Genomic DNA, 57,091 nt, shown 5'->3' with positions numbered 1-57,091 from the left:
CGCTTAACTCCTCATATTTGCTCCAGAGCTGAGAGGCAATTCTGGCCGCAAATTTCCTGAGTTCTTTGTCATTCATATCTGGTAAGCGCGCATACTGGTCGCGCTCGGACAGAAAACCAATCGAGGCGGATTCATTCATCCCGCACAGCTCATTAACACGCTCAAGACGCGGCAGCAGCTTGCGCTCAAACGTGTTTTTAAGGAAAAACAGCCCACCCAAAGGGCTCTTTTTACGGCGGATGAAGTTATAACGCGATGTAAACAGGGTTTGCAGGAAAAATGGCAGACGGTAAATACGGTTTAAAACACCTTGCACCTGACGGAGTTCGGCACGTGTAAGGGGTCTGTCGCGGCCAATAGCCTCTTTGTTGACGTTATTCCAGGGATAAGCACCAACGAATGAATCACTGGTGCCCTTCAAAAATGGTGGTGGTGGCGTGGAGGCAACACGCCCCCGAGGTTCGTTGGACATATTATTTAAAAGCGTCCAGGCATTGCTTCCCGATGCGTTCAATCCGAGCTTCCAGAGCTGAGAAGCCAGTAAGATCGCTGGTCAAAAGATCATGCAATACCAAGCCTGAGATAAGCTTAGGGATAGTTGGGTAGTAACCCACAACGTCCAACCATTCCTTACCTTCATTCTTCCCGGATGTAGCGGTCTTTTTTTCCTGCAAAATGAATTGATAGCGGTCACTGGTGATGACGTATTGGTTATTAATCTCGATGCGTATGCTCATTCTGGCTTCCTTTTAAAAGTGGTTAGCCTGCTCAATCGAAAATTGCGTTGTGCAAATTTGCCGACTCTTGACCTAATAACTCGATAATCTCGGTACGATTGAGCTCAGACTTGCTGATATGAGCGATAAGCCCGTCAAATCGAGATGAGAATCGTGTCGCTAGGTCGCGCTGTGCTTCGTTTACTGCCTGCTCCAGAAGAGCGGAAAACATGCCACCTGGAGCTGTATTTTGTTTTTGCATTTGCCTATCTCCGGACAAAAGGAGTCCCCACGCAGTAAGGCGCGTAATAAAACGAATCCAGATTAATTAATGTAAATACTGCTCAGGTTTTACCGAGGTTAAAATGGTTGGTGCGTACTCAAAAAGGCTAAACAGCTCTCGCAGCGCGCGGAAAAGTTTGTCGCGCCAATAACAGCCCTCTTCATTCAAACGCCAGTGCGGCATCATAAATTCCTGCTCTGTCAGTCCCGCATGAAGAAACAGTGATCGCCTTTGGCTAACGGTCAGGCGGCTGATGAAAGTTGCTTTCGACACGCCAAGTTTGCGGTGCCCGGCGAATGCATTTCTCAATTCATCAAGCGCGCAAACAAGACGCTCACGATCGGCTTCGGTCATTTCCTCTAAGCGCATGACAGAGTGACGCTGTTTTAATTGAGCGTGGAAACAAACCGTAAGACGCTCCCGCTCCATCATCTGATTGTAAAAATCGCAAGTGTCCTGCCAGCGAGGCTGAGCCAGATACTTGCAGACCAGACCGCGAAGCGCTGTTGGTTGTTTCTGGATCACGTCCAGTGTCATTACCGTCATAACCACAGTCCTCTCTTTTTGACCAGACGGCGAACCTTCTCGATAACGCCCGGCTTACGGGTTCGGATGATTATGCCCTTGCGGCCGCGACCGTGAGTGATGGTGAAGTTGATCGGATTAGGGCTTTCTCTTCGAAGCAACTGTGCAATACAGCGAGGCTCTTTCATAAATTCTCCTTAGGGAGTCGGGTTTTAACCATGCCCGACACATGGCCTTGTGATAGGATCGAATCGCCAAAAACAAGCCAATCACATGAGGTATTTCATGACTAATCAACAAAATGATGAATTAATTGCCACTCTAAAATCAGCCATTGCATTGGTTAATTCTTCCTCTGATGCGATCTCTAATCGTGAGAAGGCTGAGGAAATCAACAAACTGTCAATCCAGTTGAGAGAGGCAGTTCAATCTAAAATGCCTGTCACGCATAAAAGCTTTTTAGATATCAACTAAGCTCAAATACTGGTGGGGTTTGCCATAACCCCACGTTCTTTTGCTAAAAATTCTAGATACAGACCTGCAATCTCCTCATAGGCAACATCAAGTTCAAAAACTTCTCCCGACGTAAGATGCACCTCAACTTTGTCGGCTGTTTCAGTGCGCTCACGGATAGCGGCCACGCTTTTTAAGTCGATCAGCACCCGCATACCATTAGTGATATGACGAATGCAGCCATGCTTTATTGGTTTTGACATGCAATTTCTCGATTGAATTTGAATGAAATAGATGAATCTAATTACCGTGAAGGTTGCCCTAAGCCGAGCCACATCAACCAACCATCGCGAATCTCTCTAGGACGGCTTTCATATGCCATCTTCATACCGTTGTTCCATGCCGGAAGGTAGACCCAATACTCCCCAGCTCTTCCAGTAGCAGATTGTGGGTCGGTCATTTCAATGATTGGTAATTTGCCTTTCTCAATCATCCCTTTTACGGCCGCCGGGGTTTTACCTATCAGGCGTGCAAACTCCTGATATGGAACTGCGTCAGTTGCGCTCTCTAACGTCTTCTTCATCTGGTACACTTCTCCGTTAGCGTTTTAATTGCTCTTAATGGCTTATAATTGCCTTTAGTGTAACTACGAATGCAAAACAATGAATACCATGAACACAAAATTACGCAATAGGAGTAATTATGTCAATACACGTTTCAGAGAAGCTAAAACTCATGCGGGAGTCAGAGAGGCTAAACCGTAGGGAAGTCAGTGACTTGACTGGCGTTCCTTATAGTTCACTTTCGAGCTATGAAAGCCGCTCCAAAAATGCAGGTGTGGAATCCATAATGAAAATTCTCCAGCACCCTCGTTTCACGAAATACACGATGTGGTTTATGACTGATCAAATAGCACCTGAAGCTGGGCAAATTGCACCGGCTCTCGCGCACTTTGGGCAGCAGACAACAACGTCACCCCACTCAGACCAGAAAACTGGCTAACCATTTACGGCGCTTTTTTGTGCAGCAAATGCACAGTGAGTTTTTGCTATTTAAATCAGGAAATTGAAGTACGCAGTAACATCATCGGGAGGCTTTATGTCTGTTAAAAAGCTCGATGATGGTCGATATGAAGTGGACATTAGACCGAGCGGGCGTAACGGAAAACGCATCCGTCGGAAGTTCGACAAGAAAAGCGAGGCGATGGCTTTTGAAAAGCACATTCAATATAACCATCACTCAAAGGAATGGCTTTCAAAACCAACGGACAAACGCCAATTGTCAGAACTGAAAGAGTTGTGGTGGAAGCTGAAAGGTAAACATGAGGAGCACGGTCAATCGTATCTCAGGAAAATTGAGCGTTTCGAAACGATGACCGGTGACCCATGCGCTTTCCAGATCACCAAGAGCCTGATAACGCAATATTGTGCTCAACGTAGGGGTGAAGGTATTAAGCCAACTACCATCAATCGCGACCTGATTACGCTAGGAGGGATGTTCACTACCCTGATTGAGTCAGAACTGTATAACGGTGAACATCCATTCAGGGGATTTAAAAAACTGAAAGAGCAGGCAGCCGAAACGGGCTATCTCACTCTTGAGGAAATCGACGCCTTACTTGCTGCGCTCTCAGGTGATAATCGTAAAATCGCGGTTTTGTGTTTGAGTACCGGGGCAAGATGGGGAGAAGCCGCGCGATTGAAGGCGGAGAATGTGATTCATAACCGGGTGTCTTTCGTTAAGACGAAAACCAACACGCCGCGCACGGTCCCGATCTCTGATGACGTTGCGGCTTACGTAGTCGGCAAAGCACGAGGCTTTCTGTTTCCTGAGGCCAGTTATGCTGATTTCAGGCGAATCCTCAAAGAAGTTAAGCCCGACTTACCGGCGGGGCAAGCAACACATGCGCTACGACACTCTTTCGCCACGCACTTTATGATTAACGGGGGCAATATCATCACACTGCAGAGAATCTTAGGTCATACGAAAATTGCGCAGACAATGGTCTATGCGCACTTCGCTCCTCAGTACCTGCAGGACGCGATTTCGCTTAACCCGCTGAAGGGTGCTAATGGTGGTAAGAGTGTCCACAATGTGTCCACACCCTAGCCGCTTTTTATGGCTTTTGGCTGCTAGTAGTAAAACGTGAAGCCTTGTCTGGCGCGGTTTTCCAGCTACGCCAGACATTAAAAAGGCTCCCGCAGGAGCCTTTCATTTAATGCAGCGACGCGAGCCGCGCCGCAAATCCTACAAACAGCAGTCCTATCAGGCCATTTCCGAGCTTTGCCAGTTTCTTCCTGGTATTAAGATACCGGGTAACGAACGCACCGGAGAAAATCAGGAAGCTCATGTACATAAAGCTTATTAGCTCAAGCGTCGTCGCCAGTATCAGGAAGGAGGTGCCGGTGTTTTTGGCGTTCACGTCAATAAACTGGACGAAGAAGGACACATAAAACAGGATAGCTTTTGGGTTGGTCAGGCTTAATACCAGCGAGCGTTTCATGATTGCGCTGGCAGGCTCTGCGCCGCTTTCCTGCGTGCCTGTTTTCCTCATCAGCACTGACCAAAGCATTTTGCCACCGAGCCACAGCAGATACATCGCACCGAGATAACGCACAATATTAAACAGGACGGGAGTGGTCTGAATCATGGCAGCAACGCCTGCCCAGGCAAGAAACATAAGGACCGCGTCGCCGATAAAAACGCCTGTCGCAGCAAGATACCCCTTTTTAACGCCATGACCGATTCCCGTTTTCAACACAAATAACGTGTTCGGCCCCGGAACCAGAACAATAAAAAAAGCCCCTACAAAATAAGTCCAAAAATTAAGCACGCCAAACTCAGCAAACACCACATCCTCCTTTTTAAAAATCAATACACTCTGTCTCCGCCAGGCCTTATCACCGCAGCGTCAAATAGTGGGTCAAAGAGAGCGAAACAACATCAATCAGCTGCGGAAGTGTAGACACCCCAAATAATTCTCTTAATGCATCTACGGTAAAAATGGTGATTATCACCCAATAGAAAGGATTCATTATGTTTATTCATCATGTCGGATGTGTACATGATATCGCAGTTGTACAGGTTGATGACACGAAGAACGGGAAAGATCGCCAGTTCAGGTAGGGGTTACCCCAGAAAAAAATCAGGCACCGCTAACGGTGCCTCGACGTTTTCAGAGATCGCGGACGGCGAACACCAACGCGTTACGGTGGTGACTCAGCCCACATTTTCTGATGGCATGGATTCGCATATTGCGGCGGGATTGTGCTTCCAGCCAACGTGCTTTACGACGGCTCATTTGTCGCAACATGCGCCAGCGCCCTACTTCAGTTCTACTGCGCTTCATGTTTACAGCTCTTTCCTTAACAGAAACCCCATTATAGCCCTCTGGATGCGGCATACCAGCGCTTTATCTGTCGTTTTTATTTGCCAGATGAATCCTTACGCGTAAACTCATAACAATACGCTTTCAAAAGGATTTTTAACTATGACAACCTTCTACACCGTGGTGAGTTGGCTGGTCATTCTGGGATACTGGCTGCTCATCGCGGGGGTAACGCTCCGCATCCTGATGAAGCGCAGAGCGGTGCCGTCAGCAATGGCCTGGCTGCTCATTATCTATATTCTGCCGCTGGTAGGGATTATTGCGTATCTTTCCGTGGGTGAACTGCATCTGGGTAAACGCCGTGCAGAGCGCGCGCGCGCCATGTGGCCTTCCACCGCTAAATGGCTGAACGATCTTAAATCCTGCAAGCATATCTTCGCAGAAGAAAACAGCAGCGTGGCGACATCCCTGTTTAAACTTTGCGAGCGTCGCCAGGGGATTGGCGGAGTCAAAGGCAATCAGCTTCAGCTTCTCACCACCTCCGAAGACGTAATGCAGGCGCTTATCCGCGACATCCAGCTGGCCCGCCACAATATCGAGATGGTCTTTTATATCTGGCAGCCAGGGGGAATGGCCGATCAGGTGGCGGAGTCGCTGATGGCGGCGGCACGTCGCGGTGTCCATTGCCGTCTGATGCTGGATTCTGCCGGCAGCGTCGCCTTCTTCCGCAGCCCGTGGGCAGGCATGATGCGTAATTCAGGCATTGAGGTTGTCGAGGCCCTGAAGGTAAATCTTCTGCGTGTCTTCCTGCGCCGGATGGATTTACGTCAGCACCGTAAAATGATCATGATCGACAACTACATTGCTTATACCGGCAGTATGAACATGGTCGATCCTCGCTTCTTCAAACAGGATGCGGGCGTGGGTCAGTGGATTGATTTGATGGCGCGTATGGAAGGCCCAGTCGCCACCGCGATGGGGATTGTTTACTCCTGCGACTGGGAGATCGAAACCGGCAAGCGGATCCTGCCCCCGGCGCCGGACAATAATATTATGCCGTTTGAGGAAGCCAGCGGACATACCATTCATACCATCGCCTCCGGGCCCGGTTTCCCTGAGGATTTAATCCATCAGGCGTTACTGACCGCTGCCTATTCGGCACGCGAATATTTAATCATGACGACGCCCTATTTCGTACCGAGCGACGATCTGTTGCATGCCATCTGCACCGCCGCCCAGCGCGGTGTCGACGTCAGTATTATCTTGCCGCGCAAGAATGACTCGGTTCTTGTCGGCTGGGCTAGCCGGGCTTTCTTCGCCGAACTGCTCGCCGCAGGGGTAAAAATTTATCAGTTTGAGGGCGGGCTTTTACATACGAAAAGCGTGCTGGTCGACGGTGAACTGAGCCTGGTGGGTACGGTGAATCTGGATATGCGCAGCCTGTGGCTCAATTTCGAAATCACGCTGGTGATTGACGATGCCGGCTTCGGTGACGATCTGGCGGCCGTGCAGGATGATTATATCTCCCGCTCTCGCCTGCTGGACGCCGGGTTGTGGATGAAACGCCCTCTCTGGCAGCGAATTACCGAACGTCTGTTTTACTTCTTTAGTCCGTTGCTGTAAAACGTGCCCAACGATGTTAAACAGGGTGTCATCATGGAAATGGATCTGAACAATCGCCTGACCGAAGACGAAACGCTTGAGCAGGCTTATGACATTTTTCTTGAGCTGGCGGTCGATAATCTCGACCCCGCTGACGTTATCCTCTTCAATTTACAATTTGAAGAGCGTGGCGGCGCAGAGTTGTTCGACCCGTCTGAAGACTGGAATGAGCATGTTGATTACGATCTCAACCCGGACTTTTTCGCCGAGGTGGTGATTGGCCTGGCGGATACCGACGGCGGCGAAATTAATGATATTTTCGCCCGCGTTCTGCTCTGTCGCGAGAAAGATCATAAGCTGTGCCATATCCTCTGGCGTGAATAATATAAAAGGCTGCGATGGCAGCCTTTTTTTATTCCTGAAGTTCACTGCCACAGCGGTGACAGTAGCGGGCATCCTGTTCGTGAATGGCCTGCTGGCACTGTGAACATCTGCGCTGCGACTCACGGCTCTGGAAAGCGGCGCTCATATGGGAGGTTATTAGTCCTGTGGGGATCGCAATCACCGAATAGCCAATCAGGATCAGCACCGAAGCCACTATCCTGCCCAGGGGCGTGTGCGGCGTAATGTCCCCATACCCTACCGTTGTGACGGTCACGATAGCCCAGTAAACCGACGCGTTTAAGGTAGTAAAACCGTACTTCGGCCCTTCTATCAGATACATCATCGATCCAAACACAATCATCACAATCGCAATAAACGAATAGAATAAAATGAGCTGATGACGCGCGCTTTTAATTGCCGTCCAGAACACCTGTAAAGACGGCATAAAACGCAGCAATTTTAAGACGCGGAGTACGCGAATAACGCGCATCGCTCGCCAGGCGAAGACATAATTAATACTGATTTCCGGCCACAGCCACATGACAAATAACGGCAGGATGGTGGCTAAATCAATAAAACCCCAAAAGCTAAAAACGTATCGGGCAGGATCCGGCCAGCTGAACACCCGTAGAAGATATTCCAGCGTAAAAACCAGGGTCACGAAAAGTTCAAGCCAGACAAAGAGATGCCACTCATTGACGGTGAGGTGGTATTGCGTGCCTAACCCCGATTCAATAAAGATGATGAGCACGCTCAGGAGTGCAAATAGTCCGCACAGACCTTCGACACGCCTTCCGGTGCGCGTATTCTGATCGAACAAGAATCCATACATCCGGCGGCGAATTAATGAGACGGATAGCGACACAGTAACCTCGCAAAAAAAAGGGCTGACATCATGTCAGCCCTGGCGATTATAGCGGGTCTACTTTCAGGCAGGAAACGGCATGTTTGAAACTGCCTTCCAGCAGTGGCCGGGTTTGCGCGCATTCCGGGCCTGCAATGGGGCAGCGCGTCCTGAATACGCAGCCCGATGGCGGGTTAATCGGTGACGGCAGTTCACCTTCGAGCAACTGTATCTGTTTGTTTTTTTCCAGATCCGGATCGGGTACCGGTACTGCCGACATCAACGCTTTGGTATAAGGATGAAGCGGATTGTGATACACCTCATCATAGGTACCCAGCTCAACGGCATGACCGAGATACATCACCAGTACGCGATCAGAGATATGCTTAACAACCGCCAGATCGTGCGCGATGAAGATCAGTGACAAGCCCATTTCCCGTTGCAGTTTCTGCAACAGGTTGACCACCTGCGCCTGAATAGACACGTCCAGTGCCGAAACAGGTTCATCACAGATAATGAGTTTCGGCTCCAGGATCAGTGCGCGGGCGATGCCGATACGCTGGCACTGACCACCCGAGAATTCATGAGGGTAGCGGTTAACCAGGTTAGGTAAGAGCCCCACTTTCATCATCATCGCTTTTACGCGGTCACGAATCTCCTGACGCGGCATTTTTGGATGATAGGTGCGAAGCGGTTCAGCGATAATTTCACCGATGGTCATACGCGGGTTCAGCGAAGCCAGTGGGTCCTGGAAAATCATCTGGATATCGCTGCGTACTTCGCGCCACTCCTCCGGCTTCATCCCCAGCAGGTCTTTACCCAGCCAGGCGACTTTACCGTCGGTGGCCTTGACCAGCCCAATGATGGCGCGGGCAAACGTTGATTTGCCACATCCGGACTCGCCCACCACGCCCAGGGTTTCGCCTTCGTAGAGACGCAGCGTAACGCCATCCACGGCCTTCAGCGTTTTAGGCGGCTGCCAGAACCATTGCTTGCCGTCTTTGATATCAAAATGGACCTTCAGATCGGCGATTTCGAGCAGGACATTTCGTTTTTCGTCAGTGGCGTTCATACCAGCTCCTCCAGCGGCTTAAAGCAGGCGCGCAGACGGCCTGGGGCAAACTCTTCTAACGGGGGAGCCGTATTGCAGATGGGCATTGCATGCTGGCAACGCGGCTGGAAAGGACACCCTTTTGGTAAACGCAGCAGGTTTGGCGGGTTGCCTGGAATAGTAAGCAGCGATTCGCCTTCTGCATCCAGTCGCGGTACCGCATTCAGCAGGCCAATTGAGTACGGATGCGCCGGATGATAGAACACCTCGCGGGCCTGGCCGTATTCCATGGTACGACCTGCATACATCACAAGCACTTTATCGCAGATCCCGGCCACGACGCCAAGGTCATGGGTAATCATAATAATGGCCGTGTTGAACTCACGCTTCAGTTCATTCAACAGGGTCATGATCTGCGCCTGAACGGTCACATCCAGCGCCGTCGTGGGCTCATCGGCAATCAGCAACTTCGGTCTGCACAGCAAAGCCATGGCGATCATCACGCGTTGACGCATGCCGCCGGAGAATTCATGCGGGAACATCCGCATACGCTTACGTGCTTCAGGCATTTTGACCGCGTCGAGCATTTTGACCGACTCTTCGAAGGCTTCCGCCTTGCCCATGCCTTTATGCAGCATCAGCACTTCCATCAACTGCTCACCTGCCCGCATATACGGGTTCAGAGAGGTCATGGGGTCCTGGAAAATCATCGAAATCTGCTCGGCGCGGAGCTTGTTCAGCTCGTGCTCAGGCAGATTCAGAATTTCTCTTCCGTTGAATTTCGCCGAGCCGCCAATGCGGCCGTTTTGCGCCAGCAACCCCATCAGGGCAAATGCAGTCTGTGATTTACCGGACCCAGACTCCCCTACAATGCCGAGCGTTTCACCGGCACGGAGGTTAAAGTTCAAATCGTTGACTGCGGTGACATCACCATCAGGTGTTTTAAACGTAACACGGAGGTCTTTTACGTCCAGCAGGATTTTATCGTGCTGTAGCGTCTGCGGCGCAGTTGCCGTTTCAATAATCGTCATGACGGCACTCCTTAACGGTCTTTCGGGTCGAGGGCATCACGCAGGCCATCGCCGATAAAGTTGAAACAAAACAGGGTGACCACCAGGAAGCCTGCCGGGAACAGAAGCAGCCACGGAGAAACTTCCATTGAGTTCGCGCCATCACTCAGTAAGGCTCCCCAGCTGCTCAGAGGCTCTTGTGTACCAAGACCCAGGAAGCTTAAGAAGGATTCAAAGAGGATCATGCTTGGCACCAGCAGCGAAGCATAGACCACCACCACGCCCAGTACGTTTGGCACAATATGACGGATGACGATGCCCCCCGTAGACACACCCCCTACCTGCGCGGCTTCAATAAATTCTTTACGCTTCAGGCTGAGCGTCTGCCCACGCACAATACGCGCCATGTCCAGCCACGAGACCATCCCGATTGCCACGAAGATCAACAGGATGTTCTGGCCAAAGAAGGTCACCAGCAGAATGACAAAGAACATGAACGGGAAGGAGTTCAGGATCTCAAGCAGACGCATCATGACCGAGTCGACTTTGCCGCCAAGATACCCCGAAAGAGAGCCATACAGCGTGCCAAGAATAACCGCGACTAAAGCCGCTGCAATCCCGACCATCAAAGAGATACGGCCACCAATGGCCACGCGCACCAGCAGGTCACGTCCCGAGGAGTCTGTGCCAAAGTAGTGGCTCGACTCCATGTCAGGCGCGCTGGACATCATGCCCCAGTCGGTATCGTAATAACTGAATTGCGATAGCATGGGGGCGAGCGTCACAAACAACGCTATCACCACTAACACCACCAGGCTGGCAACCGCCGCACGGTTATGCATAAAGCGACGCCGGGCGTCCTGCCAAAGGCTGCGGCCTTCGACTTCGAGCTTTTCACTGAAGTTTTCCAGCGCCTCGCTGTTTTTCTTACTCAACATCATGGCGTGCTCCAGTTTAGTAACGAATTTTTGGGTCGATGACGGCATACAGCACATCAACAACGGCGTTGAAGAGGATGGTCAGCGCACCCACCAGGATTGTCAGGCTCAGCACCAGCGAATAGTCACGGTTTAACGCGCCATTAACGAACAGCTGGCCAATACCCGGCAGACCGTAAATGGTTTCAATAACCATTGAACCGGTGATAATCCCCACGAAAGCAGGTCCCATATAGGAGAGAACCGGTAACAGTGCAGGCTTTAACGCGTGGCGGAAGATGATCCGGCGCATCGGCAGCCCTTTTGCGCGGGCCGTACGGATGAAGTTGGAATGCAGCACTTCAATCATGGAGCCACGGGTGATACGCGCAATGCTGGCGATATAGGCCAGAGAGAGCGCCACCATCGGCAAAATCATGAACTTCAGCGCCCCGCCGTTCCAGCCGCCTCCCGGCAGCCATTTCAGGGTTATCGCAAATATCATCACCAGAAGCGGTGCGACCACGAAACTGGGTATGACGACCCCCGTCATGGCTATCCCCATGACGGAATAGTCCCATCGGGTATTTTGCTTAAGCGCGGCGATCACACCAGCGGTGACGCCCAGTACAACCGCCAGAATAAAGGCCGCTGCACCCAATTTAGCCGAAACCGGGAAGCTTGATGTCACCAGGTCATTGACGGAATAGTCTTTATATTTGAATGACGGTCCAAAATCGCCATGCGCCAGCTGTTTCAGATAGTTGAAATACTGGGTGGAGATTGGATCGTTTAAATGATACTTCGCCTCAATGTTCGCCATGACTTCTGGCGGCAAGGTGCGTTCACCGGTGAAAGGACTTCCCGGTGCCAGACGCATCATGAAGAAGGAGATCGTAATTAGAATAAATAGCGTTGGAATCGCTTCAAGACAGCGACGTAGGATAAATTTCAACATTGCCCGTACCTTCTGGCGTGTGCCTATATAATATGACGTTGGTTAGACACCGTGGGGCGAATCAGCTCGCCCCACTCATTGCCATTAATGCTTGATAATATACAAGTTTTTAACGTAGATATTATCCAACGGGTCTTTCCCGGTATAACCACCCACCCACGGCTTAACCAGACGGGCGTTAACGTAGTAATAGACAGGAACGATCGCGGAATCTTTATCCAGCTGTTGCTCAGCTTTTGCATACAGCTCAGAACGCTGTGCATCGTCTGACGCTTGCAGGGTATCGCCGATCAGTTTGTCAAACGCAGCGCTCTTATAGTGCGCGGTGTTGTTGGAACTGTCGCTCAGCATGGTGTTCAGGAAGGAGGTCGGTTCGTTATAGTCCGCACACCAGCCCGCACGCGCAACGTCAAAGGTGCCCTGATGACGGCTGTCCAGGAAGGTTTTCCACTCCTGGTTTTCCAGCTTAACGTTCACGCCCAGGTTCTTTTTCCAGATGGACGAGACGGCGATAGCCAGTTTTTTATGCAAATCGGACGTGTTGTACAGCAGGCTGAAGGTCAGCGGCTTGTCGGCGGTATAGCCCGCTTCTGCCAGCAGTTTCTTCGCTTCTTCGTTACGTTTTTCCTGTGACCATTTGAACCACTCTGGTTCGGTCAGTTTTGCACCATCAGTATAGGGAGGCGTGTAGCTGTATGCTGGCAGGTCACCCTGATTCTTGACCTTGTTCACGATGATATCGCGATCCAGAGCCAGTTTAAGCGCGGTACGTACGCGGACATCGGTAAACGGCGCTTTCTGGTTGTTGATTTCGTAATAGTAAGTACAGAGATACGGATCGACGTGAACTTCAGCCGGGATCTCTTTTTTCAGTTTCTGGAACAATTCAATCGGCATGTTGTTATAGGTCATGTCGATTTCACCGCTGCGGTAGCGGTTTACGTCCGTCACTTCTGAGGAGATTGGCAGATAGGTGACCTGGTTAATTACGGTCTTCGCGTTGTCCCAATACTGGGTATTACGCTCCAGATCCATACGTTCGTTTACCACCCAGGCTTTCAGTTTATAAGCACCGTTGGTCACGATATTGGCCGGCTGGGTCCATTTATCGCCAAATTTCTCAACGGCCGCTTTAGGTACCGGAGAAACGGATGGGTGGACCAGCAGTTTATAGAAATACGGTACTGGCTCGCTCAGCGTCACTTCGAATGTATTATCGTCGATCGCTTTTACGCCCAGATCGGTAACGGGTTTTTTGCCAGTGATGATGTCATCGATATTGGCAATGTGACCATATTGCAGATAGCTTGCATACGGCGAAGCGGTATTAGGGTTCGCCAGACGCTGCCAGCTATAAACGAAATCTTGCGCGGTGACCGGAGAACCATCGGACCATTTCGCGTCTTTACGTAAATGGAAAGTCCAGACTTTAAAATCTTTATTTTCCCACTTCTCAGCGACACCAGGCGCTGGATGTCCGTCGACATCAGTAACCAGCAGACCTTCGAACAGATCGCGGTTAACGTTTGATTCAGGAACACCTTCAATTTTGTGCGGATCCAGAGACTGAACCTCTGCACCGTTATTACGTACCAGCGTTTGCTTCTCCGCCAGCTGAACACCCGCAGGAACGTCAGCAGCCATTGCGACGTTACCCGCGATTAGCGCAGTGAAAATTCCCGCCGCTATCAGATTTTTTTTTGTGATGATGGACATTGTGTTGGTACTCCACTCATTATAATTACTGGTTTTTACCAGCCTGTTTAATTCCCCTTTGGGGTTCCTGACAACGTAGGAGTTTATGCTGCTGTCAGGCTCTTTTACTGCTTGCTATCACCGACTTTATATTACCGGCGACTCGTTCGGTCACCTTGCGTCGATTCTTTACGCCTCCCCCTGTCAGAGGTGCGTCCTGTCCTGTATGAATGAAAATCCCAAATGAAAAGGATTCTCATCTAAATGGTTAATCCTGAAAATATAAGGCCGGAAAGTACCAAATGGCTTAATTTCGCGCCAATACATTTTGCAAATTTGTTAAGCAATTCTCTTTTACGGTGAACACCGTTTCGGTGAGGGCAGCCCTGCCAGCCATTGAACATCTGGCAAACGCTCAGTTATTCAATGTGATAGAGAGAAACATCTATGTCAGCGCGTCACTGCGCTATCATCGGTTGGTTTTTGTACAAAAAATTAACATTCGATTATTATTTAGCACATTCATCTGGGGGAATGTTGAAATTACTAATAACATTTCGGTTATCTGACGGCAAGCCCCAGAGTATCGTGTGAGTAAAATAACAGTGCGATTGCACGAAATGTGTTCAGGCGGGAATTAGCGCTCTCTTTAAACGATTGATATTCATTCAAATAATGAATTCAGCAGATTTTATTATGTCTTGTGATGTTTTCAACTTTATTTATATGATTTGCTAATAATAACGTCTTCAGGCGGAGCATTGCGCTCCGCGCTTTCAGATGAAGGCTTAACTCAGCAAGCCAGGAAAAATGCTTTTCAGCCCGGTGACAATAAATTCGATACCCAGGGCCATCAGCAACAGCCCCATAATACGGGTTATAACGTTAATGCCTGTCTGGCCTAACAGACGTACAAGCCATGGCGCGATGCGGAATAGTCCCCAACAGCACAACGCAAACAGCACGATAGCGACGGAAAAGCCGAGCAGATGCATCAGACTGTGATAACGCGTTCCCCAGACAATAGTAGAACTGATTGCGCCGGGTCCCGCCATAAGGGGTAAGGCCAGCGGTACAACACCAATGCTTTCGCGCACTGCGGTTTCTGACTTTTCCTGCTTGTTCTGTTTGTCTTCCCCGAGCTTGCCGCTGATCATCGACATAGCAATGGTCACCACCAGAATCCCGCCCGCGATGCGGAACGAATCGATGGAGATGCCAAAGATTTGCAGAATCGAATCACCCAGATAGAGCGAAGTCAGCAGAATAATTGCCATTGAAAGGTTAGCGGTCAGGTTCGTTTTATTTCGGGCCACTGCCGTCTGGTAACTGGTCATACTAATGAAAACGGGGATAATCCCGACCGGGTTAACCAGCGCGAACAAACCGATAAAGAATTTGAAATAAGTAGAAAAATCAAAGAGCAATGGGGTCACAGTTAGCTCCGAAAATTAACAAGGCCCGTTCAGCATAAAAAGGGGTAAATTCGCGCTGAAGATACGCTTTTTATCAGCATACTTCACCAGAAATCTGTGGCTCATCGCGACGAACTTAATGTGTTAATCATTTGTAGAATGATTGCATGCTAAATCACCTTAACTTGGGTAATTAATTTACACTTGCGTTTAACGGTGAAAATAACCCTGCTGAAAGGTATCAGCTTAGGGGAAAATTGACACAGATCATGTTTTCCGTACTCAGAAGTGAGTAATCTTGATGACACCGGAAGGGAGTTCAGGAGTCTAAAAGGGATGATGCTAAGGTAAGGCTCTTTTAGTAAATGAGTGTACAGCAACATACAGTAACCCTTTGTTTTAGTAGGTCTTACGCAAGGGCAGCCTGCTTGACTATACTGTGGTCGTATTGAACGCTGGTTTACTAAAAGAGTTTAAACATTATCAGGAGAGCATTATGGCTGTTACTAATATCGCTGAACTGAACGCCCTCGTCGAGCGCGTTAAAAAAGCCCAGCGTGAATACGCCAACTTCACCCAAGAACAGGTTGATAAAATCTTCCGCGCTGCCGCTCTGGCTGCCGCAGATGCTCGAATCCCTCTCGCTAAAATGGCCGTTGCCGAATCCGGCATGGGTATCATTGAAGATAAAGTGATTAAAAACCACTTCGCTTCAGAGTATATCTACAACGCCTATAAAGATGAGAAAACCTGTGGCGTGCTGTCAGAAGATCACACTTTCGGCACCATCACCATCGCTGAACCTATCGGTATTATCTGTGGTATCGTCCCAACCACTAACCCAACCTCTACCGCTATCTTCAAATCACTGATCAGCCTGAAGACCCGTAACGCAATTATTTTCTCCCCGCACCCACGTGCAAAAGATGCAACCAACAAAGCTGCTGATATCGTTCTGCAGGCTGCCATCGCTGCGGGCGCACCTAAAGATTTGATCGGCTGGATTGATCAACCCTCTGTTGAACTGTCTAACGCGCTGATGCATCACCCGGACATTAACCTTATCCTGGCGACCGGTGGTCCTGGCATGGTTAAAGCTGCATACAGCTCAGGTAAACCTGCTATCGGCGTTGGCGCAGGTAACACCCCTGTTGTCATCGACGAAACGGCGGATATCAAACGCGCTGTGGCCTCCGTACTGATGTCCAAAACCTTCGACAACGGCGTAATCTGTGCGTCGGAACAGTCCGTTGTTGTGGTTGATTCCGTTTATGATGCCGTCCGTCAGCGTTTTGAAAGCCATGGCGGCTATATGCTGCAGGGCAAAGAGTTGAAAGCTGTTCAGGACATCATCCTGAAAAATGGCGCACTGAACGCCGCAATCGTAGGTCAGCCAGCCTACAAAATTGCTGAGCTTGCTGGCTTCACGGTGCCTGCAACCACCAAGATTCTGATCGGTGAAGTCACCGTAGTGGACGAAAGCGAGCCATTCGCTCACGAAAAACTGTCCCCTACCCTTGCCATGTACCGTGCGAAAGACTTTGAAGATGCAGTGGTTAAAGCAGAAAAACTGGTTGCCATGGGCGGTATCGGTCACACCTCTTGCCTGTACACTGACCAGGACAACCAGCCAGAGCGCGTGGCGCACTTCGGTCAGATGATGAAAACCGCACGTATCCTGATTAACACCCCTGCTTCTCAGGGTGGTATCGGTGACCTGTACAACTTTAAACTCGCGCCTTCCCTTACTCTGGGTTGTGGTTCATGGGGTGGTAACTCCATCTCTGAGAACGTTGGTCCTAAGCACCTGATCAACAAGAAAACCGTTGCTAAGCGAGCTGAAAACATGTTGTGGCATAAACTTCCGAAATCTATCTACTTCCGCCGTGGCTCCCTGCCAATTGCGCTGGATGAAGTGATTACTGATGGCCACAAACGTGCGCTCATCGTGACTGACCGTTTCCTGTTCAATAACGGCTACGCAGACCAGATCACCTCTGTGCTGAAAGCGTCAGGTGTTGAAACCGAAGTTTTCTTTGAAGTTGAAGCGGATCCAACCCTGAGCGTGGTACGCAAAGGTGCCGAGCTGGCAAACTCCTTCAAACCAGATGTGATTATCGCACTGGGCGGTGGTTCCCCAATGGACGCCGCGAAAATCATGTGGGTGATGTACGAACACCCAGAAACCCACTTCGAAGAACTGGCGCTGCGCTTTATGGATATCCGTAAACGTATCTACAAGTTCCCGAAAATGGGCGTAAAAGCGAAAATGATCGCGGTGACGACTACCTCCGGTACAGGTTCTGAAGTGACCCCGTTTGCGGTTGTTACTGATGACGCTACCGGCCAGAAATACCCACTGGCTGACTATGCGCTGACCCCAGACATGGCGATTGTTGATGCCAACCTGGTGATGGATATGCCGAAATCACTCTGTGCATTCGGTGGTCTGGATGCGGTGACTCACGCCCTGGAAGCTTACGTTTCCGTACTGGCATCCGAGTTCTCCGATGGTCAGGCGCTGCAGGCTCTGAAATTGCTGAAGGAAAACCTGCCAGCCTCTTATAACGAAGGGTCTAAAAACCCGGTAGCCCGTGAGCGTGTTCACAGTGCAGCAACCATCGCCGGTATCGCGTTTGCTAACGCCTTCCTGGGTGTTTGCCACTCAATGGCTCATAAACTGGGTTCACAGTTCCACATTCCTCACGGTTTGGCGAACGCCCTGCTGATTTCAAACGTTATCCGTTACAACGCGAACGATAACCCAACCAAGCAGACCGCATTCAGCCAGTATGACCGTCCACAGGCGCGCCGTCGTTATGCCGAAATCGCCGACCATCTGGGTCTGAGCGCACCGGGTGACCGTACTGCCGCGAAGATTGAGAAACTGCTGGCATGGCTGGACAGCATCAAAGCTGAGCTGGGTATTCCTAAATCCATCCGCGAAGCGGGTGTTCAGGAAGCTGACTTCCTGGCGCACGTAGACAAACTGTCTGAAGATGCCTTCGATGACCAGTGTACCGGTGCTAACCCACGTTACCCACTGATCTCCGAGCTGAAACAGATTCTGCTGGATACGTACTACGGCCGTGAATTTACCGAAAACGACACGGTAGCGGTGAAAGCTGAATTACCTGTCAAAGCTGACAAAAAAGCGAAGAAAAACGCTTAATAGTGAGTGAATAAAAAACCCGCTTCTCGAAGCGGGTTTTTTTATGCCTGTCATAACTGGCCGTTGATGTGAGCGCGTAACGCCCTCTTATTGATTTCGCTTTTCCTGGATTGCCGGTAATGAGCCTACCGCCAGCGCTTCTTTATAGTGTTTACGGCAAACCGATACATAGCGCTCATTGCCACCAATAACGACCTGCTCCCCTTCCGCAAATGGTTTTCCTTCCTGATCGAGACGCAGCACCATGCTTGCTTTACGACCGCAGAAGCAGATTGTTTTTAATTCGACAAGCTTATCCGCCCAGGAGAGTAAATACTGGCTGCCAACAAAAAGCTCGCCCCTGAAATCAGTACGCAAGCCATAACACAACACGGGAATATCCAGCTTGTCTACCACCTCAGAAAGCGCATAGACCTGTTCACGCGTCAAAAACTGGCTTTCATCCACCAGAACGCAATGCGCGGGCCTGGAAGCGCTCTCGGCGCGAATTTCTTCAAACAGATCTGTTTGGGGATTGAAGAGTTTCGCCGGAGAGGATAACCCGATTCGGGAACTGACCTTACCTGCCCCGAATCGGTTGTCGATTTCAGCAGTGTAAACGATGGCCCGCATCCCTCTCTCCTGATAGTTATAGGAGGATTGCAGTAGCGCGGTGGACTTCCCTGCATTCATTGCAGAATAGTAGAAATAAAGTTGTGCCATTGGCCGTCAAACCCTAATCAATGAGTAATATTCCCGATGAATGATTGTACCATAAATTACCCTGCTTTCAGCGACACACAGCACGTCTGGCGGGAGCTGTGGCGTTTTCTGAAGCGCTAGTCGCAGGGAAATTCTGATTTAAAACATACGTTAAAGCTGAATAAAGTCAGCTCTATTGGAACGTTAATCGCCGCATACCCGGAAGGGTTAATAGCCTAATCACTGGGCTTTAAAAGCCAGATTTTATTAACTATTTTGTGCTACTTCGGCTTCGATTCGCAGTAATACAAAAGGTTGATATTTATCCGGGGAAACTATAATTAGCGCACAATGTGTCACAAAAAACATACCTCAGCACTTTGAGATTACCTTTGACGTGTTGATAACAGCTGTGGACGGAGAGGATGGAATTTAAGTTAGCGTAATTAATAATAGCGACATATATTAACCATTTTTTGAATTCCTTACATTCCTCCCTATTGCACATATCAATTTATCACTCTATTATTAGGACAACAAACCCAACCCAATATAAGTTTGAGATTACTACAATGAGCGAAGCACTTAAAATTCTGAACAACATCCGTACTCTTCGTGCCCAGGCAAGAGAATGTACCCTCGAAACTCTTGAGGAGATGCTGGAAAAATTAGAAGTTGTAGTGAACGAACGTCGTGAAGAAGAAAGCGCAGCTGCGGCTGAAATCGAAGAACGTACGCGTAAACTGCAGCAATATCGCGAAATGCTGATCGCAGATGGTATCGATCCTAACGAATTACTGAACAGCATGGCTGCGGCTAAAACGAGCACTAAAGCAAAACGCGCTGCTCGTCCGGCTAAATATAGCTATGTTGATGAAAATGGTGAGACCAAAACCTGGACGGGTCAGGGTCGTACTCCAGCAGTAATCAAAAAAGCAATGGATGAGCAAGGCAAACAGCTGGATGATTTCCTGATCAAGGATTAATCCCCCTGCCTTCAAAAAATCCCGCTACGGCGGGATTTTTTATGTCTGAACGTTATTCAGTGATATCTGCTTACACCTCTTCATATACCTACAAACGTCCATACCCGTTTCTTTACGTTTTATCAGCGCATCTTTTGCTAAAGGCCAGACGTAAAAAAACCGGTGATGCAATGCAGTCACCGGTTTGATATCGCTTGAAAATGAGATTAGTTTTTAATACCCATGGCCTGCTTCAGCCATGCTTTAAATTCTTCACCCAGCGTGTTGTGACGAATACCGTATTCAACGAATGCCTGCATATAGCCGAGTTTATTGCCGCAGTCATGGCTTTTACCTTTCATGTGGTAAGCCTCAACGGTTTCTTTCTCGATCAGCATATCAATACCGTCGGTAAGCTGGATTTCATCACCGGCTCCTGGAGGCGTTTTCGCCAGCAGTGGCCAAATCTCTGCGCTCAACACGTAGCGCCCTACCACGGCGAGGTTAGACGGCGCTACGTCCGCTTTAGGCTTCTCTACGACGCCTACCATCGGTACGCTCTCGCCTGGCGCCAAAGGTACGCCCTTGCAGTCTACGACGCCGTATGCCGTCACATCTTCCACTGGCTCAACCATAATCTGGCTGCTGCCGGTCTCATCGAAACGTTTAATCATCTCTGCCAGGTTATCCTGAGAAAGATCGGATTCGAATTCATCCAGAATAACGTCTGGCAGAATAACCGCGACCGGCTCATCGCCCACAACAGGATGTGCGCACAATACCGCATGCCCTAAACCTTTTGCCAGGCCCTGACGAACCTGCATGATGGTGACGTGTGGTGGGCAAATAGACTGAACTTCTTCTAACAGCTGACGCTTAACGCGTTTTTCCAGCATCGCTTCCAGTTCAAAACTGGTATCGAAATGGTTTTCGATAGAGTTTTTAGAGGAATGCGTTACCAGCACAATTTCGGTAATGCCCGCGGCAATACACTCGTTTACAACATACTGGATTAATGGCTTATCAACCAAAGGCAACATTTCTTTCGGAATTGCCTTGGTGGCCGGTAGCATCCTCGTTCCTAATCCCGCTACCGGGATAACGGCCTTTGTGACTTTCGAATTTAGGGCAGCCATTGAAATCTCCTGAACTGTTCAATTTATGAACTTTATGCAATGAATAACGCATTGAGTATATCAGCCACTTCTTGTAAACCGGGTCTGAAAAGGGTGCGTTACCGATTAATTAGGACAAATACGTATCATCTGGCACCGATAGTAGCACTGCCGATAAAACGGCGGTAAAGCTATCTGGTGAATAAAACTCAACTGCTTATTCTGTGGACAACATTAAGCGTAAACGCCCGCCTGTTCCCCAAATTTGGCATTGCCAGGAAGCGCAGCGGTGACTTATTTGATTCAGATAGGTTGTTCCTAACGTCCCCAGGGGAACGCCGTTGCTTACCTGAATATGATGCTCGCCGGTATTAAGCGTTGCGTTAAGACCCGCGGAGACCAGGATAAGATTTTTTAAGCCGCTGTGGTAATAACCAACCAGCAGCGGGAATTGCCCGGGTAAATTGGCCTGGCGGAAAAGGTGGTTCACCTGTTTGAGCAGCGCACCCAATTCCGGAAGCCGCTGGCCCTGATGTGACAGCTGTTCCTGAAGTAAACCGTTAAATAATGCGCGTAATAATAAGGCGGCCAACACGCCATTATCGCCAGCTCGGGTGACATCAAGACAATAGAAAGCGAGGTCGTTATCCGATAACGGTGCAATATCAAGCACCAGACCGTGCTGATCGGCAGCAACCAGCTGACGATAATTGACCCGACAATGTGAGATATTTTGCTGAACCGGCGGCTGGAGTTCCTGCAAGAGCTTGGAAGCTGCATTAGGATTGCTGACCAGGGCATCCCAGTCCTGGAAAAGGCGCTCTTCTTCCTCAACACGGGAATTAAACATGTTGGGATAAAGGCAGGCGAGCACCGTTTCACGCAGTCGGTTTAAATCTTTTACGGGTTTGAGCAGCACATCCTGCACCCCCAGGCGCAGGGCTTTTGCAATGTCAGCCATATTATCCGTCGCTGAGATCACCAGTATGGGCGTCTGGTTACCCTCATTGCGTAAATGCTCAACCAGCTTTAGGCCATCCATACGTGGCATCGCCAGATCGCAAATCATTAAATCCGGGGTAATGCGCGTCATTTTCTCCAGGGCATCCACGCCATCGTTAGCAAGAACGGTGGTGGCCCCTAAAGAAGATAACCACGATTCCAGCAGCGAGCGGAAAACGGGCTCGTCTTCAACGATCAGAATTTGTTTTCCGGTTAAGGGCTGCGTCATGTTCTCTCCCCTGCTGACATTAGATAAATAGTGGCATGCTAATGGCACTATCGCCTGTCAGATTTTGCTGAAGTCTTCAAAAAAAAGGGGGCTCACACTGCCGCCCGCACCAAAGGTAACAATTCGTCCATTTTTTTCTCGACGGCAAGCGCGCCGGCGGCAATCGCCGCATCTGCACGATGAAAGTCGAGGGTTGATATTTGAGGACAATACGGTTGAATCAGAATATCGGGCGGATCGCCCGCCATACGGGTACGTTTCACTCTGTTTTCGAGCACCTGAATGGAGGTGGTCATGATCTCCATGGCGGTAGGCGCAGCGAATGCTTTACGCGCCGCCGCACGGCCTAAGCGACCGCGTAGGCGCTTATGCCAGGCCAGTTTCTCGTCATCTGCCTCTTCCTGATGAAGATTCACCGGCATCAGATCTTGCTGCATCAGATGCGCGTCATGCTGTAAATCCACCGCGATGACGATATCCGCCCCCATAGCGCGGGTCAGTGAGACAGGTACAGGGTTAACCACGCCGCCGTCGACCAGCCAGTAGCCGTTATGGGGGACGGGAGCCATGAGTCCAGGTATGCTGCAGGAGGCACGCACCGCAAGGTGGAGATCACCTTCGGTGAACCAGATTTCTCTGCCCGTGCTGAGATTGGTTGCCACCGCGCCGAAAGGCATCTGACAATGCGTAAAGTCAGTCAGCGGCATGATGGTACGGAATTGGTTAAACACGCGTTCGCCGCGCAACAAGCCACCGCGCTGCCACGAAAGATCCATCAGACGCAGTACGTCCCAATAACTAAAGGATCTCACCCAGCGTTCAAGCTCTGACATCTTGCCGCAGGAGTAAGCGGCGCCAACAAGGGAACCAATTGAACAACCTGCCACAAGATCCACTTCGATACCAAGTCGCTGTAGTGCATTAATTACGCCAATATGTGACCAGCCACGCGCGGCGCCCGAACCTAGCGCCAGCCCTACTTTTACCTTTCTCATTAGTTATGATTTACTTCCCCTGGATTCCCGGCATAGCGTGTTAGCTACCGCTCAGTTAACATATGTGCCACCCTGGCGTTTAACGCCGTTAATTTTTGTCTCAGGAACCGAACTGTGTCTCAACTCTGTCCCTGTGGCAGCGCTCTGGAGTATAGCCTATGTTGCCAGCGATATCTTACTGGAGAGCAGGTTGCACCAGACCCGTCACACCTTATGCGCTCCCGATACACTGCTTTTGTGATCAAAGACGCACGATATTTAATCAATACCTGGCACCCCTCCTGTCACGCCGAGGATTTCCGTCAGGAGATTGAAGCCGGCTTTGCACACACAGAATGGCTTGGGTTAACCCTTTTTGACGCCTCTGTTGGTCAGAATGCCGCGGAAGGCTTCGTCAGTTTTGTGGCACGCTTTTCCGAGCAAGGTAAAACAGGGGCGATCATCGAAAGGTCCCGGTTCTTACTCGAAGGCGGACAGTGGTACTATATTGACGGTACTCGTCCGCAGTTTGGTCGAAACGACCCCTGCCCCTGCGGTTCAGGTAAAAAATTTAAAAAATGTTGCGGGCAATAACGCCTGACGACAGCAAGCACACACTCAACAGGATTTCCTCGCGATGCAATCACTACAACGCAAAGTACTGCGTACTATTTGCCCTGACCAGAAGGGTTTGATCGCCCGCATTACGAACATTTGTTACAAGCACGAACTGAATATTGTGCAAAATAATGAGTTCGTTGACCACCGCACCGGCCGCTTTTTTATGCGTACCGAGCTTGAAGGGATTTTCAACGACTCGACTTTACTGGCTGACCTTGATGGCGCGCTGCCGGAGGGTTCCGTACGTGAGTTGACACCGTCCGGACGCCGTCGCGTTGTGATTCTGGTCACCAAAGAGGCCCATTGCCTCGGTGATTTGTTAATGAAGGCCAACTATGGCGGCCTGGATGTCGAGATCGCCGCCGTTATTGGTAACCATGAAACGCTGCGCACGCTGGTTGAGCGCTTTGATATTCCGTTTGAGCTGGTGAGCCACGAAGGACACACCCGCGAAGAGCATGACGACCTGATGGCGCAAGCCATCGAAGCGCATAATCCGGACTATGTGGTGCTGGCAAAATATATGCGCGTTCTGACGCCGACCTTCGTTTCGCGTTTCCCGAATAAGATCATCAATATTCACCATTCGTTCCTGCCTGCCTTTATAGGGGCACGTCCTTACCACCAGGCTTACGAGCGCGGCGTGAAAATCATTGGCGCAACCGCGCACTACGTGAACGACAATCTGGATGAGGGTCCGATCATCATGCAGGACGTGATTCACGTCGATCACACCTACACCGCAGAAGATATGATGCGCGCCGGACGTGATGTGGAGAAGAACGTGTTAAGCCGGGCGTTGTATCAGGTGCTGGCTCAGCGCGTGTTCGTCTATGGCAACCGGACGATTATTCTTTAATCCTTCATAAAATGAATTGATTAGCTTTGCGTCGCAACGGGTAAAAAGCAGGCAAACGACCCGTTATAAGCAAAGGAAAGCTTTACAGGGGCGTGTCATTTGATATGATGCGCCCCGCTTCCAGCGTGAAGCAGGCCAGTATAAGCATTACCCCGTGGTGGGGTTCCCGAGCGGCCAAAGGGAGCAGACTGTAAATCTGCCGTCATCGACTTCGAAGGTTCGAATCCTTCCCCCACCACCATTATTCACCACAGCAATGTGGTTACACCGATAAGCACTGGCGAAGTGTGCGCTTATCGGGAAGGGTGAGAACCTTCGATTAAGGTTCGACTCGAGCGAAAGCGAGAGAATGTTGCCGCAGGCAACAGCCCGAAGGGTGAGGAGCGAAGCGACGAATAATCCTTCCCCCACCACCATTATTCACCACAGCAATGTGGTTGCACCGATAAGCACTGACGAAGTGTGCGCTTATCGGGAAGGGTGAGGAGCGAAGCGACGAATAATCTTTCCCCCACCACCCTCTCACAGCATTATCTCAAAATAAGTTTTACCCCTGGTGGGGTTCCCGAGCGGCCAAAGGGAGCAGACTGTAAATCTGCCGTCATCGACTTCGAAGGTTCGAATCCTTCCCCCACCACCATCTTCCATATAGCACTCATTCATTAACTACACCTTTGCTACACATGCCTCCCATACGGGAAGGATGAGAAGCTTCGACTAAGGTTCGATTCGAGCGCAGCGAGAAAGCGTTGCCAACGGCAACGACCCGAAGGGCGAAGCGCGTAGCGCTGAGTCATCCTTCCCCCACCACCATCTTCCAGATTACACTCATCATCCACCCGTCCTGTTGCTACACATGTCTCCCTTACGGGAAAGACGAGAAGCGTCGATTAAGGTTCGATTCGAGTGTAGCGAGAAAGCGTTGCCAGCGGCAACGACCCGAAGGGCGAAGGGCGAAGCGCATAGCGCTGAGTCATCCTTCTTCTATCACCCTCTTCCAGATTGCAGGTATCCATCAATCCTGTTGCGCCATACGACTCCCATGCTGGCCTGCGGCCCCTGCGCGATCGTCAGGCACAAAAAACCCCGCCGTAGCGGGGTTGCATTCATAACAGCTTATCAGCGTCGTGCACGCACAATCTGGTATCTGCGCGTCAGATACTCTACCGGCGCGCTCCAGATGTGCACCAGGCGAGAGAACGGGAATAACAAGAACATCGTCATCCCCAGCACCAGGTGGATCCGGAAGATAAAGGCCACGCCATCCAGATGCGCGGAGGCTCCGCCGTGGAAGGTCACCACGGATTGCGCCCAGCCCACGAGCTTCATCATTTCGCTGCCATCCATATGTTGGGCAGAGAACGGGATCGTCAGCAGACCCAGCGCGCACTGCACCATCAGCAGGGAGAGGATAAGGATATCTGCACCGGTCGTCGTGGCACGCACGCGCGGACTAAAGAGGCGGCGTTTCAACAGCAGCAAACCGCCAACCAGACACAATACGCCACTCGCGCCGCCCATATACATCGCCATTTTCTGCTTCACTTCAATCGGCAGGAATGACTCATACATCCAGTGTGGCGTCAGCATTCCCAGGAAATGACCGGCAAAAATACCCAGTATCCCGATATGGAAAAGGTTAGACGCCAGGTTCATCCCTTTGCGATCCAGCATCTGGCTCGAACCGGCACGCCAGGTATATTGACCGTAGTCATAACGCACCCAGCTACCAATCAAAAATACCGCCCCGGCAATGTACGGATAGATATCGAAGAAGAACATATTAAGGAAGTGCATTATTGCTGTCCTCCGTTTGAGATATTCAAATATTGCGGGGCAACCGCTCCGGCAAAACGACGCTGGTGGGTGGTAATATCCGATTCACCGCAACTCTGGTCTGCAAAGAATTTCACCTGCTCTTCTTCCCAGACTGCATCCAGCGCCTGCGGCGTATCGTCGCGCGCTTCATCGGCAATTTTTTCGGCCACTTTTTCACTGTCAATGGCCGTATTTGCCAGCTTCACCAGCAGATCAAACAGCACCGCATAACGACTTTCTCGCTGTTGCAGACGTGCGCTCAGCAGCGCCAGAATCGGTGCTATGTCGGACAGACCGCCAAGCGCCTCCTCTTTTGGCAGCTGCGCCAGGTATTCCAGGTACAGCGGCAGATGGTCCGGCAACTCCCGGCTGTCCAGCTGTAGGCCTTGCGCCTCGTACTGAGCCATCAGGTCTACCATCGCCTGACCACGGTCGCGGGACTCCCCGTGAACGTGTTCAAACAACAGCAGCGAGGTGGCACGTCCACGATCAAACAGTTGACTGTAGTCCGACTGCGCATCCAGCAGATCCCGTGCCAGCAAATCACGGAGGAACACGCCCAGTTGATGGGCATCTTCCTTGTCCAGGTTTTCTGATGACGCGAGTGCATCGAAAAGTTCCTGTTGATGCTGCGCCAGCGCAGCATCCGGGTACTCGAGCAGACGCGAAACAATGACGAGTTCAATCATTGGTGCGGCTCCGTTTTGCTGGTCACATCCATCGCATCAATGCGACGGCTGTTGAACAGGTTGAATTTAGTGTCTGAACCGTGGCAACCGTCACCGAAGGTAAAGCCGCAACCGCTTTTTTCCGGGAAGGCGTCACGCGCCTGTTCACGGTGGCTGGACGGCACCACGAAACGATCTTCGTAGTTGGCGATGGCCAGGTAACGATACATCTCCTGCGCCTGCGCTTCGCTTAAGCCCACCTCTTCCAGTGCACGCGTATCGATAACGCCGTCTACGGTTTCCGCACGTTTGAAGTGACGCATCGCCAGCATACGCTTCAGCGCCAGCAGCACCGGCTGGGTATCGCCTGCCGTCAGCAGATTAGCCAGATACTGAACCGGGATACGCAGGCTTTCCACGTCTGGCAGAATGCCGTTACCGCCCAGCTCACCCGCATCGGCTGCAGACTGAATCGGAGACAACGGTGGCACATACCAGACCATCGGTAGCGTGCGGTATTCCGGATGCAGCGGCAGCGCCAGCTTCCAGTCCATCGCCATTTTGTAGACCGGCGACTGCTGCGCCGCGTCAATCACGCTCTGCGGCACGCCGTCTTTCAGCGCCTGCTCAATCACTTTCGGGTCGTTTGGATCGAGGAACACGTCCAGCTGACGCTGATACAGATCTTTTTCGTTCTCGGTGCTCGCTGCATTTTCAATCGCATCCGCGTCGTACAGCAGTACGCCGAGGTAACGGATACGGCCCACGCAGCTTTCGGAACAGACGGTTGGCATACCGGCTTCAATACGTGGATAGCAGAAGATGCACTTCTCGGACTTACCGCTCTTCCAGTTGAAGTAGATTTTTTTGTACGGGCAACCGGTGATGCACATACGCCAGCCGCGGCATTTATCCTGATCAATCAGCACGATGCCGTCTTCTTCACGTTTGTAGATAGCCCCGCTCGGGCAGGTCGCCACACATGCCGGGTTCAGACAGTGTTCGCACAGACGTGGCAGATACATCATGAAGGTGTTTTCGAACTGGCCGTACATCGCCTTCTGCATGTTCTCGAAGTTTTTGTCTTTCGACAGCTTCTCGAACTCGCCGCCCAGATCGTCTTCCCAGTTCGGGCCTTTCTCGATCTTCGCCATGCGCTGACCGGTGATCAGCGAACGTGGACGGGCAATCGGCTGGTATTTCCCTTCCGCGGCGTTATGCAGATTTTGATAGTCGAAATCAAACGGCTCGTAGTAATCATCAATGCCCGGCAGATGCGGGTTGGCGAAGATTTTGCCGAGCAGCATCGCACGGTTACCCATACGCGGCTGAATTTTACCGTTGATTTTGCGGATCCAGCCGCCCTTGTATTTATCCTGATCTTCCCAGTTGGTCGGGAAACCGGTGCCTGGTTTGGTTTCCACGTTGTTGAACCAGGCGTACTCTGTGCCTTCACGGCTGGTCCAGACGTTTTTACAGGTGACTGAGCAGGTATGACAGCCGATGCACTTATCCAGATTCAGCACCATGCCGACTTGTGAACGAATTTTCATTTTACGCTCTCCTGTACCTGGTCATTTCCTTCACCGTCTAACCAGTCAATATTTTTCATTTTACGTACCACCACAAACTCATCGCGGTTTGACCCCACGGTACCGTAGTAGTTAAAGCCGTAGGCCAGCTGCGCATAGCCACCGATCATGTGGGTTGGCTTCGGCGTAATACGGGTGACGGAGTTATGAATACCGCCGCGCTGCTCGGTAATTTCTGAGCCAGGAATGTTCACGATACGTTCCTGCGCGTGGTACATCATGGTCATACCTGCGGGAACACGCTGGCTCACCACCGCACGGGCGGTTAATGCGCCGTTACTGTTGAAGACTTCAATCCAGTCGTTGTCCACGATGCCCAGCTCTTTTGCATCCGCTTCGCTCATCCACACGATTGGACCACCGCGGCCCAGCGTCAGCATCAGCAGGTTGTCGCTATAGGTTGAGTGGATACCCCACTTCTGGTGCGGCGTCAGGAAGTTCAGCGCCTTTTCAGGGTTGCCGTTGGACTTCTCACCCATCACCTCTTTGACCGAGCGCGTGTCGATTGGCGGACGGTAGACCAGCAGGCTTTCACCGAAGTCACGCATCCACTGATGATCCTGATACAGCGACTGACGGCCCGTGAGCGTACGCCATGGGATCAGCTCGTGAACGTTGGTATAACCCGCGTTGTAGGAAACGTGTTCATCTTCCAGACCAGACCAGGTCGGGCTTGAGATGATCTTACGCGGCTGAGCCTGAATATCGCGGAAACGAATTTTCTCGTCTTCTTTATTCAGCGCCAGATGCGTGTGGTCGCGACCGGTAAACTCGCTCAGTGCCGCCCAGGCTTTTACGGCCACCTGGCCATTGGTTTCTGGCGCCAGGGTCAGGATCATCTCTGCCGCATCAATCGCCGTGTTCAGCATCGGCTGACCTTTCGCCGGGCCGTCTGCTTTGGTGTAGTTGAGCTTACGCAGCAGATCCATTTCGCTCTGGGTGTTCCAGGCAATGCCTTTCCCGCCGTTACCGATTTTCTCCATCAACGGACCAATGGAGGTGAAGCGTTCGTAGGTTGCCGGGTAGTCACGTTCAACCGGGATAATATGCGGGGCAGTCACGCCAGGAATCAGGTCGCATTCGCCTTTTTTCCAGTCTTTCACATCCAGCGGTTGCGCCAGTTCGGCGGCAGAATCGTGCTGGATAGGCAGGGTGACCACGTCCGTTTCCACACCCAGGTGGCCGACGCAGACTTCAGAGAATTTCTTCGCGATGCCTTTGTAGATCTCCCAATCGCTTTTCGATTCCCATGCCGGATCAACCGCGGCAGAGAGCGGATGAATAAACGGATGCATATCCGAGGTATTCATGTCGTCTTTTTCATACCAGGTCGCGGTTGGCAGCACGATGTCGGAATAGAGACAGGTACTGGACAGACGGAAGTCTAATGTCACCACCAGATCGAGTTTGCCGTCGAGGCCGTTGTCCTGCCATTCGACTTCTTCAGGCTTCACACCCCCCTGCTTGCCGAGATCTTTGCCCTGAATACCGTGGTCGGTTCCCAGCAAGTATTTCAGCATGTATTCATGGCCTTTACCGGACGAGCCGAGCAGGTTAGAGCGCCAGATAAAGAGGTTACGCGGGTGGTTTTTCCCGTTTTCTGGCTGCTCTGCGGCAAAGCGAATAGAGCCTTCCTTCAGGGATTTCACCGTGTAATCCACCGGTGACATGCCTGCTTTTTTCGCCTCTTCTGCGATTCGCAGCGGGTTGGTGCCTAACTGAGGCGCTGACGGCAGCCAGCCCATACGTTCAGCACGCACGTTAAAGTCAATCAGGTGGCCGCTGTAGCGAGATTTATCCGCCATTGGCGACAACAACTCTTGCGCCGTCACGGTTTCATAACGCCACTGGCTGGAGTGGTTGTAGAAATAGGAGGTGCTGTTCATGTGACGCGCCGGGCGCTGCCAGTCCAGACCAAATGCCAGAGGCTGCCAGCCGGTCTGAGGACGCAGTTTTTCCTGGCCAACGTAGTGTGCCCAGCCGCCGCCGCTCTGACCGACACAGCCACAGAACACCAGCATATTAATAAGCCCGCGATAGTTCATATCGAGGTGATACCAGTGGTTCAGACCTGCGCCCACAATGATCATTGAACGACCGTGGGTTTTATCTGCGTTATCGGCAAACTCACGGGCGATGCGGGTGATCTGCGCGCACGGAACGCCGGTAATTTTCTCTGCCCAGGCCGGGGTATAGGCTTTGATTTCGTCGTAGCTGGAGGCACAATTTTCATCGTTCAGACCACGTTCCAGACCGTAGTTGGCCATGGTGAGATCGTAGACGGTGGTAACCAGCGCGGTCGACCCATCGGCCAGTTGCAGACGTTTTACCGGGAGTTTGTGCAGCAGGATATTCTCCAGCTCCACCTTGTCGAAATGCTCAGTCCCTTCGCCACCAAAGTACGGGAAGCCCACTTCGGCGATATCGTCCTGGCTGCCAAGCATGCTCAGACGCAGATCGGTTTCAGTCCCGGTCGTCCCGTCACGCTGCTCAAGGTTCCATTTGCCTTTTTCACCCCAGCGGAAGCCGATAGAGCCGTTAGGGGCAATCAGATCGCCATTGCTGTTACAGGCAACGGTTTTCCATTCTGGATTGTTTTCCTGGCCGAGCGCGTCGACCAGATCGGCTGCACGCAGCATACGTCCCGCGGCATAGTAGCCATCGCGCTCTTCGAGCATGACCAGCATCGGCATGTCGGTATAGCGACGAACGTAGTCGGTGAAGTACTGGCTGGGTTTATCGAGGTGGAACTCGCGCAGCATAACGTGGCCCATCGCCAGCGCCATGGCCGCATCGGTACCCTGTTTCGGTGCCAGCCACAGGTCGCACAGCTTGGCAATTTCCGCGTAATCCGGGGTGATAGCCACCGTTTTGGTGCCTTTGTAACGCACTTCGGTGAAGAAGTGTGCATCCGGCGTACGGGTTTGCGGAACGTTAGAACCCCACGCGATAATATAGCTTGAGTTGTACCAGTCGGCCGATTCAGGCACGTCGGTTTGCTCACCCCAGGTTTGTGGTGAAGCTGGCGGTAAGTCGCAGTACCAGTCGTAGAAGCTCAGACAGGTCCCGCCGATAAGAGAGAGATAACGTGCGCCAGAGGCATAAGAGACCATCGACATTGCCGGGATCGGCGAGAAACCAGCAACACGGTCAGGGCCGTAGGTCTTCACGGTGTAGACGTTAGAGGCGGCAATGAGTTCGTTGACCTCTTTCCAGGAGGAGCGGACAAAACCGCCGCGTCCACGCGCCTGCTTAAAGCTTTTTGCTTTGTCAGCATCTTCAATAATTGATGCCCATGCATCCACCGGATCGCTATGCTGCACTTTTGCTTCGCGCCACATTTTCATCAGGCGTTTGCGCATAAGCGGATATTTCAGGCGGTTAGCGCTGTAGAGGTACCAGGAGTAGCTCGCCCCACGTGGACAACCACGCGGTTCGTGGTTAGGCATATCCGGACGCGTACGCGGATAGTCTGTCTGCTGCACTTCCCAGGTCACCAGACCATTTTTGACGAAAATCTTCCAGCTACATGAGCCAGTGCAGTTTACACCGTGGGTGGAACGCACGACTTTGTCATGCTGCCAGCGTTGACGGTATCCGTCTTCCCAGTCCCGGTTGGTCTCCAGAACCTGGCCGTGCCCATCGGCAAAAGTTTCGCCCTTCTGTTTGAAGTAGCGAAACCGGTCCAAAAATTTGCTCATCGGGTATCTCCTGTGTGGAGCCTGTGGCTCTCTAAATCGACATTGCTGATTTGCAGCGAAGGTAACGCTCTGAAAGATGACGGGAATTGATAACGATCAAGGCAGACGGGGTCTTCGTGGGTTGGTATTAGATGTAATACCACCAAAGCGGTATGCGATTATTTTATCTAACACCATGATATATAAGTAATTTATATATTAATCGTACAAAAAGCAGGGCTAAATTTAACATCTTAGGTATTAAGGGGTAGACTCTTCTGCAAAGCGATGGCGATCACAGTGTTTCAAACGGGAACTCAAGAAATACCGATAAGTATGTTGTAACTATTTTCATGCAAAAAAAAGCGCGGCATGAGAGCCGCGCAAACGGATAATCAAATATTACTTATTTTTCTTAGTATTCCGGCCATATACCAGCCACGTGATAGCCACGCAGGCGATATAGAAGATCAGGAAAACTTTCATCGCGCCGGCAGGCGAGCCCGTCAGCTCAAGAGAGAGACCAAAGGCTTTCGGGATGAAGAATCCGCCAATGGCGCCAATAGCAGAGATAAAGCCGAGCGCCGCCGCCGTATCGGTTGCCGCTTCACGCATGGCCTGCTCTTCGCTGCCGCCCTGCGCTTTCACCCTGTCGGTAGTCAACTTGCGGAAGATCACCGAGATCATCTGGAAAGTAGACGCACTTCCCAGACCGGCCGTCAGGAACAGCACCATAAAGACCGCGAAGAAGGCAACAAAGTTACCGCCCTGCCCATGGGTTGGCAGCGTCAGGAACAGCAGCGCGCAGAAGATGGCCATCACGATAAAGTTTACCAGCGTGACGCGCGTGCCGCCCAGGCGGTCCGAAATCATCCCGCCCGTGGAACGTGCCAGCGCGCCAATGAACGGCCCGAAGAAGGCATAATGGAGGATTTGCACTTCCGGGAACTGGGTTTTCGACAGCATGGCGAAACCCGCCGAGAAGCCAATAAATGAACCAAAGGTTGCCAGATAAAGCAGCGCCATCACCCATAAGTGACCGCGCTTCAGCACCGGTAACTGCTCGCTCAGGGATGCTTTTGACGCCGAAAGATCGTTCATAAAGAACCACGCCAGCAGCGTCAGCACCACCAAAAATGGCACCCAAATCCAGGCCGCGTTTTCGAGATAAAGCATAGAGCCATCTGGCTGTGCCGTTCCCGTCCCGCCGAAGACGGCAAAGAGAGAGAGGGACACCACCAGCGGAGCAATCAGCTGCATAACGCTGACGCCCATATTGCCCAGACCGCCGTTAAGACCCAGCGCACCGCCCTGCTTTGCTTTCGGGAAGAAGAAGCTGATGTTCGCCATACTGGAGGCAAAGTTAGCGCCAGCAAAACCACACAGCAGAGAGATAATCACAAACACGCTAAACGGCGTAGAGGTGTCCTGCACCGCAAAACCGAGCCAGACGCATGGGACGATCATGATACCGGTACTGAACGCCGTCCAGCGACGTCCGCCGAACAACGGAACCATAAACGCGTAAGGAACACGCAGCAGTGCCCCGGACAGAGCCGGCAGCGCGGTTAACATAAACAGCTGATCGGTCGTGAAGGTGAAACCCACTTTCGGCAGGTTAACGGCTACCGCACTAAACAACATCCATACGCAAAATGCCAACAACAGACAGGGAACAGAAATCCACAGATTACGACTTGCTACACGCTGACCACGCTGTTGCCAGAACACCGGATCTTCCGGACGCCATTCTGTAATAACAGCACCGGATGCCCTTTCCGGGGCAGATGAGTGACTCATAGACACCTCTGATTATCGAAAGATGCTGCAAACATTAGGGTTTTAAGCCAGCGGTAAGTTGATATAAATCAAAGGAAAAGTCGGGAGTTTAACGCTTTAAAAAACGTCATCATCCTAAGTAGGTAGGTTTATCCGGCAAAAAAGGTGTGGTTTTTCACGGTGCTGACCGTTCCGCGCCAGGCCCTTACACCAGGCATTACCCCGCCGGCAATTTAGGGGTAATCCTTTGTTGGTATGGGTATACTCCAGGGTATGCATGAGAATAACGCCATTCCTGGAATCAAGCCCAGTCAGGAGCCAGGCCCCCCTATGTTGAAAAGATGCTTATCCCCACTGACGTTAGTCAATCAGTTGGCCTTGATCGTGTTGCTGTCCACCGCCATCGGTGTGACCGGCATGGCCATCTCTGGACGGCTGGTTCAGGGCGTTCAGGGTAGCGCACATGCAATAAACGAGGCAGGCTCGCTCCGCATGCAGAGCTATCGCCTGCTTGCCGCCGTTCCGCTGACGCCGGACGACAAACCTCTCCTCGATGAGATGGAACGTACTGCCTTCAGTCCGGAACTGCAGGTGGCTGCCCGCCACGACGGGCAACTTGAGCAGCTGAAGGCCCTGCAGGCGTACTGGCATGGTCAACTGGAGCCAGGTCTTGTGCGGGCCCAGAGTGCCGGAACGGTATCCCACGACGTTGCCGATTTTGTCTCGCGCATTGATACGCTGGTCTCCTCTTTCGATCATACCACCGAGATGCGCATCGAGCGGGTGGTCATCCTGCAGCGGGCGATGGCGATTTTCATGGGCCTGCTGCTAATCTTCACCATTATCTGGCTGCGTAAGCGGCTGCTCAACCCCTGGAAACAGCTGCTGGCTATGGCGCGCGCGGTCACCGAGCGTGATTTTACCCAGCGAACCCATATCAGCGGCCGCAACGAGATGGCCATGCTGGGCCAGGCGCTCAACGATATGTCCGGCGAGCTGGCGGAAAGCTACTCAGTGCTGGAAAAACGGGTGCAGGAAAAGACCGCCGGACTGGAGCAAAAGAACGAAATCCTCTCGTTCCTCTGGCAGGCAAACCGTCGTTTGCATATGCAGGTCCCCTTGTGCGAGCGGCTCTCACCGGTTCTGAACGGTCTGCAAAATCTCACCCAGCTTCATGACATTGAACTGCGTGTTTATGACGTCGAAGACGAAGAAAATCATCAAGAATTTACCTGTCAGTCCGATATGTCCTGTGATGATAAAGGGTGTCACCTCTGCCCGCGCGGCCTGCCGCCCCTGAATAATGGCGGCACCACGCTGAAATGGCGGCTGACGGATAATCACACTCAGTACGGAATATTGCTGGCGACGTTACCTTCTGGTCGCCATCTGAACCACGATCAGCAGCAGCTGGTGGATACGCTCGTCGAACAGTTAACCGCCACGCTTGCCCTCGATCGTCATCAGGAAAAACAGCAGCAGCTGATTGTGATGGAAGAGCGCGCCACCATCGCTCGCGAGCTTCACGACTCTATCGCACAGTCGCTCTCCTGTATGAAAATGCAGGTCAGTTGCCTGCAAATGCAGGATGATGGATTGCCTGAAGGCAGTAAGCAGCTGTTAAGTCAGATTCGTAATGAGCTGAATACATCATGGGTGCAGCTTCGTGAGCTGCTCACCACCTTCCGCTTGCAGCTGACCGAGCCAGGGTTGCGCCCTGCCCTCGAAGCCAGCTGCCAGGAATTTAGCGCCCGACTGGGATTCCCGGTGAAGCTCGATTATCAGCTGCCGCCGCGCTTTGTGCCTTCCCATCAGGCCATACATTTATTGCAGATCGCCCGCGAAGCCTTAAGCAATGCGCTTAAACACGCCGCCGCGACGGCAGTAACGGTCACCGTCAGTCAGCACAGCAATCAGGTGCGACTCTCGGTGCAGGATAACGGCTGCGGCGTGCCTGAAAACGCTGAAAGAAGTAACCACTATGGTTTAATTATTATGCGAGACCGTGCGCAAAGTTTGCGCGGAGATTGCCAGGTTCGCCGGGGGGAGTCTGGCGGCACTGAAGTAGTGGTCACCTTTATTCCCGAAAAGCCTCTTATTACTGCTCAAGGAGAAAACCATGACTAATCAGGAACCGGCAACCATTCTGTTGATCGACGATCATCCGATGCTGCGCACCGGCGTAAAACAACTTGTCAGCATGGCGGAAGATATAACCGTCGTGGGTGAAGCCAGCAACGGTGAACAGGGTATTGAACTTGCCGAGTCTCTCGATCCTGATTTGATCCTGCTCGATCTCAATATGCCCGGCATGAATGGCCTGGAAACGCTGGACAAATTGCGCGAGAAGTCGCTGTCTGGCCGTATCGTTGTTTTTAGCGTGTCAAACCATGAAGAAGACGTTGTCACCGCCCTGAAACGCGGCGCCGATGGCTATTTGCTCAAAGATATGGAGCCGGAAGATCTGCTCAAGGCACTGCAACAGGCCGCGGCGGGTGAGATGGTGTTGAGTGAAGCCTTAACGCCCGTGCTGGCGGCAAGCCTTCGCGCCAACCGCGCCACCTCCGACCGTGACGTCAGCCAGCTAACGCCTCGCGAGCGTGACATTCTTAAGCTGATCGCCCAGGGCCTGCCCAATAAAATGATTGCCCGTCGTCTGGACATCACTGAAAGCACGGTTAAAGTTCACGTAAAACATATGCTGAAAAAAATGAAGCTGAAATCGCGCGTAGAAGCGGCGGTCTGGGTTCACCAGGACCGCATTTTCTAATCACTCCTCCGGCAGCAGCTGATAGCCGCGATCGTCCTCAGGGAGTGCCACCAGCGGTGGCGATAGCGAGAGCGTGATCTCATTGGACGAGACACGCTGCCCATTTTTATCTTCCACCACCACAGACAACCGCCAGCGATTTGTTGCGCCTTCACGCGTATCCCATGCAGGCATGATAATACTCCAGCCTTCCTCACTGTTCGCCTGCGGCGGTGCAGTCAGACTCAACGCCTGCGTATCACCCTGCCAGTGAAGTTCCCGTACGCCATGCGTGCTGTGGATTTGCAGCTTCAGAACCACCGTCTCGCCCTGCTGGAGATCCCACGGAGGCGTCGCCAGATACACGGACAAGGTCTTCCGCTGGCGGAACTCCAGCACCGGTAAATTCGTGCGATCCGGAGAGTCATACCGGCTGCCGCGCAGGGAACGGGTGACCGCCACTTCATCCGACGAGAGCTGTTTTTTAAGCGGCACGCCGAAGCGATAATTCAGCTTCATGCCCAGATTGTTCTGGCTCACGCCGTTTTCACCCTGCTTATGCCCCGCCGTGAAGGTCACCAGGGGGACCGGGGTGTAATCGAGGCCCAGATTGACCGCCATGGGGTTGTGGTAACCCGTGCCGCTGCGAAACAGGTCGACGTTGTCGCCAAAATACTGCTCAAAGCGAACGCTCGTATTCAGGTGATGAAAATAGGGAAGCCAGGCTTTGGCCGTGACGTCATAGCCACGGGCCATGCGCTGCTCCTGAAGATCGGTACTGTCACGCCAGCTGGCAAAAGGCTGATAATAATTGGCAGAGAGACGCAGGTTTTCCCCCCAGACCTCAGCGCCCAGGCCGGCCCGCTGGAGGTTTTCATCCAGCAGATTATCGTAAAAGGTGTTGTATCCCACCAGCCATTTACCGGCCACCCAGCGCTGGCCAATGCCCGCGTTGCTCACCAGCCCATCGCTTTGCTGGGTCAGGCCGAGCTGCGTCCAGCTGAGATAGCGATTATTGTCCTGCCAGGGAATAAACCAGCGACCGCTGCTGCCGTTAAATTTTCCGTCATCGTCCACCAGTAAATCGACGCTGGCATTGCCCCACGGGGACAGCCACGATTCGATCTGCTCGTTCACTTCACCGCTGAGCGCGTCGCGAACCTGACCAAACGCGAACTGGCGCGCCTGCTCTCCGGTGGTGAGGCCATTATCGGTCATGCTGGCTTCACCAAAGGCTTTCGCCATTTCGGCGAGATGCTTCTCACCTTCCCCGGTGGGTTTTGCCAGTCCCAGGTCGGGCAAGCCATCGCCGTTATTATCAAACGGATTTTGCGCCTGTTGCGTGAAGGATTTGGGCGCAGAAAACGTTCCCCCAGCCACACAAAGCAGGAGGAGCGGTAAAACTCGGGTGCGGGGAAGGGACACTATCAACGTCGTCAGTCTGATCCATTACTTTTTAGAGCCAGGCGTTACCTTAGCGTGAATCAGAAATATTTTCAGTCTTAAGGGCATTTTCCGGAAAATCCTGAATCATCGCATTTAGCTCAGGCACGCAGGATCCGCAGTTGGTACCACAACGCAGCTTCGCGCCCAGCGCAGCAGCAGAATGGCAGCCTTCCATGATAGCCTGACGGATCAGGTTTTCACCCACGCCAAAGCAGCTGCATATTATCCGTCCCTCATCGCCCCTGGCTTGCACACTTTGTCCATTCAACAAAGCGTGACGTTCGGCGAGTTGTGCCGGTGGTCTGACAAACGCATCTTCAATCACGGCATGCGCCAGCGCAGGTAACCGTTCGTTCTGCCAGAAGCCCAGCATCAGCGCGCCGTCATGCCAGGCAAGCAGGCTACTGCGCCCGCCGGTCTCTGCCGTCTGCACCGTCCAGCCGTGCGAGTGACATTCGCTGATAAGCCACGCCATCAGCGGCTTATCGCCTGCAAGTGTCAGACGTGAAACGCCGCGAGCGGCTTTTCGCCACCAGTGGATGAAAACGGGTAACGCGGGCAGTTCGCGTGCGTAGAGTTCGCCCTGCCAGGCGGGTTGCCATGGCATGATCCTGACTGCCGTTTGCTTGCTTTCCGGCTGGCCGGAGTGCGGATCGCATCGGCTCTCTACCAGCGCATTCACCGCGCCTTGCCGGGCAAAGCAACGACTCCAGTGCATCGGAGCGAAAAGCTCGCCTTCCCGTTGCCCCGCATGGATATTGACCCTGCATACCATCACCCCCCGCGCCGAGCTCAGGCGGGCCAGTTGTCCCTCTTCAAGCCGGTATCGCGCAGCGTCCCTGGGCGAAACACCGACGACGGGCTCGGCAATATGTTCCATCAACCGCGGAACGTAACCGGTACGCGTCATGGTATGCCACTGGTCGCGGATTCGACCGGTATTCAGCACCAGAGGATAAAGCGGCTGGAGAGCAGCGGCGTGGGATTGAGGCTCCACGGGCACAATCCGCCGCTGCGGAAAATGACCTGTCGGCCATTGATAGGGGGTGAGCGCATCCCACTCCTCACGGCTTAACGTGACAAGGTCACGCAGGTTAAAGGCTCGCTCTCCCTGGTTCTCGAATGCCGATAATCCGGCATGTTCACAAAATATGTCGTGCGGATGTTGCCAGCGAAATGCTGCTTCAAAGCCGAGTTGTTTAGCCACCTGAGCGATGATCCACCAGTCGGGTTTTGCTTCGCCCGGCGCGGGCAAAAACGCACGCTGACGTGAGATTCGCCGTTCTGAGTTGGTGACCGTCCCGTTTTTTTCGCCCCAGGCCAGGGCCGGAAAGCGAATGTGCGCGTAACGACTGGTGTCCGTATCCTGCATCACCTCAGAAACAATCACCAACGGACAAGCGGATAACGCCTGGCACACCGCATGGCTGTCGGGCAACGACACCGCCGGATTGGTGCCCATAATCCAGACCGCTTTGATCTCACTGCGGGCAATAGCCTCAAAGAGTTCTACGGCCATCAGCCCCGGCGTCTGGGCCAGCCGTTCGGTCCCCCAGAAGCGGGCAACGCGCGCCAGGTCCGCAGGTTCAAAGTTCATGTGCGCCGCCAGCTGGTTTGCCAGCCCGCCCACCTCGCGTCCGCCCATCGCATTGGGTTGTCCGGTCAGGGAGAATGGCCCACACCCCTCGCGGGCAAATTTTTGACTGGCCAGATGAACATTGATGATGGCATTGCATTTGTCGCTGCCGCTGACGGACTGGTTGATTCCCATCGTATACAGGGTGATGGCGCGAGGCGCGGTGATAAACCAGTCGTAGAAAGTACTGATCGCCTCGACCGGCAGGCCGCAAAACGCCGCCACGCGCGTGACCGGCCAGCCCGATTCACCCTGAATCTGATTCAGCAGCCCGACAAACAGTGCGGCATCGCTGCCGGGTGACAAGGCGAGATGCAGGTCGGCAATGTCGCAGGTGGCGGTCCTGCGCGGATCGATCACCACCACTTTCAGCGCCGGGTTTTCCCGACGCGCCTGCACCAGACGCTGAAACAGCACCGGGTGCGTCCATGCGGCGTTTGACCCGACCAGCACCACCAGATCGGTGTTTTCGATATCCTCATAGCTGCAGGGCACCACATCCTCACCGAACGCGCGCTTATAGCCCGTGACCGCCGAAGACATACACAGCCGCGAGTTAGTGTCGATGTTGGCGGCCCCGATAAAGCCTTTCATGAGTTTGTTCGCCGCGTAGTAATCTTCCGTCAACAGCTGGCCGGAAGCATAAAACGCCACCGCCTGCGGCCCATAGGTGTCGATAACGGTTCGCAGACGTCTGCCCGCCTCGCTCAGCGCCTGCGACCAGTCTGCCTCAGTCTCGTCGACCACAGGATGCAGCAGGCGCCCGTGCAGCCCGGTGGTCTCCCCCAGCGCCGCCCCCTTGACGCACAGGCGACCATAGTTTGCAGGATGCGTATCATCACCGCGCACCTTAACCTCGCCCTGCTGAACGCTTGCAATCACACCGCAGCCCACGCCGCAGTACGGGCATGTGGTTTTGATTTCCGTCATGATGCCTCCGCCCGTAGCACCAGCTCTTCACTGCTGACCCACACTTTGCCGTGCTCAATTTTCACCGGCCATGCCCTGACAGCCGGCTCACCGCTTTCAAACTGACGGCCATCGCGCAGGCGGATCCGCTGTTTATACAGCGGTGAGATGACGACAGGTTCCCCGCCCGCATCCCCCAGAATCCCGCGCGACAGCACCGGAGCCTTACCGCCCGGCTCAACGTCTTCAAGGGCATAGACCGCCTTCCCGAAGCGGAACAGCGCGATTTGCTGCTTGCCCAGGTGCGCGCCGATCCCGGCCTGCTCAGGAATATCGTCGATGGCACAGATCTCCTGCCAGCGTTTTGCAGGCGCGGTTATCGGATCGTTCACGCTGGTGCGGAACAGCGCCAGACGGTTTGGATCGTTCAGCGTGGTTTGCCATTCACACTGGTAACTCTCAACAACCCGCGCCATCTCCTGTTCAAGCTCATGGGCAATGCCCAGGCTGTCATTGACGATGACGTCGCGCAGATACTCGATGCCGCCTTCCAGATTGTCCATCCAGGTGCTGGTGCGTTGCAGGCGGTCAGCGGTGCGGATATAGAACATCAGAAAGCGATCGACGGTGCGCAGCAGCGTTTCGTCATCCAGATCGCTGGCAAACAGGTCCGCATGGCGTGGCTTCATGCCACCGTTGCCACACAGGTAGAGATTCCAGCCTTTATCAGTGGCGATCACCCCCACGTCTTTGCTTTGCGCTTCGGCACATTCGCGGGTACAGCCTGAGACCGCCATCTTGATTTTATGCGGCGCACGCAGGCCCTTGTAGCGATGCTCAAGGGTCACCGCCAGCCCGGTGGAGTCCTGAACGCCATAGCGACACCAGGTCGAACCGACGCAGGACTTCACGGTTCGTAAGGATTTCCCGTAGGCATGGCCGGTCTCAAAACCAGCCTCCACCAGCTCGCGCCAGATTTCCGGCAGCTGCTCCAGCGTGGCGCCAAAAAGATCGATGCGCTGCCCGCCGGTAATTTTGCTGTAAAGCTGATAGCGTTTCGCGATGCTGCCGATGGCAATCAGACCATCGGCGCTCACTTCGCCTGCGGGCATCCTCGGTACAATGGAGTAAGTGCCATCCTTTTGAATGTTGGCGAAATAACGATCGTTGGTATCCTGCAGCGGCAGATGCGCGGGCTTAAGCAGATATTCGTTCCAGCAGGAGGCCAGCACGGAGCCGACCAGCGGTTTGCAGATTTCACAGCCGTGGCCCTGGCCATAGCGGCCGATCATCTGCTCAAACGTATGGATACGGTTGACGCGAACCAGATGGTAGATCTCCTGGCGGGAATAGGCGAAATGCTCGCAGATGTCTTTTTTGACCTCCACACCCTGCGCCGCAAGCTGGAACTCCATCACCTGTTTGACCAGCGCGGTGCACCCGCCGCACCCGGTCGCCGCTTTGGTGCACTGTTTAATCGCCCCGATGTCAGTAGCCCCGGCGAGGACGGCCTGGCAGAGATCCTGTTTAGTAACGTTGTGGCAGGAACAGATTTGGGCGCTGTCCGGCAGAGCGGCGACACCCAGCGCTTTTGGCGCGCTGCCGGCGCTGGCAGGTAAAATCAGCGTCTCGGGCTGTGCAGGCAAGGCGATCCCGTTGAGCATCATCTGCACAAGGGTGGCGTATTCCGTGGCATCGCCCACCAGCACACCGCCAAGCAGCGTGGTGCCGTCCGGGCTCACGACGATTTTTTTATAGATTTGCTGCGGACCATGCGTCCACTGGTAACACAGCGCGCCCGCCGTACGGGCCTGCGCATCGCCAAACGACGCCACGTCGACGCCAAGCAACTTTAGTTTGGTGCTCATATCTGCACCGCTAAAAGCGCTCTCTTCCCCTGCCAGCAGGGCCGCCGCCACCCGCGCCATCTGATATCCCGGGGCGACCAGCCCAAAGATACGTCCCTCCCACAACGCACATTCTCCCACGGCAAAAATATCCGGGTCCGAGGTGCGACAACCGTGGTCGATAACGATCCCGCCACGTTCACCTACGCGCAGGCCAGCGCTGCGGGCTAAGGCGTCCTGAGGGCGGATCCCGGCGGAGAAGACCACCATATCGGTTTCCAGCTCACTGCCATCGGCAAAGCGTAACACCATGCCCGTCGCCGTCTGGGCGATTTCCGTCGTCGATTTTGAGGTATGCACCCCAACGCCCAGGGCTTCAATTTTGCGGCGCAGCATGGCGGCCCCGTCATTATCCAGCTGCACTGCCATCAGATTCGGGGCAAATTCCACCACGTCGGTTTGCAACCCCAGCGACTTCAGGGCGTTTGCCGCCTCCAGGCCAAGCAAGCCTCCGCCAATTACTACCCCGCGACGGGCGTGAGCGGCATGGGCCGCAATGTTATCCAGATCGTCGAGCGTGCGATAAACAAAGCACCCCGTCAGGTCGTGTCCGGGTACGGGCGGCACAAAGGGGTATGATCCGGTCGCGAGAACCAGCTTATCCCAGTGCGTCTCGTGGCCGCTGGCGGTTCGCACTACGCGTTCATCGCAATCGAGCGCCACGATTTGCTGGCTCAGGCGCAGTTCAATTCCGTTTGCGTCAAAAAAATTCTCTTCGACCATCGAAAGCGCACCGGCATCACGATCGGCGAAATATTGCGAAAGATGCACGCGGTCATAGGCGGCGTGGCGCTCCTCGCCAAAGACCACTATCTGATATTGCTGATGCAAATTGCGGCGTACGCAATCTTCAAGGAAATGATGGCCGACCATACCGTGTCCAACCACTACCAGTGTTGGTTTTGTCATCGCATTTTGTCCTGCAACCGGCGGTTGCTCAGTAAATTGATCGAAGAGCCAGCCCTCGTGGGCCGGAACAGACGTAAAGAGGCGTTCGGCGAGCGGGGCCGCACTGCGGCAATCCCCCATCAACACCACGCCGGACAGGGTGCCGTCACGAATGAGCAGACGGCGATAATGGCGGGTCAGCGGGTCCCAGGAGGTCCACACCTTGTCGCCGGGGTGTTCTTCAACGCAGCCAGCGCTGAAAAGCGCTATACCCGTCACCTTCAGCCGCATCCCGCTATCGCCGGGTTCAGCGCAATCAACCGGCTTCCCGGCAAGGCGGGAGGCCAGGATCTCCGCCTGCGCCAGGCAAGGCGCGACAAGCCCATGGGTTTGTCCGTTACGCTCACAGCATTCGCCAATGGCGCTCACGCCGGAATGTGATGTCCGCATTTGCGCGTCCACCACGATGCCCTTGCTGCAAACCACACCGCTTGCCTGAGCCAGCAAAATTCGGGGCCGCACGCCGGTGGCGAGGATCACCCGGGAGGCGGCTAACTGCCGCCCGTCCCTGAGCGTGACCGCGTGTTCCCCGATTGCGGCAATGCCTGAGTCCAGCTCGCAGCGGATGCCCCGCTCTGCAAGCAGGGTTTCCAGTAAGAGGCCGGCCCGCTGATCCAGCTGCTGGTCCATAAGCCAGCGGCCACGGTGGATTAACGTGACGTTGTCACAAGAAAGCCCCAGCGCCGCTGCCGCCTCTACGCCCAGCACACCCCCACCCAGCACCACCGCCGGACCGCTTTTCGCCAGAATCTTCTCGACGTCCTGACGGGTGCGGAAACAAAAAACATGTTGATGCTCGCTGCCGGGTATCGGGGGAACAACCGGTTCGGAGCCGGTGGCGAACACCAGTTCATCCCAGGAAAGCAGCTGTTTTTCGCTGCGGACCTGACGCCTGGTCAGATCCACCGCGAGGATTTTCTCCCTGTTTAACACCGTGACGCCGCGCTCGCGATACCAGACGTCATCATGAAAACGCAGCGCGTCGGCCCGTTTTTCACCCCCCAGCACCGGCGAAAGCTGTATCCGGTTATAGGCATGGTCCGGCTCGTCGCCAATGACGGTAATCGCATAGCGGCCGGGCGCGCGTTCGGTGAGCGACTCAATCAGTCGCGTTGCGGACATACCGTTGCCAATGATCACCAGCCGCATCATCTCCTCCTTATCAGGCCGCTTTAGGCTGTTTTTCGTAGAGGAACTGCAATACCTGCTGGCGCAGATGGTGATAGCGGCTCTCCTCCGCCAGCTGCACGCGGTGGCGCGGACGCGGAAGATCGACCCGCAGGATCTCCCCCACCGTTGCCGCAGGACCGTTGGTCATCATCAGTACGCGGTCGGACAGCAGGACGGCCTCGTCCACGTCGTGGGTAATCAGCACGATAGTGGTATTGAGCTCCTGCTGGATTTTCATGACCGAATCCTGCAAATGTGCGCGGGTCAACGCATCCAGCGCGCCAAAGGGTTCGTCCATCAGCAGCACTTTTGGCTTCATGGCCAGCGCGCGGGCAATTCCGACCCGCTGCTTCATCCCTCCGGAAATCTCCTCCGGACGTTTGTGCAATGCGTGGCCCATCTGTACCCGCTCCAGGTTGTGTTCGATCCACTCTTTCCGCTCGGCTTTATTCATCGTGCGGCGAAAGACCTTATCTACCGCCAGCGCGACGTTGTCGAAGCAGGTCAGCCACGGCAGTAAAGAGTGGTTTTGAAACACAACGGCCCGCTCGGGGCCTGGCCCGGCGATTTCCCGGTTATCACAAATCAGCCCGCCTTCCGTAGGCAAGGTGATCCCGGCGATGAGGTTGAGCAGCGTGGATTTACCGCAGCCTGAGTGACCAATCAGGCTGACGGTCTCACCTTCATGAATATCGAAAGAGACGTTTTGTAACGCCAGGAAGTCACCGCTGGCGGTAGAAAATCGCTGGCTGACGGCCTGTACCTGAATTAACGGTTTCATGTTCGCTCCTTATTTTTCCTGCCAGCTGAAACGACGGGCTATCAGCATCAACCCTTGTTCCAGCAGCAGCCCGACCACGCCGATGATGACGATGGCGATGAGAATGTTTTCAACGTTCAGGTTGTTCCACTCGTTCCAGATCCAGAAGCCGATCCCCAGGCCGCCGGTCAGCATTTCGGCCGCGACAATCACCAGCCACGCAATGCCGATGGAGAGCCGCACGCCCGTGAGAACCGAGGGAAGGACCGCCGGGAAAAGGATCCGGCGCAAAATGGTCCACTCAGACAGCTGCAACACGCGGGCGACGTTGAGGTAGTCCTGCGGAATACGGCGTACCCCTTCGGCGGTGTTGATGACCATCGGCCAGATGGAGCAGATAAAAATGGTCCAGCTGGATGCGGGTTCCGCTTTCTGGAACAGCAACAGGCCGATAGGCAGCCACGCCAGCGGGCTGACCGGCCGGAGCAGCGCGATAAGCGGCGTAAACATGCGCGAGAAAAAGGTAAAACGACCGATCAGAAATCCCAGCGGGATCCCCGCCATTGCGGCCAGGCCAAAGCCGATTGCCACGCGCTCAAGGGACGCAAGCACGTTCCAGCCGATGCCCATATCATTAGGGCCGTCGCGATAAAAGGGATCGGCAAATAGGGTGATCGCCGAGTCCAGCGTGCTAAGCGGTGTGGGAAATCCTTTGCTGTTAATGGCCGCCAGTTGCCAGAGCACCACCAGCAGCCCCAGCCCCAGAACGGCGGGAATAATGCGCTGCAAAAGTGCGTTAACCCGGCGGGCAAGCGCCGGAACCGGACGACGTACCTGTCGTGGTGGCAGCACGATCACTTCGCCGCTTACGGCTTTTTCTTCTTCGGTGACGTGGAGAGTTTGCGTCTGTTTCATATCAAGCCCCTGTACGGTGAATAGCAAAGCGACGGGCATACCCCTGCGGATCGGCACCGTCCCAGACGGTGCCATCCATCAAGGTGCTGGTGCGCATCGTGGCGGTCGGTACGGTAATGCCGCCTGCCGCGGCGGCAGCATCTTTCCAGACGGCAGTTTGATTAATACGCGCGGCAATCCCCTGGTAGTCCGGGTCGGTTTTCAGCAATCCCCAGCGACGGAACTGGGTCAGGAACCACATCCCATCGGAATGCCAGGGATAGCTGACTGCGCCGTCGTTAAAGAAGCGGATAGGATGGGCGTCCTGCCAGCGCTGGCCGATACCGTTGTCGTACTCACCCAGCATGCGTCCGGTGAGGTACTGCTCTTTGGTATTAAGCCAGGCGCGACGCGAAAGGATGGCTGCCGTTTCACGTTTATTTTCGGGCGAGGCCTCAATCCAGCGCTGCGCCTCCATGACGGCGCTGACCAGCGCCCGTGCGGTATGAGGATTTTTTTCCACCCAGTCGCGGCGTGTTCCGAGGATCTTCTCAGGATGTTCCGGCCAGATGGACTGCGATGTCGCCGCCGTGAAGCCAATACGATCGTTAATCGCGCGCGCATTCCACGGCTCACCGACGCAAAAACCGACCATGTTGCCAATCCGCATATTCATCACCATCTGCGGAGGCGGGACCACCACGGTCCGGACATCGTCGAACGGATTAATCCCGGCGCTTGCCAGCCAGTAGTAGAGCCACATGGCGTGCGTCCCGGTCGGGAAGGTGTGGGCAAAGCTGTAGGTCCCCGGCGCCTGCCGATCGATAAGTTTCTTCAGGCCATCAACATCCCGGACGCCTTTTTCCAGCAGATCGTTAGAAAGGGTGATCGCCTGCCCGTTGCGGTTTAACGTCATCAGGTTGGCCATGGGCTGGGGTTTTCCGGCGATGCCCAGCTCCAGGCCATATAACAGGCCATAGAGAATATGTGCCGCGTCGAGTTCGCCCGCGACCAGCTTGTCACGTACCGCAGCCCAGCTCGCTTCTTTCGTGGGGACAATCGTGATGCCGTGTTTTTTATCAAACCCCTTCAGCGCGGCAATCACCACCGGCGCGCAATCGGTTAAGGGGATAAAACCAATACGCACCGTCTCCTGCTCCGGTTTATCGGAACCTGCTGCCCATGCGGCCTGCATGACGCCGGGGAGTAATAACGCCCCGCCTGCCAGCGTACCTGCCTGTAAAAAACGCCTTCTTGTCCAGTCCGCCATGCTCGCTCCTGAAAAAAGCCAAAAAAAAGCGCCCGACAATGCCGAAGCACTGCTGGACGCCTTTATCCAAAACGCACGCACCGCCGTTGGCGCGTCGTTAAAAATGGTAATTAAGATAATGCAAAGGGGATGCCAGGTTTACACGCCTTGCCGGGCGGCGTTTTGCCCCTCCCGACCACCCACGACGCACCTCAATCAGGCAGAAATTGCCCGCACATTGTGCAGCTACCCCTTAGGGGTTAACTGCCATAACGTCTTCACGGTTAACAGAGCCTGGGCGATATCGACCATGCGCTGATTTTTATCCATTGCCATTTTCCGAAGCGCCCCCCAGGCCTGCTCCTCACTCATATTCTGATGCGCCATGAGCAGGTTTTTTGCTTTATCAATGGTTTTTCGCGCCTCCAGCGTATCGCGAAGGGAGGCAAGCTGGCGGGAAAGACGCTCAATTTCGCCTGCCTGCTGCCTGACCAGCGGGAGCAACGCCTTATCGGGGAAAAGGGGCAAGATATTGTCCTCCCCCTTGAAGAGAGGCGCTTCAGGTTCAAAATGGATACGTGCCTGCACGTCCGCCATCAGATCGGCGATGGCGTCCTCTTCAAGCGCGCGGAGATTTTCCAGCCGGGTTGTTTGCAGGTTAAACCAGTTCAGGGCGGTCGACCCGTTGTCATCCGCAGGCTGCCGGGTGCAGGCAATACGGCGCAGTTTTTCGATGTCGCCATGCGGCTGGGCGTGCGCGTGGAAAGCGGTTTGCATCGCGGCATTCACCCGCGTTAAAAAGATCTCAAAACAGGCCTGCTGCGCCTCGATGCGATCGACCAGGGTCTGGCGCATCTCATCGCTGAAGTGCCCTTGCGTGAACCCCATCGCCCCCAGTGCACGCTCCTGCCCTACCCACTCTTTGCCCTGCATAAGGCTGTAGAGTGCAACGAATCGGCCCGCTATTTGCGGATCGTCAATGCTGTCATTGAGCTGCGGGATGATACTGAGTAAATGACGCAACGTGCGGCTGTACTGCTCCATTGCCTGATGCGCGGTAATGTTTAGGTTTACGATGGCCTCGCGAAGCGCGGTAAGTCGTTCCAGCTCGCCCAGCGCCATGGCAATGCGCTCGCAAAGTGCGCTGCCCGAAAGAGTGGAAGGCGAGTTCAGCGAGCGGTGAAATGCCGTGAGGGCTTCATCCACCAGCGCCCGGCTGGCTTTGCATTCAGGCGCGTAAAGCTGGCCATGCGAACAGAGCCAGATGTTGGACGCCCCGCGCTCGCACTGTAACATATGCACCAGGCGACTCAGGTGGTTCACCAGCGTGCCGCATTGCGCGAGGTGGTTTAGCTGCTGTTGACGGATCTTTTTTGCCCGTTGAAACCATTCGGTGGCGCCGGGTGGCCTGCCAGTCATTGTCGTCATGCTTACTCTCCCGGGTCAGTGTCTTCAGGAGAGAAAGCAATTTCCATGCCCTTTTCATCGAACAGGAGTCAACATGCAGAAAATCGTTATTGTCGCCAACGGCGCAGCCTATGGAAGTGAATCGCTTTTCAACAGCCTGCGCCTTGCCATTGCCTTGCGCGAGAATGAAAGCGAGCTGGATCTCAGGCTGTTTCTGATGTCCGATGCCGTGACCGCAGGGCTAAAAGGGCAAAAACCCGCCGAGGGATATAATATCCAGCAGATGCTGGAGATCCTGACTGCGCAAAACACGCCGGTAAAATTATGCAAAACCTGTACGGATGGACGGGGTATCACCGCTCTGCCGCTGATTGACGGGGTAGAAATCGGTACGCTGGTAGAGCTGGCGCAGTGGACCCTGACCGCCGACAAAGTATTAACTTTCTAATAATAAAGGCGCGAAAATAGTTTTTTCTTATGGACGCGGTTACACCATCAAGTTCCCTGCCGGGTTGCCGATAGGCATCTTAAGTCAACTTTGCAGGGTTCTCCTTTATGTTCCAGTCCATTCGTGCCCGTATTCTCTTGGTCACTACCAGCTGCCTGGTGGTCGCCCTTCTGCTCAATACCATTATTAATTTTCAGGTGACCCGCAAGGATAACCAGGCATCACAGCACGATATTCTGGCCAGCACCAGCGCCAGCCATAACATGGCGATTGCCGACTGGGTGAAGAGTAAAATGATGGTGATTGACTCTGCGCAAACTCTTGCCCTGAGCGACGATCCGATCCCCGTGTTTAAGCAGCTGGCGCAGGCGGGCGGTTTTACCAACGTCTATGTGGGTTATGCCACGAAAACAGCGAAATTCTCCGATCCGACAGGCGTGCCTGCCGACTACGATCCGACGGTCCGTCCCTGGTACCAGCAGGTCTTACATGACGATGCCCCGGTTGTGACCGCCCCGTATGTGGACGCGGGCACCGGCAAACTGGTGGTGACATTTGCCGTGCCGGTTAAAGAAAATGGCACCCTGCGGGCAGTGGTCGCAGGCGATGTTGCCATGGACAGCGTGGTGGCCAATATTCGGGGTATTCATCCAACGCCTGCGAGTAGCGGTTTGCTTATCGACAGCGACGGCACCGTCATTGCTGCTAACGATCCGGCCCTGACGATGAAAGCGTTCAGTGAGACGGTAAAAGGGGTCGATCTGGAGGCGCTGAAACAGGGCCGTGAAGCCGACGGGACGTTGGCAGATACTGAAAAAACCTTTGTTGCCACCCCGATTGCCGGTACCCACTGGTTGCTGGTTGTGGCCCTCGACAGCAATGATGCGACGTCAGGAATGCGCTCGTTGCTGAAAGCCTCCGCCCTGTCGCTGGTGATTCTGGTACTGATTAGCGCCACTCTTGTGCATCTGCTGATTGCGCGCCTTCTGAAACGCCTGTCGGATATTCGTGACGCCATGCACGCTATCGCGAATGGCACCAACGATCTTTCCCAACGCCTGCCGGAAACGGGACAGGACGAAGTGGCGCAGATTGCCCATGCCTTTAACGCCTTTAGCGACAAACTCTCTCAGGTGATGATGCGTTTGCGCGATGCCAGCGCATCGGTTAAAAACGCCGCGCGTGAAATTGCCGCAGGCAATCAGGACCTCTCCGGGCGCACCGAGCAGGCCGCGTCAAGCCTGCGCGAAACCGCCAGTGCGGTCGAGCAAATCACCACCTCCGTTTCGCAGTCGAACGACTCCGCTGCCGAAGCGAACGAACAGGCAAGCAACGCGTCGGCGGCCGCCTCGCGCGGTGGCGACGTGGTTTCCCAGGCCATCAGCACCATGCAGTCGATCGAGGTTGCCTCCACCCAGATTGGCGACATCACCAGCGTGATAGACGGGATCGCCTTCCAGACCAATATTCTTGCCTTGAACGCCGCCGTCGAAGCTGCACGCGCGGGTGAACAAGGACGTGGATTTGCCGTGGTTGCGGGCGAGGTGCGCAGTCTGGCCAGCCGTAGCGCGCAGGCCGCCAAAGAGATTAAAACGCTGATTGAGGCGACGACCCACAGCGTAGCCACCGGCTCACGCTATGTCCACCTTGCCGGGGAGAGCATGGATGAGATCCGCGCCAGCATCGGCAGCGTATCGGGTATTATGCGCGAAATGTCGATTGCCACCCGCGAACAAATGAAAGGCATTCATGAGATCAATCATGCGGTCACGCATCTGGATCGCATGGTGCAGCAAAATGCCGAGCTGGTTGTACAATCCGCCGCTGCCGCCGGTGCGCTGGAAAGCCAGGCGGGCGACCTTGCTGAAACGGCCAGTCATTTCCGCATTTAATTTTCTTCTGGCGCGTATCTGCCTGTACAAATACGCGCCTGCTGAATGCTTTAAGGCATTTTGTCATTTTTGTTTAATCGTTATGCCATTTTTTGATCAAAATCAGCATCGCCCCCCTTCTCCTTTGGTGTTATGCCACTCGTACATTGTGAACAACATCACACGCAGGATTAACCGCAGGGAGTGCGTTGTTTCCGGACTATGGGGTTAAAAATGGCACTGGTAAAAACAAGTTTGAAATTATTTGGCGGGGATACCGTTGTTGTTCGTTGCTCAGAGCGTTGCCATATTCATCTGAGAAGCGCTCAGGCACAACGGCAAGCCCAGGTGGATATTCTGAGCGTACAAAACAGGGATAACGCGTGGCTTACGGTGCCGTACACCGGTATCTGGGATGTCTTAATCGACAGCCACAGCCCGTCGCTGGAACATTCGGTCAGTTACGTGGCGGCATAAGGTCGGTATTCGCCCGGCAAGCAGCCGCTTACGGGCGAATGTGTTATGCAAAGCCGGGACGGAGCTGTCCTTCACATCCCGGCCCCTCCAGCAGTACCTTAACGCGGGTCACCAGTTCATTCAGGCAGTCATCCTTCATGCCCAGACGCGTCAGCTCCTGATCCAGCGAGAAAAGATATTGCGCGTTAGTGCCGAGCGGGCCGCTGGCGGCCGCAATCAGGGGCGCTATCACCTGAGCACGGGTATCAGCTTCATAAAGAGGATGGCGCGGGTCCATGATAAACACCAGCGCATTGACGGTGCGGCCGTCGTCCAGATCGAGTTTGCACCAGCACGGCATATAGCAGCCGGTGATCATTTCGCGTTTCCAGAGCAGCGACAGCTCCTCTTCCAGGGTGTCATCGGGCAACCGATAGGCGACACCCGTGGTGCGTCCGCCCTCTTTCAGTGCAAGCATACGACCCGGCTGGCAGGGGGTACCCCGACCGGCGGTCAGGCGCAAACAGAACGCGCGGTGCCAGCCAGGCAGCGTACCCGTTGCCGATTCAACAAACTCCAGCGCGGGGTTCCACATTAAAGACCCGTAGCCAAACACCCATACAGGGCCATCATCGGGCCGACAGGCAATCGTGGCGGCAAGGGACGCCGCACGCTGTTCAGCCGACCAGAGAAGCGATTCCTCAATGGCACCAAATGCCGTCTTACAATCCGCCTTCATTAAGAAATCACGCGTTAACATATTTACCTCCGCCACTGCATGCTTCCCTGCTACAACTGTTATCCTGGTATCGTGCGCTGTTCATTTTCACAGCAATGCAGGAACGATAAGCAAATAACGGGCCGGTTGCAATACAACAGCGCGTCAACCGCCTAAAAAGCTAACGCGCAGGCGGTTTCAGGCTATTTCTTTTTATGCCATTTATCATCGTCTCCCTTTTCATAATCATTTTTCACGGCAGCCCAGGCGACCTTATGTGCGGTTTCTTCCCGGCTCGCATCGTCGCGCCGGTCGTCCTTATCTTTATATTGATCCCAGGCGCTGTTGAAAGCTTCTTTATAGATTTCCTGCGCATGGGCAGGCAGGACATGCTGCACGCTGTCGGGTAGATCGGTTTTGGCTTTATAGGGCATCGTAAACCTCCTTTTGCAGTAAAAGGTAAGTGTGGTTGAGGATGCGCGGTCATGCCAGGTCAATTCATTTCTTGATAAACAGTCATTGTTATTTATTTGTTATATATAGCTTATTATCACTTAACCGAGAAATTCAGACCTCTTATGACAATTTAATGGCAAAGGGTAAAACTAAGTAAACTATTACTGGTTTTGTCGCCGATCTGTTAGTTTAATGGCCTGCAATTTATATCTATAATTACAATCATCTGCACTGATGGAGAATCGCATGACAACAACGCATGAGGCGGTTAAAACCCGCCACAAGGAGACGTCTCTCATCTTCCCGATTCTGGCACTGGCGGTGCTTTTCTTCTGGGGAAGCAGTCAGTCACTGCCAGTGGTCGTTGGAATCAATATACTTGCTCTTATTGGTATTTTAAGCAGTGCGTTCAGCGTGGTTCGCCATGCGGACGTTCTGGCGCACCGCCTGGGTGAACCTTACGGCTCCCTGATTTTAAGCCTTTCTGTCGTGATTCTCGAAGTGAGCCTGATTTCTGCATTGATGGCCACGGGCGATGCGGCACCCACGCTCATGCGTGACACGCTTTATTCCATCATTATGATTGTCACCGGTGGCCTGGTCGGCTTCTCGCTTCTGATGGGAGGGCGAAAATTTGCCACGCAGTATATGAACCTGTTTGGTATTAAACAGTATCTGATCGCGTTATTCCCGCTGGCGATTATTGTTCTGGTTTTCCCGATGGCGCTTCCGGGGGCTAATTTCACGACCGGCCAGGCGTTACTGGTGGCGTTGATTTCAGCGGCAATGTACGGCGTCTTCCTGCTCATTCAGACTAAAACGCACCAGAGTTTGTTCGTCTATGAACACGAAGACGAAGGCGACGATCCGCAGCACGGCAAGCCCTCGGCGCACAGCAACATGTGGCACACGCTTTGGCTGATCGTGCATCTTATTGCCGTTATCGCCGTCACCAAGATGAACGCGAATCCCCTCGAAACGTTACTCACCGAGCTGAACGCACCGGTGGCCTTTACCGGCTTCCTGGTTGCCTTGCTGATCCTGTCACCTGAAGGGCTGGGGGCATTGCGAGCGGTACTGAATAATCAGGTTCAGCGCGCAATGAATTTATTCTTTGGTTCGGTGCTGGCGACTATCTCTCTCACCGTACCGGTGGTGACGCTGATTGCCTTCATGACCGGCAATGACCTGCATTTTGCGCTGGGCGCGCCAGAGATGATCGTGATGGTGGCTTCATTACTGCTCTGCCAGATTTCGTTCTCTACGGGCCGCACGAACGTGCTGAATGGCGCGGCACATCTGGCGCTGTTTGTCGCTTATCTGATGACGATATTTGCGTAATCCCTTATGCGGGGTCTACCCGGACCCCGTCAACCCGCCCCATAAAAAAACCCGCCGAAGCGGGTTTTTTATTAGTTGCTGGTATCCAGTTCGTCGAAGCTTTTCACCAGATCGTCAATGGCTTTGATCTGTTTCAGGAACGGTTCCAGTTTATCCAGCGGCAGCGCGGAAGGACCATCACATTTCGCATGCTCTGGATCCGGGTGTGCTTCGATGAACAGACCGGCAATCCCCGTCGCCATCCCCGCACGCGCCAGCTCGGTAACCTGCGCACGGCGGCCGCTTGACGCAGCGCCAAACGGGTCGCGGCACTGCAGCGCATGCGTGACGTCGAAAATCACCGGTGAGTTGTTGGAGACTTTCTTCATTACGCCGAAGCCCAACATATCCACCACCAGGTTGTCGTAGCCGAAGTTCGCGCCACGGTCACACAGGATGATCTGGTCGTTACCGCCTTCAATGAATTTGTCGACGATGTTACCCATCTGGCCTGGGCTGACGAACTGTGGCTTTTTCACGTTGATAACGGCACCGGTTTTCGCCATCGCAGCCACCAGATCGGTCTGGCGCGCCAGGAACGCAGGCAGCTGAATAACATCAACCACATCCGCAACCGGCTGGGCCTGTGAGGCTTCATGAACGTCGGTGATGATTTTCACGCCGAAGGTCTGCTTCAGCTCCTGGAAAATCTTCATCCCCTCTTCCAGGCCCGGGCCACGGTAGGAGTTAATAGACGAACGGTTGGCTTTATCAAAAGAGGCTTTAAACACGTACGGAATACCCAGTTTCTGGGTCACAGTCACGTAGTGCTCGCAGATACGCATCGCAAGATCGCGGGATTCCAGCACGTTCATACCGCCAAACAGCACGAACGGCAGGTCGTTTGCTACCTTGATATCACCAATGCTAACCACTTTTTGTTTCATAAGATCGCCTTATTCAGGTATGAATCGGATGTCAGATTAATGCAGTGTAATTTGTTTATGCGCGATCGAATTGATCTGCGCGCGAATCATTTCGCTTATCGGATCTTCCGGACACTGCTCGACGAAGTAGTTCAAATCGTGCAGCGCCACGTGATCGCAGTCGAGCTGAGCATAGATAAGCCCACGGTCGCGAATTTCATACGGATCTTCAGGATTGAACTGCAACAACACCTCGCTGGCGCGCAAGGCCAGTTCCATCTGACGCTCTTCCATCAGCGCCGACTTGAGGGTGTCTAACAGTTTGCGAATCACTTCTGCGTTATCCGCCTCATCCAGATCTTCATTGAAGAGTTCAGCCACCGGGCTGATATTCCCCTTAAGCCAGACGTCCAGCGTGTGCTCATCAAGGGTGTCGCCATTGAAAGGGTTAATTAACCACATTTCCCCGTCCAGCCACTCCGCACGCAAAATCATCTGCGTCGGGAAAATAACAGGCACCAGCGGAATATCCAGACGGTTGGCGACCCACAGCAATACGGCGCCCAACGCAACCGCACTGCCCTGGCGATTTTTCAGCACCTGATCCAGCCATAACGCATCGGAAAGACGGTACACGCCGCGCGTGTCGCTAAAGCCCCATTCGCCGTAAAACAGCTCGATCAGTTTCTCAAGCTGCCAGTCTTGCGGACGCGCCTGATTGATCTCTTCGCGTGCCAGGCTCACCAGGCTTTCCAGCTCATCGTAGACATATTGCGACGTGAAATCGTCACGAATCATCTCGGTGATCAGAACCATACCATCGCAAAGTGGTACTTTATTAAATTCGAAATCGGCTAAGGACCTCATACTTACCCCAGTAACGGTATTCTTGTGGTGGCGAGTTTAATGATGATGTACAGCACCACCAGCCCCAGCAGGAAGGCAGTAAACCCTGTCTGCTGGCTGCGCGGACGACGACGTCCTAGCGCGATAAAACCCAAAACGATGTAGATGATAACGCCAAACAGCTTCTCAGTCAGCCATGCGCCTTCATCCGTAAACGGCAGATAGCCGGTGACCGCCATCAATCCGGCGCCCGAGAGGAATAAAACGGTGTCGATACAATGCGGAGCGATGCGCACCCAGCGGGCGTTGATCAGCGGATTATTGCTGTAACGCCACCAGTAGCGCACCACGAAAAAACTGATGGTGAGGATCACGGTGACGATATGCAGGCTAATCAGCACGTCAAAGCCGCTCATGACACTCTCCCCAGCGTAAGGCGGTCATTACCCCCGTAGTCGCGACAGGTTTCGGTGTCGGCGTAGCCGGCTTGCAGAAACCGCTCGCGCACCGCCTGCCCCTGGGTCCAGCCGTGCTCAATCAGCAACCAGCCCCCGGGTACCAGATGCTGCCGTGCGGTGGTGATAATGTGTTCGATGTCCGCCAGACCTTCATCCGCAGCGACCAGCGCCGTTAACGGTT

54 protein-coding genes, 2 tRNA genes and 3 other RNA genes (2 of these 59 running past the window's edge) are annotated in these 57,091 nt (G+C 53.6%); 20 read left to right on the top strand and 39 right to left on the bottom strand.

The features are described 5' to 3' along the window. The 5 genes from LZP96_RS10510 to LZP96_RS10490 form a co-directional block, all read right to left on the bottom strand. Positions 1–472 carry the 5' end (the start) of a replication endonuclease gene (locus LZP96_RS10510; RefSeq protein WP_258925951.1) on the bottom strand. It extends 1,838 nt beyond the left edge of the window, so only the first 472 of its 2,310 coding nucleotides appear in the window; it begins with the start codon at positions 470–472; the stop codon falls past the left edge of the window. Between the two features lies 1 nt (position 473). After that, a complete protein-coding gene (locus LZP96_RS10505; protein WP_258925949.1) occupies positions 474–737 on the bottom strand; it encodes a DUF5405 family protein in 264 nt (87 codons plus the stop codon). Positions 738–768: 31 nt separating this feature from the next. Continuing rightward, positions 769–978 carry a DUF2732 family protein gene (locus LZP96_RS10500; protein WP_258925948.1) on the bottom strand — a complete coding sequence of 70 codons (210 nt, stop codon included), beginning with the start codon at positions 976–978 and terminating at the stop codon, positions 769–771. Between the two features lie 66 nt (positions 979–1,044). After that, positions 1,045–1,545, bottom strand: coding sequence for a phage replication protein B (gene repB, locus LZP96_RS10495; protein ID WP_258925947.1), 501 nt, complete (start codon positions 1,543–1,545; stop codon positions 1,045–1,047). Further along, the gene (locus LZP96_RS10490) at positions 1,542–1,712 is read right to left on the bottom strand and encodes a hypothetical protein (RefSeq protein ID WP_000662667.1); all 171 of its coding nucleotides are present in this window, start codon (positions 1,710–1,712) and stop codon (positions 1,542–1,544) included. Before LZP96_RS10490 ends, repB begins: the two co-directional genes overlap by 4 nt. A 97-nt stretch (positions 1,713–1,809) precedes the next feature. Between LZP96_RS10490 and LZP96_RS10485 the strand changes: the two genes are divergently transcribed. Further along, entirely contained in the window at positions 1,810–1,998 is a 189-nt protein-coding gene (locus tag LZP96_RS10485) for a hypothetical protein (RefSeq protein ID WP_000184654.1), read from the top strand. A gap of 2 nt (positions 1,999–2,000) precedes the next feature. Here the strand turns inward: LZP96_RS10485 and LZP96_RS10480 are convergent, their stop codons facing one another. Together LZP96_RS10480 and LZP96_RS10475 are read right to left on the bottom strand one after the other, a co-directional pair. Further along, a complete protein-coding gene (locus LZP96_RS10480; protein WP_000042568.1) occupies positions 2,001–2,240 on the bottom strand; it encodes a hypothetical protein in 240 nt (79 codons plus the stop codon). 41 nt (positions 2,241–2,281) lie between these two features. Continuing rightward, the gene (locus LZP96_RS10475) at positions 2,282–2,560 is read right to left on the bottom strand and encodes a regulatory phage cox family protein (RefSeq protein WP_032665605.1); all 279 of its coding nucleotides are present in this window, start codon (positions 2,558–2,560) and stop codon (positions 2,282–2,284) included. A gap of 119 nt (positions 2,561–2,679) precedes the next feature. On the opposite strand from LZP96_RS10475, the gene LZP96_RS10470 reads away from it, so the two are divergent. Further along, a complete protein-coding gene (locus LZP96_RS10470; RefSeq protein ID WP_032665606.1) occupies positions 2,680–2,979 on the top strand; it encodes a helix-turn-helix domain-containing protein in 300 nt (99 codons plus the stop codon). A 96-nt stretch (positions 2,980–3,075) separates the two neighbouring features. Beyond that, a complete protein-coding gene (locus LZP96_RS10465) occupies positions 3,076–4,086 on the top strand; it encodes a phage integrase (protein WP_258925944.1) in 1,011 nt (336 codons plus the stop codon). A gap of 106 nt (positions 4,087–4,192) precedes the next feature. Here LZP96_RS10465 and leuE read toward each other — a convergent pair whose 3' ends face one another. The 3 genes from leuE to LZP96_RS10455 form a co-directional block, all read right to left on the bottom strand. Further along, the gene (leuE, locus tag LZP96_RS10460) at positions 4,193–4,828 is read right to left on the bottom strand and encodes a leucine efflux protein LeuE (protein ID WP_064326341.1); all 636 of its coding nucleotides are present in this window, start codon (positions 4,826–4,828) and stop codon (positions 4,193–4,195) included. 49 nt (positions 4,829–4,877) lie between these two features. Further along, positions 4,878–5,012 carry a KPN_01571 family protein gene (locus LZP96_RS24215; RefSeq protein ID WP_374230104.1) on the bottom strand — a complete coding sequence of 45 codons (135 nt, stop codon included), beginning with the start codon at positions 5,010–5,012 and terminating at the stop codon, positions 4,878–4,880. A 140-nt stretch (positions 5,013–5,152) separates the two neighbouring features. Continuing rightward, positions 5,153–5,326, bottom strand: coding sequence for a YciY family protein (locus LZP96_RS10455; RefSeq protein WP_087892605.1), 174 nt, complete (start codon positions 5,324–5,326; stop codon positions 5,153–5,155). 141 nt (positions 5,327–5,467) lie between these two features. Between LZP96_RS10455 and cls the strand changes: the two genes are divergently transcribed. Both cls and LZP96_RS10445 read left to right on the top strand, forming a co-directional pair. Beyond that, on the top strand, positions 5,468–6,928 hold the full coding sequence (gene cls, locus LZP96_RS10450) for a cardiolipin synthase (protein ID WP_258925939.1): 1,461 nt from the start codon (positions 5,468–5,470) through the stop codon (positions 6,926–6,928). A 33-nt stretch (positions 6,929–6,961) separates the two neighbouring features. Next, a complete protein-coding gene (locus LZP96_RS10445; protein WP_064326343.1) occupies positions 6,962–7,291 on the top strand; it encodes an HI1450 family dsDNA-mimic protein in 330 nt (109 codons plus the stop codon). Positions 7,292–7,319: 28 nt separating this feature from the next. On the opposite strand, the gene LZP96_RS10440 is transcribed toward LZP96_RS10445, so the two are convergent. From LZP96_RS10440 to LZP96_RS10410, 7 genes are all read right to left on the bottom strand, one after another. Beyond that, positions 7,320–8,156 carry an ion transporter gene (locus LZP96_RS10440; RefSeq protein ID WP_064326344.1) on the bottom strand — a complete coding sequence of 279 codons (837 nt, stop codon included), beginning with the start codon at positions 8,154–8,156 and terminating at the stop codon, positions 7,320–7,322. A gap of 46 nt (positions 8,157–8,202) precedes the next feature. Beyond that, a complete protein-coding gene (gene oppF / locus LZP96_RS10435; RefSeq protein WP_258925937.1) occupies positions 8,203–9,207 on the bottom strand; it encodes a murein tripeptide/oligopeptide ABC transporter ATP binding protein OppF in 1,005 nt (334 codons plus the stop codon). Next, complete coding sequence (locus LZP96_RS10430) at positions 9,204–10,217, bottom strand: ABC transporter ATP-binding protein (RefSeq protein ID WP_064326346.1); 1,014 nt, start codon at positions 10,215–10,217, stop codon at positions 9,204–9,206. The genes oppF and LZP96_RS10430 overlap by 4 nt, the downstream gene beginning before the upstream one ends. Before the next feature lie 11 nt (positions 10,218–10,228). Next, entirely contained in the window at positions 10,229–11,137 is a 909-nt protein-coding gene (gene oppC, locus LZP96_RS10425; protein ID WP_064326347.1) for an oligopeptide ABC transporter permease OppC, read from the bottom strand. Positions 11,138–11,150: 13 nt separating this feature from the next. Then, entirely contained in the window at positions 11,151–12,071 is a 921-nt protein-coding gene (oppB, locus tag LZP96_RS10420) for an oligopeptide ABC transporter permease OppB (RefSeq protein WP_258925936.1), read from the bottom strand. A gap of 84 nt (positions 12,072–12,155) precedes the next feature. After that, the gene (oppA, locus tag LZP96_RS10415) at positions 12,156–13,787 is read right to left on the bottom strand and encodes an oligopeptide ABC transporter substrate-binding protein OppA (protein WP_064326349.1); all 1,632 of its coding nucleotides are present in this window, start codon (positions 13,785–13,787) and stop codon (positions 12,156–12,158) included. A 767-nt stretch (positions 13,788–14,554) separates the two neighbouring features. After that, the gene (locus LZP96_RS10410; RefSeq protein WP_258925935.1) at positions 14,555–15,202 is read right to left on the bottom strand and encodes a YchE family NAAT transporter; all 648 of its coding nucleotides are present in this window, start codon (positions 15,200–15,202) and stop codon (positions 14,555–14,557) included. A gap of 475 nt (positions 15,203–15,677) precedes the next feature. Here LZP96_RS10410 and adhE point away from each other — a divergent pair, with 475 nt between their 5' ends. Beyond that, positions 15,678–18,353: a bifunctional acetaldehyde-CoA/alcohol dehydrogenase gene (adhE, locus tag LZP96_RS10405; RefSeq protein WP_064326351.1), complete on the top strand. Its 2,676-nt coding sequence runs from the start codon at positions 15,678–15,680 to the stop codon at positions 18,351–18,353. An 87-nt stretch (positions 18,354–18,440) separates the two neighbouring features. On the opposite strand, the gene tdk is transcribed toward adhE, so the two are convergent. Then, on the bottom strand, positions 18,441–19,055 hold the full coding sequence (gene tdk, locus LZP96_RS10400) for a thymidine kinase (RefSeq protein ID WP_064326352.1): 615 nt from the start codon (positions 19,053–19,055) through the stop codon (positions 18,441–18,443). 551 nt (positions 19,056–19,606) lie between these two features. Here tdk and hns point away from each other — a divergent pair. Further along, entirely contained in the window at positions 19,607–20,020 is a 414-nt protein-coding gene (gene hns / locus LZP96_RS10395; RefSeq protein WP_064326353.1) for a histone-like nucleoid-structuring protein H-NS, read from the top strand. Between the two features lie 206 nt (positions 20,021–20,226). Here hns and galU read toward each other — a convergent pair whose 3' ends face one another. From galU to rssA, 3 genes are all read right to left on the bottom strand, one after another. Next, positions 20,227–21,135, bottom strand: coding sequence for a UTP--glucose-1-phosphate uridylyltransferase GalU (gene galU, locus LZP96_RS10390; RefSeq protein ID WP_064326354.1), 909 nt, complete (start codon positions 21,133–21,135; stop codon positions 20,227–20,229). A gap of 196 nt (positions 21,136–21,331) precedes the next feature. Further along, a complete protein-coding gene (gene rssB, locus LZP96_RS10385) occupies positions 21,332–22,345 on the bottom strand; it encodes a two-component system response regulator RssB (protein WP_064326355.1) in 1,014 nt (337 codons plus the stop codon). Positions 22,346–22,437: 92 nt separating this feature from the next. Then, positions 22,438–23,340, bottom strand: a complete 903-nt coding sequence (rssA, locus tag LZP96_RS10380) for a patatin-like phospholipase RssA (protein ID WP_064326356.1) — start codon at positions 23,338–23,340, stop codon at positions 22,438–22,440. Between the two features lie 114 nt (positions 23,341–23,454). Between rssA and LZP96_RS10375 the strand changes: the two genes are divergently transcribed. From LZP96_RS10375 to LZP96_RS10345, 7 genes are all read left to right on the top strand, one after another. After that, positions 23,455–23,913 carry a YchJ family protein gene (locus LZP96_RS10375; protein WP_064326357.1) on the top strand — a complete coding sequence of 153 codons (459 nt, stop codon included), beginning with the start codon at positions 23,455–23,457 and terminating at the stop codon, positions 23,911–23,913. A 43-nt stretch (positions 23,914–23,956) separates the two neighbouring features. After that, entirely contained in the window at positions 23,957–24,799 is an 843-nt protein-coding gene (gene purU / locus LZP96_RS10370; protein ID WP_064326358.1) for a formyltetrahydrofolate deformylase, read from the top strand. 156 nt (positions 24,800–24,955) lie between these two features. Further along, positions 24,956–25,040, top strand: a tRNA-Tyr gene (locus tag LZP96_RS10365). Between the two features lie 43 nt (positions 25,041–25,083). Then, positions 25,084–25,215, top strand: a non-coding RNA gene (locus tag LZP96_RS10360) — RtT sRNA. Between the two features lie 139 nt (positions 25,216–25,354). Further along, a tRNA-Tyr gene (locus tag LZP96_RS10355) sits at positions 25,355–25,439 on the top strand. 42 nt (positions 25,440–25,481) lie between these two features. Further along, a non-coding RNA gene (locus LZP96_RS10350) (RtT sRNA) lies at positions 25,482–25,612 on the top strand. Between the two features lie 42 nt (positions 25,613–25,654). Next, positions 25,655–25,792: non-coding RNA, RtT sRNA (locus LZP96_RS10345), on the top strand. Positions 25,793–25,918: 126 nt separating this feature from the next. On the opposite strand, the gene narI is transcribed toward LZP96_RS10345, so the two are convergent. From narI to LZP96_RS10320, 5 genes are all read right to left on the bottom strand, one after another. Beyond that, on the bottom strand, positions 25,919–26,596 hold the full coding sequence (gene narI / locus LZP96_RS10340) for a respiratory nitrate reductase subunit gamma (RefSeq protein WP_064326359.1): 678 nt from the start codon (positions 26,594–26,596) through the stop codon (positions 25,919–25,921). Continuing rightward, the gene (narJ, locus tag LZP96_RS10335; RefSeq protein WP_064326360.1) at positions 26,596–27,306 is read right to left on the bottom strand and encodes a nitrate reductase molybdenum cofactor assembly chaperone; all 711 of its coding nucleotides are present in this window, start codon (positions 27,304–27,306) and stop codon (positions 26,596–26,598) included. Before narJ ends, narI begins: the two co-directional genes overlap by 1 nt. Continuing rightward, entirely contained in the window at positions 27,303–28,838 is a 1,536-nt protein-coding gene (narH, locus tag LZP96_RS10330) for a nitrate reductase subunit beta (protein WP_064326361.1), read from the bottom strand. The genes narJ and narH overlap by 4 nt, the downstream gene beginning before the upstream one ends. Beyond that, on the bottom strand, positions 28,835–32,578 hold the full coding sequence (locus tag LZP96_RS10325) for a nitrate reductase subunit alpha (RefSeq protein ID WP_064326362.1): 3,744 nt from the start codon (positions 32,576–32,578) through the stop codon (positions 28,835–28,837). Before LZP96_RS10325 ends, narH begins: the two co-directional genes overlap by 4 nt. Positions 32,579–32,959: 381 nt before the next feature. Then, positions 32,960–34,357: a NarK family nitrate/nitrite MFS transporter gene (locus LZP96_RS10320; protein WP_064326363.1), complete on the bottom strand. Its 1,398-nt coding sequence runs from the start codon at positions 34,355–34,357 to the stop codon at positions 32,960–32,962. Between the two features lie 309 nt (positions 34,358–34,666). Here LZP96_RS10320 and narX point away from each other — a divergent pair, with 309 nt between their 5' ends. Both narX and narL read left to right on the top strand, forming a co-directional pair. Continuing rightward, positions 34,667–36,463, top strand: coding sequence for a nitrate/nitrite two-component system sensor histidine kinase NarX (gene narX, locus LZP96_RS10315; RefSeq protein ID WP_064326364.1), 1,797 nt, complete (start codon positions 34,667–34,669; stop codon positions 36,461–36,463). After that, entirely contained in the window at positions 36,456–37,106 is a 651-nt protein-coding gene (gene narL / locus LZP96_RS10310; RefSeq protein WP_064326365.1) for a two-component system response regulator NarL, read from the top strand. The genes narX and narL overlap by 8 nt, the downstream gene beginning before the upstream one ends. Here the strand turns inward: narL and LZP96_RS10305 are convergent, their stop codons facing one another. From LZP96_RS10305 to nasR, 7 genes are all read right to left on the bottom strand, one after another. After that, positions 37,107–38,513: a YchO/YchP family invasin gene (locus LZP96_RS10305; protein ID WP_374230112.1), complete on the bottom strand. Its 1,407-nt coding sequence runs from the start codon at positions 38,511–38,513 to the stop codon at positions 37,107–37,109. It abuts the gene before it with no gap. A gap of 46 nt (positions 38,514–38,559) precedes the next feature. After that, positions 38,560–41,097: a nitrate reductase gene (locus LZP96_RS10300; protein ID WP_258925934.1), complete on the bottom strand. Its 2,538-nt coding sequence runs from the start codon at positions 41,095–41,097 to the stop codon at positions 38,560–38,562. Next, positions 41,094–45,080, bottom strand: coding sequence for a nitrite reductase large subunit NirB (nirB, locus tag LZP96_RS10295; RefSeq protein WP_258925933.1), 3,987 nt, complete (start codon positions 45,078–45,080; stop codon positions 41,094–41,096). The genes LZP96_RS10300 and nirB overlap by 4 nt, the downstream gene beginning before the upstream one ends. 13 nt (positions 45,081–45,093) lie before the next feature. Further along, entirely contained in the window at positions 45,094–45,882 is a 789-nt protein-coding gene (locus tag LZP96_RS10290) for an ABC transporter ATP-binding protein (protein WP_064326368.1), read from the bottom strand. A gap of 9 nt (positions 45,883–45,891) precedes the next feature. Then, positions 45,892–46,776 carry a nitrate ABC transporter permease gene (gene ntrB / locus LZP96_RS10285; RefSeq protein WP_258925932.1) on the bottom strand — a complete coding sequence of 295 codons (885 nt, stop codon included), beginning with the start codon at positions 46,774–46,776 and terminating at the stop codon, positions 45,892–45,894. A 1-nt stretch (position 46,777) separates the two neighbouring features. After that, positions 46,778–48,025 carry a CmpA/NrtA family ABC transporter substrate-binding protein gene (locus tag LZP96_RS10280; RefSeq protein ID WP_258925931.1) on the bottom strand — a complete coding sequence of 416 codons (1,248 nt, stop codon included), beginning with the start codon at positions 48,023–48,025 and terminating at the stop codon, positions 46,778–46,780. A gap of 225 nt (positions 48,026–48,250) precedes the next feature. Further along, positions 48,251–49,432, bottom strand: coding sequence for a nitrate regulatory protein NasR (nasR, locus tag LZP96_RS10275; protein WP_258925929.1), 1,182 nt, complete (start codon positions 49,430–49,432; stop codon positions 48,251–48,253). Between the two features lie 73 nt (positions 49,433–49,505). On the opposite strand from nasR, the gene LZP96_RS10270 reads away from it, so the two are divergent. The 3 genes from LZP96_RS10270 to LZP96_RS10260 all read left to right on the top strand — a co-directional run bounded on the left by LZP96_RS10270 (position 49,506) and on the right by LZP96_RS10260 (position 52,207). Beyond that, positions 49,506–49,859 (top strand): DsrE/DsrF/TusD sulfur relay family protein, encoded by a 354-nt coding sequence (locus tag LZP96_RS10270; RefSeq protein ID WP_064326372.1) that lies wholly within the window; start codon positions 49,506–49,508, stop codon positions 49,857–49,859. Between the two features lie 107 nt (positions 49,860–49,966). After that, a complete protein-coding gene (locus tag LZP96_RS10265; protein ID WP_064326373.1) occupies positions 49,967–51,751 on the top strand; it encodes a methyl-accepting chemotaxis protein in 1,785 nt (594 codons plus the stop codon). Positions 51,752–51,964: 213 nt separating this feature from the next. After that, positions 51,965–52,207, top strand: coding sequence for a hypothetical protein (locus LZP96_RS10260; protein WP_064328143.1), 243 nt, complete (start codon positions 51,965–51,967; stop codon positions 52,205–52,207). 43 nt (positions 52,208–52,250) lie between these two features. On the opposite strand, the gene LZP96_RS10255 is transcribed toward LZP96_RS10260, so the two are convergent. Both LZP96_RS10255 and chaB read right to left on the bottom strand, forming a co-directional pair. Continuing rightward, positions 52,251–52,946 carry a gamma-glutamylcyclotransferase gene (locus LZP96_RS10255; protein WP_064326374.1) on the bottom strand — a complete coding sequence of 232 codons (696 nt, stop codon included), beginning with the start codon at positions 52,944–52,946 and terminating at the stop codon, positions 52,251–52,253. Between the two features lie 161 nt (positions 52,947–53,107). Beyond that, the gene (gene chaB, locus LZP96_RS10250) at positions 53,108–53,338 is read right to left on the bottom strand and encodes a putative cation transport regulator ChaB (protein ID WP_064326375.1); all 231 of its coding nucleotides are present in this window, start codon (positions 53,336–53,338) and stop codon (positions 53,108–53,110) included. A 268-nt stretch (positions 53,339–53,606) separates the two neighbouring features. Here chaB and chaA point away from each other — a divergent pair, with 268 nt between their 5' ends. Further along, a complete protein-coding gene (gene chaA, locus LZP96_RS10245) occupies positions 53,607–54,701 on the top strand; it encodes a sodium-potassium/proton antiporter ChaA (protein WP_064326376.1) in 1,095 nt (364 codons plus the stop codon). Positions 54,702–54,772: 71 nt separating this feature from the next. Here chaA and kdsA read toward each other — a convergent pair whose 3' ends face one another. The 4 genes in view from kdsA to prmC are tightly spaced (at most 36 nt apart) and all read right to left on the bottom strand, a layout consistent with a single transcriptional unit that may run on beyond the window. Then, positions 54,773–55,627: a 3-deoxy-8-phosphooctulonate synthase gene (kdsA, locus tag LZP96_RS10240; RefSeq protein WP_064326377.1), complete on the bottom strand. Its 855-nt coding sequence runs from the start codon at positions 55,625–55,627 to the stop codon at positions 54,773–54,775. Positions 55,628–55,663: 36 nt separating this feature from the next. Continuing rightward, a complete protein-coding gene (gene sirB1, locus LZP96_RS10235; RefSeq protein WP_064326378.1) occupies positions 55,664–56,473 on the bottom strand; it encodes an invasion regulator SirB1 in 810 nt (269 codons plus the stop codon). A gap of 2 nt (positions 56,474–56,475) precedes the next feature. Continuing rightward, positions 56,476–56,868 carry an invasion regulator SirB2 gene (gene sirB2 / locus LZP96_RS10230; RefSeq protein ID WP_064326379.1) on the bottom strand — a complete coding sequence of 131 codons (393 nt, stop codon included), beginning with the start codon at positions 56,866–56,868 and terminating at the stop codon, positions 56,476–56,478. Next, a protein-coding gene (gene prmC / locus LZP96_RS10225) for a peptide chain release factor N(5)-glutamine methyltransferase (protein WP_064326380.1) crosses the window boundary here: on the bottom strand, positions 56,865–57,091 show its final stretch. It continues 604 nt past the right edge of the window; the window shows 227 of its 831 coding nt (coding positions 605–831); its start codon lies beyond the right edge, outside the window — the gene reads right to left on this strand; its stop codon occupies positions 56,865–56,867. The genes sirB2 and prmC overlap by 4 nt, the downstream gene beginning before the upstream one ends.

The organism is Huaxiibacter chinensis (assembly GCF_022171985.1).
Classification (GTDB): Bacteria; Pseudomonadota; Gammaproteobacteria; order Enterobacterales; family Enterobacteriaceae; genus Enterobacter; species Enterobacter chinensis_A.
This window is presented reverse-complemented; position numbering and strand designations above follow the sequence as displayed.

Excerpts from the sequence above, each read along its gene's own strand:
- LZP96_RS10505 (WP_258925949.1), bottom strand. The coding sequence starts at position 737 with ATGAGCATACGCATCGAGATTAATAACCAATACGTCATCACCAGTGAC.
- LZP96_RS10500 (WP_258925948.1), bottom strand. The coding sequence starts at position 978 with ATGCAAAAACAAAATACAGCTCCAGGTGGCATGTTTTCCGCTCTTCTG.
- repB (WP_258925947.1), bottom strand. The coding sequence starts at position 1,545 with ATGACGGTAATGACACTGGACGTGATCCAGAAACAACCAACAGCGCTT.
- LZP96_RS10490 (WP_000662667.1), bottom strand. The coding sequence starts at position 1,712 with ATGAAAGAGCCTCGCTGTATTGCACAGTTGCTTCGAAGAGAAAGCCCT.
- LZP96_RS10485 (WP_000184654.1), top strand. The coding sequence starts at position 1,810 with ATGACTAATCAACAAAATGATGAATTAATTGCCACTCTAAAATCAGCC.
- LZP96_RS10480 (WP_000042568.1), bottom strand. The coding sequence starts at position 2,240 with ATGTCAAAACCAATAAAGCATGGCTGCATTCGTCATATCACTAATGGT.
- LZP96_RS10475 (WP_032665605.1), bottom strand. The coding sequence starts at position 2,560 with ATGAAGAAGACGTTAGAGAGCGCAACTGACGCAGTTCCATATCAGGAG.
- LZP96_RS10470 (WP_032665606.1), top strand. The coding sequence starts at position 2,680 with ATGTCAATACACGTTTCAGAGAAGCTAAAACTCATGCGGGAGTCAGAG.
- LZP96_RS10465 (WP_258925944.1), top strand. The coding sequence starts at position 3,076 with ATGTCTGTTAAAAAGCTCGATGATGGTCGATATGAAGTGGACATTAGA.
- LZP96_RS24215 (WP_374230104.1), bottom strand. The coding sequence starts at position 5,012 with ATGAATCCTTTCTATTGGGTGATAATCACCATTTTTACCGTAGATGCA.
- LZP96_RS10455 (WP_087892605.1), bottom strand. The coding sequence starts at position 5,326 with ATGAAGCGCAGTAGAACTGAAGTAGGGCGCTGGCGCATGTTGCGACAA.
- cls (WP_258925939.1), top strand. The coding sequence starts at position 5,468 with ATGACAACCTTCTACACCGTGGTGAGTTGGCTGGTCATTCTGGGATAC.
- LZP96_RS10445 (WP_064326343.1), top strand. The coding sequence starts at position 6,962 with ATGGAAATGGATCTGAACAATCGCCTGACCGAAGACGAAACGCTTGAG.
- oppF (WP_258925937.1), bottom strand. The coding sequence starts at position 9,207 with ATGAACGCCACTGACGAAAAACGAAATGTCCTGCTCGAAATCGCCGAT.
- LZP96_RS10430 (WP_064326346.1), bottom strand. The coding sequence starts at position 10,217 with ATGACGATTATTGAAACGGCAACTGCGCCGCAGACGCTACAGCACGAT.
- oppC (WP_064326347.1), bottom strand. The coding sequence starts at position 11,137 with ATGATGTTGAGTAAGAAAAACAGCGAGGCGCTGGAAAACTTCAGTGAA.
- oppB (WP_258925936.1), bottom strand. The coding sequence starts at position 12,071 with ATGTTGAAATTTATCCTACGTCGCTGTCTTGAAGCGATTCCAACGCTA.
- oppA (WP_064326349.1), bottom strand. The coding sequence starts at position 13,787 with ATGTCCATCATCACAAAAAAAAATCTGATAGCGGCGGGAATTTTCACT.
- adhE (WP_064326351.1), top strand. The coding sequence starts at position 15,678 with ATGGCTGTTACTAATATCGCTGAACTGAACGCCCTCGTCGAGCGCGTT.
- tdk (WP_064326352.1), bottom strand. The coding sequence starts at position 19,055 with ATGGCACAACTTTATTTCTACTATTCTGCAATGAATGCAGGGAAGTCC.
- hns (WP_064326353.1), top strand. The coding sequence starts at position 19,607 with ATGAGCGAAGCACTTAAAATTCTGAACAACATCCGTACTCTTCGTGCC.
- galU (WP_064326354.1), bottom strand. The coding sequence starts at position 21,135 with ATGGCTGCCCTAAATTCGAAAGTCACAAAGGCCGTTATCCCGGTAGCG.
- rssB (WP_064326355.1), bottom strand. The coding sequence starts at position 22,345 with ATGACGCAGCCCTTAACCGGAAAACAAATTCTGATCGTTGAAGACGAG.
- rssA (WP_064326356.1), bottom strand. The coding sequence starts at position 23,340 with ATGAGAAAGGTAAAAGTAGGGCTGGCGCTAGGTTCGGGCGCCGCGCGT.
- purU (WP_064326358.1), top strand. The coding sequence starts at position 23,957 with ATGCAATCACTACAACGCAAAGTACTGCGTACTATTTGCCCTGACCAG.
- narI (WP_064326359.1), bottom strand. The coding sequence starts at position 26,596 with ATGCACTTCCTTAATATGTTCTTCTTCGATATCTATCCGTACATTGCC.
- narJ (WP_064326360.1), bottom strand. The coding sequence starts at position 27,306 with ATGATTGAACTCGTCATTGTTTCGCGTCTGCTCGAGTACCCGGATGCT.
- narH (WP_064326361.1), bottom strand. The coding sequence starts at position 28,838 with ATGAAAATTCGTTCACAAGTCGGCATGGTGCTGAATCTGGATAAGTGC.
- LZP96_RS10325 (WP_064326362.1), bottom strand. The coding sequence starts at position 32,578 with ATGAGCAAATTTTTGGACCGGTTTCGCTACTTCAAACAGAAGGGCGAA.
- LZP96_RS10320 (WP_064326363.1), bottom strand. The coding sequence starts at position 34,357 with ATGAGTCACTCATCTGCCCCGGAAAGGGCATCCGGTGCTGTTATTACA.
- narX (WP_064326364.1), top strand. The coding sequence starts at position 34,667 with ATGTTGAAAAGATGCTTATCCCCACTGACGTTAGTCAATCAGTTGGCC.
- narL (WP_064326365.1), top strand. The coding sequence starts at position 36,456 with ATGACTAATCAGGAACCGGCAACCATTCTGTTGATCGACGATCATCCG.
- LZP96_RS10300 (WP_258925934.1), bottom strand. The coding sequence starts at position 41,097 with ATGACGGAAATCAAAACCACATGCCCGTACTGCGGCGTGGGCTGCGGT.
- nirB (WP_258925933.1), bottom strand. The coding sequence starts at position 45,080 with ATGCGGCTGGTGATCATTGGCAACGGTATGTCCGCAACGCGACTGATT.
- LZP96_RS10290 (WP_064326368.1), bottom strand. The coding sequence starts at position 45,882 with ATGAAACCGTTAATTCAGGTACAGGCCGTCAGCCAGCGATTTTCTACC.
- ntrB (WP_258925932.1), bottom strand. The coding sequence starts at position 46,776 with ATGAAACAGACGCAAACTCTCCACGTCACCGAAGAAGAAAAAGCCGTA.
- LZP96_RS10280 (WP_258925931.1), bottom strand. The coding sequence starts at position 48,025 with ATGGCGGACTGGACAAGAAGGCGTTTTTTACAGGCAGGTACGCTGGCA.
- nasR (WP_258925929.1), bottom strand. The coding sequence starts at position 49,432 with ATGACGACAATGACTGGCAGGCCACCCGGCGCCACCGAATGGTTTCAA.
- LZP96_RS10270 (WP_064326372.1), top strand. The coding sequence starts at position 49,506 with ATGCAGAAAATCGTTATTGTCGCCAACGGCGCAGCCTATGGAAGTGAA.
- LZP96_RS10265 (WP_064326373.1), top strand. The coding sequence starts at position 49,967 with ATGTTCCAGTCCATTCGTGCCCGTATTCTCTTGGTCACTACCAGCTGC.
- LZP96_RS10260 (WP_064328143.1), top strand. The coding sequence starts at position 51,965 with ATGGCACTGGTAAAAACAAGTTTGAAATTATTTGGCGGGGATACCGTT.
- LZP96_RS10255 (WP_064326374.1), bottom strand. The coding sequence starts at position 52,946 with ATGTTAACGCGTGATTTCTTAATGAAGGCGGATTGTAAGACGGCATTT.
- chaB (WP_064326375.1), bottom strand. The coding sequence starts at position 53,338 with ATGCCCTATAAAGCCAAAACCGATCTACCCGACAGCGTGCAGCATGTC.
- chaA (WP_064326376.1), top strand. The coding sequence starts at position 53,607 with ATGACAACAACGCATGAGGCGGTTAAAACCCGCCACAAGGAGACGTCT.
- kdsA (WP_064326377.1), bottom strand. The coding sequence starts at position 55,627 with ATGAAACAAAAAGTGGTTAGCATTGGTGATATCAAGGTAGCAAACGAC.
- sirB1 (WP_064326378.1), bottom strand. The coding sequence starts at position 56,473 with ATGAGGTCCTTAGCCGATTTCGAATTTAATAAAGTACCACTTTGCGAT.
- sirB2 (WP_064326379.1), bottom strand. The coding sequence starts at position 56,868 with ATGAGCGGCTTTGACGTGCTGATTAGCCTGCATATCGTCACCGTGATC.